Here is a 42724-nt window from a genome sequence, read left to right on the forward strand (position 1 = left end):
TGTTTTCTGGGTTAGGGCGGAAGTTGTCAGACATAGTAAAAAAAACGTTTTAAGGCTTATAACCATAATCATAACTATTATTATTTTTTTTGTCAAGGGATTTTAGGATTTTTTTCGAGAGGGGTAATTGGAAGAAAATGTACGGATTAAGGAATGCGATCGCTTTTAGCGTAAGCTTTGCTTCATCGCGTTTTTGTAACCTATATTTCAGATCATCACGTTGTTTTATATTGCATAAATGCGGGATATTATTAAGAGTTTATGGAATGGTTATTTTCTATAGAATGGGTATCTTTTGGTGGCATAGGTATCTTGTGTGGAATGGGCATCTTACCCGTTCCTGGCGGTGCGCACCAAAGCGCGAATTTAATTATTAATGGCTCAAGGGCACCTTATTGTTACTGTAATTCTTATTTATGCAAACAGCCGTAAATTAACTTAACTTAATTTTTCTTAAATAAAACTGTCAAGCCTAAGTTAAATTAGATATTATATAAATATGTTGGTAATCTATCAAACACGGTGTGCCACACCGGAAGTAGGATTAGATATCTAAACACTGGCGGAGATTTGACCTCTACTGTGGTTGGTGTAAACCTGTCATAGCAAGTCGAATCCGTGAGCCAAGAATCCCCCTTGAGAGCGGGGAGTATCAAAGTACGATTGCAGTACTGGATTTAACGTGTCAATCATATGACAGGAGTGCGACTTCAATGTTTTCTCTAGGTTCAACAACTAAAGTCGGGGACTTTCGAGTCGATACTGATTACTTAGTTACCGATGTAAATGGCGATGGTCAGTCTGATCTAGTCGAGCTTTGGAATGATACAGATAGTTTCTTTGCTGCTACTTGGATTAGTAATGGTCAGGGTGGATTTACGCTCGGCGGTAATACCAGAGTCGGGGACTTTCGAGTCGATACTAATTACTTAGTCACCGATGTAAATGGCGATGGTGACTCTGATCTAGTCGAGCTTTGGAATGATACAGATAGTTTCTTTGCGGCGACTTGGATTAGTGATGGTAACGGTGAATTTGACTTAGGGGGTAATACCAGAGTAGGGGACTTTCGAGTCGATACTAATTACTTAGTCACCGATGTAAATGGCGATGGTGAGTCTGATCTAGTCGAGCTTTGGAATGATACAGATAGTTTCTTTGCTGCGACTTGGATTAGTGATGGTCAGGGTGAATTTGATTTCGGCGGTAATACCAGAGTAGGGGACTTTCGAGTCGATACTGATTACTTAGTCACCGATGTAAATGGTGATGCTCAGTCTGATCTAGTCGAACTTTGGAATAATACAGATAATTTCTTTGCTGCGACTTGGATTAGTGATGGTCTGGGTGGATTTAGCCTCGGCAGTAATACACAAGTAGGGGACTTTCGAGTCGATACTGATTACTTAGTTACCGATGTAAATGGTGATGCTCAGTCTGATCTAGTTGAACTTTGGAATAATACAGATAACTTCTTTGCTACTACTTGGTTAAGCATTGCTTAAACATTAACGTAGTAAGCTAAGGTAGGGTGGGCAGTGGTTGAGACAAATCAGATCACCAAGCCAATCAAATTACTAGACACTGCCCACCAAGGATTAATCCCAATAGAACAAATCTAGGATTAGCAAACAACCTTTACTATAAGCATTCAGCTAATGCGCTACGCGCACGCTACGCGAACAGCATTCAGCTATCAGCTCATTAACGGGAGGTAGTCAAAAAGCTGCGGGATGCTGCTAAGGCTTCTTGATAATTCCTGCTCGTTTTACTAATCCGACCCCCTGGAGTTCTCTCGCCTGATAGCTGATAGCTGATAGCTTACATATAACTAATACTTAAAAAACAAACGATAAAACTAAATACGACTCCCGACTCCCGACTCCCGACTCCCGACTCCCGACTCCCTACTCCCTACCCTGATGCTATAATACTAAAAAGCCAAAGGAGTAAAAGAGGCGAAACCGATGACTCAATTAGAAATTGGTCAGGAAAACGTACCGCCGGATGAAGAAGAAGCTACTCGTGAAATTGCTCAAATCAGTGAACGACTTATTGACAAACATCCTCCTGTAAAACGGGGAGAACATCCCAAAGCTCATGGTTGTGTTAGAGGAGAATTTATCATTGACCCTAACCTCCCTAACGATGATAAGATTAGAGTTGGTATTTTTAAAGAACCAGGTAAGCGTTTCCCCGCTTGTATTCGCTTCTCAAATTTCAGTGAGCAGAAGGATACCAAAGGTGATGCCCATGGTATGGCGGTTAAACTGATGGGTGTACCAGGAGACAAAGTCTTGGAGGATGAAAAATATGAAGAAACCCAAGATTTTTTGCTAATAGACCACCCGCTTTTCGTAGTTCGCAATGCCAAAGACTACATTGAGTTTTTTGCAGAAATTGAACGTTCTGGAAGCCGGAATCCCATAAAGTTTTTCATAACTGGACTTAATCCATTTAAATGGCGCTGGCGTGAGATCCAGATCGGACTACGGATTCGGTTGTCTAAGATTCGCAGTCCATTAGAATCTCAATATTGGAGTACAACTCCATACAAATATGGGTCAGGAGCGATTAAATTCTCCCTGAAGCCTTCTCCTGATAATATCTCAACTAGTTCTAAGTCGATTCCTAAAACAGAAAACTATCTTCGCGACGCAATCCGAGAACATCTCAACAATAAAGAAGCTTGCTTTGATTTCTTAATTCAGTTTCAGACCGATGCTGATAAGATGCCAATTGAAGACCCCACCATCGATTGGAAATCACCCTATCAAAAAGTAGCTACTCTCAAGATTCCTGCTCAGACCTTTGAATCCCCTGAGCAAATAAAATTTTGTGAGAATTTGTCCTATACACCATGGCATTCTCTACCAGAGCATAGACCTTTAGGGGGAATTAACCGTCCTCGCAAACAGGTTTACGAGTTAATTTCTCGGCTACGAAACCGACTGAATAATGTCCCCCATAAAGAACCGACAACAGAAGAATTTTTCTCGATTTTTCCCCTAGACGTCTTGCCGAAGTAGGGAGTAGGGAGTCGGGAGTCGGGAGTCGGGAGTCGGGAGTCGGGANCTACTCCCTACTCCCTACTCCCTACTCCCTACTCCCTACTCCCTACTCCCTACTCCCTACTCCCTACTCCCTACTCCCTACTCCCTACTCCCTACTCCCTACTCCCTACTCCCTACTCCCTACTCCCTACTCCCTACTCCCTACTCCCTACTCCCTACTCCCTACTCCCTACTCCCTACTCCCTACTCCCTACTCCCTACTCCCTACTCCCTACTCCCTACTCCCTACTCCCTACTCCCTACTCCCTACTCCCTACTCCCTACTCCCTACTCCCTACTCCCTATTCCCTCGATCTGGGTGACCAAACCATGTCCATTGGCGATCGCTAGGCATATTGTCTTCTATTGTTTGTACAACGTCTCCCATGGTTGCGTCTTGGGCAACCCAACCGCCATCGATATCTGGGAAATCGAGCCGACAGTTCTCGCACTTTTTGTCATTGTAAAAGCGGATCGGACACCAGAAAGATTCGACATTCCTCAACATTTCAGCACCAAGGGAATACACCCCAGTCATCCAGTCACAGTAAAGGCACCAAATTAGATCATGACCAACTAAGCCTTCAAACTTCTGGCGACTGACATTGACCCATTCACTGTGCTTGTAACTTGGGAAGCCGAGTAACCAGATTAGGAATGGATACAAGGCTATTTCAGCAAGGCGAATCAAAAAAAACACTGGCACACTGACAGCTGTCACCCATAATGCCAAGTGGTTTCGCCACCAGCCAAACCGCTGATTGAGGTAGCTAACAATTCTCGGTCCTTTTACTGCCTCAGAATGGACTAATTCATGAGCAACAATCCACAACTGTAGCGCTAATATTTGACCCACTAGGGCAGCCAAAACCCCCACCCAGCCTAAAAGTAGTCCACTGATCACCCAAGGAATCCACACTATCACTGATAAGATCACGTCCAGCCCAGGGGCTTGGATAAAGGATTCCGAGATAGTCTTGCCTAGCTTACCGAGCTGAGGCATTACGGTTAACACGGAGATCAACCCAATTTCCAGGGAAAAAACTGCTGCAAAGGTTAGAGCAAATGGAATCATAATAGTTTAGATGCACTATTTAGATGCACTATAGTAGTTTTGAACAGGTCTGGCATTGGACAATTTAACCACAATTAACCATAAATTGCATGGCGGTGATACTTGGCATAAAAAAGTATCCACCCCCCTTGACGGTTACAAATCGAGGTAGGTTATTAATTCGTTTACGAATCAGTGAACGCTGAATGGTCATATGACCAGAACCGTCATTATCTCCGATGATCGGGTCTTTGTTATCATATAAACTGTTAAATCGAGGATTGTTACACCAAGTTTCCTGAAGAAACTCAAATTGACGCCTAATATTAGCATTAATACTGAAGAAATGCAGTCCCCGGGGCTTGCCATCATCCTCGATATCCACAGGCAACTCACCGTTTTCGATATGATCGATGGGGAATAGAGGTTCTCCGTAAATAGCCCCCCGTCGAATAATCCGATGCCGATTGGATAGTTTAAAGGAATCCTCTGGGGTCGCATCTAGAAAGGAATCTCTGGGGTTGCTACGACGGATGTGAGCACCGATGGGGCAACGATAACCCTCCTTATCTTCTGGTAAGTACTTGAACTGATTCTTGTCCTGAATCTCTGGGTTATCCTGGTCTGGGGCAAGCACTAGGGGGGTACCACTGGGCCAACGTCCTACTAACTTAGCGGCAAGCAAGCTCATGGTTGGAGCATGGGGACAACCCTCGCCATCATGTCCTTGTTGGGCAATATATTGCCAAAAGCCAGCTACATCCTGGGCTAGCTTCCGGTATACCAAGTAAGTTCCATGACGTCCGAAATCTTTGAACTCTGACAGCTCTGTACCTGGAAAACTGGGCAAGATGTTATCACTATCCTGGTCTACTGGCACAGATGGGGTAGCAGGCAAGAAATCGTATTGATTTGGATAGCCCAGGATAAACTCTCCAGTCTTAACCACATCTTGATTAGGGTTTTGGTTGTTTCGAGTCCCCTCAATGATCGGCTGGGAAATACTGTCGTTAAAACCGAAATGCTCCTTATTACTAGGAGCTCTAAACCCAGGCTCTTCTGCCACAACCACTAGACTATCGTCTTGATCTTGAAGCAATTGGTTGCGCTGCTGGGCGAGGCTTTCGGGGTCTAATCCATAAAGGATCAACAGCATATGAATCTCTTCATTATTTGCTCCACCGACATCCCATTGATCTGGAGCGCTTTCTGCCGTATCTCCTAATATACGAGAACGTTTTGAAGTAGCTATCCCTTCGATTAATTCCCTGGAAAATGTTTCGAGAGTGTGCTGTGGTAGGTTAAGAGCTTGCAATCCTTTGTGGGTAAAGGCAATATTCAAGGTATATTCAGGTTTTTCCGTGGTTCCATCTGGTCGTTTTGGCCACAATTTAGCTGTGGTGATTTCCGGGAGAATAGTCTTTAACCATGCCTGAGCTTGTTTAGGGTTCTTGATTTGAACAAATAAATATAAGGCATAGCGTAGATGCCCATAACCACTCAATATCATTCCCTGAATATCTTCCCGTGCTTCTGGCGTTAATTCTGACATGGTCACTTCCCTCGTTTCTGGGTTTAGAGTTACAGAGTTATCTCTGAGTTATCGCTGCATCCAGCTGACGATTAATTATTCTATTCAGTAGCTCTTTCAACAAACTGTTATAAACAAACCGTTAGAGCAGTTTTAACCATTCCTCAATCGCAGCTCGATTAAAATTTGTCCCGATCATTTTGCTAATTTGTTGGTCTCTCAAACTAGTTTGGACAGTTTGCTCAGGATAGGCACTGTAGTAGAATAGGGATGGGGTTTGGTAATCTCGGAAATATTGTTTGAACGCCCCAATATCCTGAGCGCCTCCCTCTGGATAAGTCATTGTATTGTTCCAAATGGAGTTTAATCCGTCGCTGGCTCGATCAACAAAATCATTCAGATAATTATCCCAGGAGCCATCATAATTACTTAAAAATAGTAAACGTTTCCCTTCATCAATAATCAGCCAACGGGCAAAATGAATTGTAGTGATATTAACTAGGGATGCTGGTGGAAATAGATATTGTCCAGCCCAATTAACTAGAAACAATACTATCTTCAGACGCTTCATTCGCTCAGGCTTAATGTCTACAAGGTGATTCATTGAGTTCTGAACAAAACGATCTTCTGCGTTGGCCAGAAGCTGACTTTGAGCGAGATCAGCTTTCACACTAGTATATTGTCCAATTTCACTTGTATTTTCCGGTTTGCCCAGTATGCTAGCCAGAAAATTTATTATAACCAACAGGATTTGGCGAATTAAGTTCAATATCCCTTGACCCAGAGCTACCAATCCTCTCAATAGTTTTAATCCATTCAATCCCACAACTTCCCACCAGGTATTAGTTTGAGAAACCTGGGCAACTTTATCTAAAAATGGCTTGACTCCTGAACAATCTAGGTAATTATCTACATCCTTCAGATTTAATAAATTTTCAATATGTTTCCGAATTGCGATGTAGTTCTTGAGGCTTTCGACTGTTTCATTACGAAAGGCGATGTAGAAAGCTTCGGGCTGATAGGAGTGTTGGTTAATAAACTCAGAGAATTGTGCCTTGCCGGTATAGCCTTGGCATTTTTCCCATAGGCTATCCATTCCTGGTGATATCTGAATTAGTTCATTTAGGTAGCTATCTAAGTCACCATCATAATTACTGGAAAAGAGCAAGCGCGGTCCATTATCAGGATCATTGAGGATGGCAAAACGCGCCAAGTGGGTTTGACGGCTCTCAGGAAAGCGAACATAGGGATTATTTGCTGGATCCGAGTCAATTGCTTCGAGAAGTGATTTTATATTTGCCTCTTCTCCAGGCTTGATCTTGACAATAACAGTCAGGGGGTTTGGGGACATTTTGCCCTCCATTTCAAGGATTATTAATTAATAATGGGTTTTGGGCGAAACTAAGTTTATGGTTTAGCTTACGGTTTAGCGATCGCGTTTAACCCTATCTACCTTTAGACTATAGAGCCTTGACGAATTGGTATGACTGGAACCATGGTAAACGCATCTAATTTTCTGAGTCCTATATAATATAGTGTTTTATTAATTAAATAAACACTATATGTGAAAAATGCCTTGTCAATCAGCACAATAAGGCAGGGTTTATTGAGAAGTATCCCGGGTTTATTGACAAGATGCGTTTACCCTGTGACTGGAACTTGATGACAATCATCATTAACTATACCCTACCTATTTAGTTTATCAAAATTAGTTTTAACTGTCAAAATATAAACATTGTTTACATTATTGTTTACATTACTGTCCTCTGGTCGCTGTCCTCTCCTTGCGAGGGCTCCATTTTATACATATTTCTTAATATTTTTAGCTAATTATTTCTGCTATAGTGTGTAAAGTTAGGTGAAAATGTCATCCTTTCAAAGAGCTGCTACGGGATGCTCTAAAGAGACGCTATGCGATCGCATGTTTCACTATCAAACCAGTGAATCGACTGGGGTGGTATCGCTAGGGTAACCTCTTCTGTTTCCCAAGTTAAATTATTAGGTAATAACGCCCGGATGCTGAGAGAGTCTGACCCTTTAACCCTAACACTAATTAAATTATGCATGCCTAGATTTTCCACGAGGTAGATTCTACCCTCAATCCTATATTTATCCTCAGGTTGAGCTAGGGCGACATCTTCTGGACGGATACCTAGGACAATCTGTGGCGGAACTTGAGGCAAATTTGGCAAAGAAATTTTGACCTCACCCAAGAGGGCATAATTCCCCTGACAGTCAAGTGTCAGTAAGTTCATTTGGGGAGAACCCACAAAACTAGCTACAAACTGATTTGCTGGCTGGTTGTAAATGCCCTGGGGTGTATCTAGCTGTTGCAGCTTACCCTCAGATAACACAGCAATCTTAGTTGAGAGGGTCATTGCTTCGGTTTGGTCATGAGTCACATAAACCACTGGTGCCTTTTGAGCAACAAATAGCTGCTTCAAATCCGCCCTAACTTGCTCTCGCAGCAAAGCATCCAAGTTACTCAGAGGTTCGTCCAACAAAAATACAGCCGGTTGGCGCACCAATGCCCTGCCCAGAGCCACCCGCTGGCGCTGACCACCAGATAGCTGACTAGGCTTGCGCTCCATCAAATTTTCCAATCCCAGTTTATTCGCTACCTCCTGCACCAGGCTCCGAATTTGCTCAGAAGGAACCTTATGGAGTTTCAGACTAGCTGCCATATTGTCATATACGGTCATATGAGGATAGAGAGCATAGCTTTGAAAAACCATAGCAATATTGCGATCGCCTGGTCTGACATCAGTAACATCCCGTCCATTGATAACTACTTTGCCATGGGTGGGTTGCTCTAACCCAGCAATTAGTCGCAGCATCGTAGATTTACCACATCCCGATGGCCCAAGTAGGGTAAGAAATTCTCCTTCATCCATCTCTAAGCTAATGTCTTTAACTGGGATGACATTACCCTTGTTAGTCTTGTAGATTTTATTAATATTATGTAGCTCTAGTTTAGCCATACTATCTGGAGGTTTGGAGGTTGAAGGTTGGGAGGTTGAAGGTTGAAGGTTGGGAGGTTGAAGCTTAGCTGGTTGAAGGTTGAAGGTTAGCTGGTTGAAGGTTGGGAGGTTGAAGGTTTAAGGTTATTTGGTTGAAGGTTAGCTGGTTGAAGGTTAGCTGGTTGAAGGTTAGCTGGTTGAAGGTTGAAGGTTGTTTGGTTGAACGCGATCGCGTGGCCAAAGGCCAAGGTTGGGAGGTTGGGAGGTTGGGAGGTTGGGAGGTTGGGAGGTTGGGAGGTTGAAGGTTGGGAGGTTGAAGGTTAGCTGGTTGAAGGTTAGCTGGTTGATGGTTTTGGAGGTGTGTGGGGAAAAGCGCGATCGCATTACTTCCCCAATAGGGCATTGCCTCCCCAAGACCGCGCTAGATGGCTTTTGCAATTAGGCAAAATTCGCGGGAAAATTCTACTGTCTTTCCATCTACCATCAATGTTTACAATTCAGATGCAAATAGAAACGATCTCAGGGGAGTCAAGTTTCAAAATTGTCAATCAATACGATAATCTCCTTCATCCTCGCGGAGTCGGTTTTGATCAGGGTAGGTTTTTAGATATGCCATGAAGCCTGTAATTTGTCGGCTGCACTTCTGGCATAGATCAAATAGTTGTGTAAACTGAGATTGATGAATGTAACCAGCATCAAGAGCAACATAGGCTTGAGAACGTAGTTCACCCGCAGAGCCTCTAGCTCGACCTAAGAACTCAATAAAAAGACGTTGTGTCCGACTCTCAAAACCCTCAGCAATATTTGACATAATCGAAACCGCTGCACGACGCATCTGGTTACACAAACCAAAATCACGGGAAAACTCTCCCTCCTTTGACAGTGCGTAAACCAACCTTGTTAACTCCCGTGCTGTCTGCCATCCCTCAATTTCTTCAAATCGTTTTATCGAATAAGGGAGTTTGAGGGAAAAAGAATACCCCACTCCTCTTAGGATGGGGATGAATTTTTCCCTCAAGCAATACCTATGGCAATAAGCCAGTTTTCCCCAAGGCTTCCAAATACTCCGATAGAGTCAAGCCAGCCTTACTTGCCATGTTTTTCAAGCCATTCCAAGCCGCTTCCGTAGTCCTAACAGTGCGTGCTTTTTTAGCCTCTCCATGTATTGGAGGTCGTCCAGTTTTTTTGGTCATGCTATTGACATCAGTATTTCTAAAAGCTATAATCAATATAGCACGGATAAAAAGGTCGAATCATGCAGCTTGGATACACCAACAAACTCAAACCTAGCCGACAACAAGAAGCCACGATGTCTAACTGGCTAGATATGTTGCGCTCACAGTACAACTACCTACTTAGAGACAGAATCGATTCTTATGATCAAGCGAAAGCCCCTAGACTGGGTAACTACTGCGATCTAAAAAGTAAGGGAGAGGTGTGTCCATTAACTTGTTCTGTTAGTAAGTCGCATTCAATTGGCTATCCCTGGAAAAACCACAAAAATAATCCTAGAAGAAACGCTTATGAAGCTCAAAGTTCGAATCTTCCCATACTAAAGAAAGAGAGACCTTGGTACAAAGCTATCAATTCAACTGTCTTGCAACAGACATTGAGACAACTAGATGTAGCTTTCTCTAAGTTTTTCAAAGGAGAAACGGGATATCCTAAGCCTAAAAGAAGATCTAGATTCAGAAGCTTCAAATATTCTCCTGGGCAGGTCAAGTTAGATGGCGACCGGATTTACTTGCCTGGTATTGGCTGGATGGGTTTTCATAATTCCCGTCCTATCCCCGAAGGGTTTGTTTTAAAATCTGTCACTGTCCGACGCAAGGCTCGTGGATGGTTCGTGAGTCTCCAAATTGAAGATAAAACGGTACCAACTCCACCAGTAAAGACTAAAGAGGAAATTTCCCCTGATCGAGTCAAAGGGTGTGACTTAGGTATAAAGAAGCTTGTTAGCATTTCTGATGGTGAGATAGTATCAAACCAGGCTCAAGGGTTGCCATTTAAGCGTAGAGAAAGGCGTCTAAAAATAAGGCAAAGATCTGCTAGTAAGAAAAAGAAAGGTTCTAAAAACAGAAGAAAAGCCTACTCTAGAGTTGCATCTCTTTACGATCGTATAACCGATAAACGAAATGCCTATCACTGGGAAACAGCAAAAAAGATAGTAAATGAAGCTGATGCTCTTGTCTTTGAAGACTTAAATGTCAAAGGGATGAAGGCTCGCTGCAAGCCTAAACCCAATAACAATGGTGAATATGACCGCAACGGTCAATCAGCCAAAAAAGGACTGAATCGTGCAATATCTAATGCCGCTTGGGGTGAACTGGTTAAAAAAATCGAAGTTGTGGCTGCAAAGTCAGGCATTCCAGTTGTAAAAATAAATCCCAAGCACACATCTCAGAGGTGCCCAAAATGTCACCACACGAGTAAAGAAAACAGAAAAAAAGAAAAGTTTGTATGCACCAATTGTGGTCACTACGACGACGCAGATATCAATGGTGCAGTAAACATAAAAATTCGGGGTCTTGAAAAACTGGGGATTAACCCTATCCAGCTACCTCCGGTGCGGGGGAAAGTTACGCCCATGGAGAGAACAGCCACTTAGTTGGTTGTGCCTGGGAATCCCCATCCTCTTAGGTTGGGGAGGTTCAAAGTTCCCATACTCTTTCAAACTGAAAAGATTCAATCTTAAAAAATTCAATCTTAAAACCTTCCCTACAAAGAACGCCAAGGCCGAACAACCTCCAACCCTCCAAACCTTGGCCTTTGGCCACGCGATCGCGTTCAACCTCCAACCTTCAACCAAACAACCTCCAACCAAACAACCTCCAACCAAACAACCCTCCAACCAAACAACCTCCAACCAAACAACCAAACAACCCTCCAACCAAACAACCTCCAACCTCCAACCTCCAACCTTCAACCTCCAACCTTCAACCTTCAACCTTCAACCTTCAACCTCCAACCTTCAACCTCCAACCCTCCAAACCTTCAACCTCCAACCCTCCAAACCTTCAACCTCCAAAGAGTTAACCCTTAACTGCTCCCGATGTTAAACCTTGGACAATTTTACCTTGGAAAAACATTACTAATACCACTAGGGGAAATGTTCCTATAACTGTCATAGCCGCAATCGCACCGTAGGGAATCTCTTTCCCCAGAGAACCACTTAACTGAGCGGCAGCAACGGGAAGGGTTTTCATGGATTCTTGGCTAATAAAAGTGAGGGATAAAATAAATTCATTCCAAGCAAAAATAAAGGTAAGTATTCCTGTGGTTACTAAAGCTGGAACGGTTAGGGGTAACAAAATTTGGATTAGCATTTGCCAGGTGCTATAGCCATCAACTTTAGCAGCATCTTCTAGCTCTCGCGGTAGCTGTTGAAAAAAACTTCGCATCACTAATAGGGTGAGAGGAAGGTTGATAGCTGTATAGGAAACAATCAGGCTTATATAATTATTTCCTAGTTTAAGAATCTGGATAATTTCCAGGAGTCCTAGGAATATCAAAATAAAGGGAAATAAGGTAATAATTATAATTCCAGCAAGGATAATTTTTTCTCCCCTTAGGGTTAACCGTGCTAAGGCGTAAGCAGCGGGAGTTCCTATCCCTAAACACAATAGTGTGGAAGCGATGGATACAAAGGCGCTATTGAAAATATAGTGGACTAGGGGACGGCTGGTAAATAAGTTTATATAGTGGTCAAGGGTATACCGTGTGGGAAAATAAATATTAGGAAGGGAAGAAATATCTTGATTGACTTTGATGGAAGTTAGGAATTGCCAGAGCAGTGGTGCTAGGCAGAAAATTACCAATAAGATGATTCCTAGGGGCAGGATAATTAGTTTGATAATGTTAATTTGTTTTGTTTTTGGTTGAGGAGATGAAGAGTTAGGCAGAATAGTCATTAGTTCCGTGAGCCTAGCGCTATAATTGCTACCGTGGTTACCAGTATCAAAAAGGTTACTACCACCAGGGCAGCACCATAACCAAAGTCTAGATAATCCATGACAGTGGTATAGATGTAGAGAGATACAACTTCTGTAGCTCCTCCCGGACCACCTCCAGTCATCACTTTGATCAGGTCGAAGACTCCGAATGCTTGGGCAAAGCGGAACAGTAGGGAAATTAGGATTTGGGGCGTCAATAGCGGTAGAGTAATTTCCTTGAAACTTTGCCAGGGTGTAGCACCATCTAGGGCATAGGCTTCGTATAGGTCTTGGGGAATAGACTGCAAGCCAGCTAGGAGCAAAATGCTGATGAAGGGTGTAGTTTTCCAAACGTCTGCGGCAATCACTGCCATCATCGCTGTTGTCGGGTATCCTAGCCAGTTGATTCCGTCTTGAATAATACCTAGACGTAGTAAGATATCATTCCAAACCCCAAACTGGTCATTAAACATCCAAGCCCAGACTAGACCGATCAAAGCAGTTGGCAAGGCCCAAGGCAGGATGGCGATGGTGCGCACAATACCCCTGCCTTTAAAGGTTTGATTTAAAATTAATGCGATCGCAATTCCTAACACCAGTTCCAGAGCAACAGATACTGAGGTAAAAATCACAGTATTCCAGAGACTGTGCCAGAAGCGACCATCCCCCATCATTCGCCCATAATTATTCAGACCAGAAAAGACCGGTTGTAGCTGTGTCCCTAGGTTCTTAGTGAACAAACTTAACCAGAACGAACGCAAAATAGGATAGCCATAGACTAGCAGGAGTAGTAGCAACGCTGGTGTTACCAACAACCACCCTGTCCTTTGCTCCTGTGCTGCTATCGGATCAGTTTTCATTCTACCGACAACAGCCTACGGGTTTCATCAGCTGCTGCTTTCATCATTTTTTCAGCACTGAGTTTGGGATTAGTTAGCAAAGCGTTGAGGTACCGTTGTAAAATATCCGATACCTGAGAATATTGGGCAACTGGTGGACGCAAGACAGCGCCCTCTAACACCTCTAGCATTTTTGGATAGTGGGGATATTTCGCAACAATCTCTGGGTCTGCAAACAGCTTCCGTCGGGTTGGCAGATAGCCAGTTTCCAGAGTATACCGACGCTGGGCTTTCTCACTGCTGAAATACTCAATAGCTCTCCAGGCTTCCTCAGGATGTTTGGAAGATTTAGCAATTCCCAAACCCCAACCTCCTAAGCAAGCACCAGCTTTGCCACCAGGATCATGAACCATAGGGCTAATGCCAATCTTGCCTTTAACCTTTGAACCCTCTTGATTTGCTAATGACCAAACATAGGGCCAATTCCTCAGAAATACAGCATCCCCATTTTGAAACAACAGTCGTGTTTCTTCTTCCTGATAGGTAGTGACACCAGGGGGTGAAATCCCTTGTTTAATGGTGCTGCGCAGAAACTCTACAGCTTTAATCGCTTCCGGTTGATCCAAACCGACCTCCAAGGTTTCTGGATCAACCCAGAAACCACCAAACCCTGCAAGTATCTCCACAAACATGGCTGACAACCCTTCATATTGACGACCTTGCCAAAGATAGCCCCATTTTGGATCATGGTTTTCCTGCAATTGTTGGGAAATGGTGACCAACTGCTCAAAGGTTTTTGGGGCTTGGAATCTAGCTTGCTCTAGCAAATCCTGACGATAGTAGAGCATACCACCATCGGAACGGAATGGTATCCGGTATAGTTTGCCCTGGTAGCGTCCTGAATCAACTGCTTTATCCAGAAATTCCTTTAAATAGTCCTTACTAACCCGGTCCGATAAATCTAGTAACCACCCTGCAGCGGCAAACTTAGGAGTCCAAATCACGTCCATGTTAATCAGGTCATAGGGTGAGTCTCCTAAAATGAAAGCAGAGGTATAGAGGTCTTCTGTTAAGTCAGAGTTTAATGGTCCTTCGATCAGTTCGATTTGAATATCTGGATTCTCTAGCTCAAAATTCTTAACCAGTAGTTCCTGCCAATCAAAAAACTCCCCCGCTCCCATCAATAGCGTGAGTTTAACAGGGTGCTGGGTCAGTGCTGGTAGTGCCCAAAACTGGGACAGGAGCACACTGGCAACCAGCATTCCCAAAAGAATCACGATTACGACAGGTCTAAGCAGTTTACTGGTAAGCATTCAGCGGTCAGCTAATGCGCTACGCGCACGCTACTTGAGGTGCTATCAGCTATTAGCATTAAGCTAAGGTGCTTTTGAAGAGGCGTTGCAGCACCGCCAAAGGGGGATTACCCCCATGAGCAACTGCATCAAGAAAACAGGTAACCATGTGTTAAATCTGAGTTACATCTGCTGACGGCTGTTCGCGTAGGGTGAGCTTTTAGCTCACGGCTGACCGCTGATAGCTGAATGCTTACGTTTAGTGAAACCTTAATCAGCGCGTCGCAGCATTCATCAGTTTACCATCAACTATCCGATTTTGTAGGAGATTCATACAGATCGGCTTTGCTCCGATCAAAACTATGGGCAAGCTCAGAAGAGCAAAGATAATTGTTGATAACACGATTGGTGTCAGAAAAGATTTATCTAATCTAGATTGGTTCATGATTAAATGCTTACCTTAAACAAGTTCTAGTACTGGTCGTGAACTCAATGGCTAGGTAACGTACAGGCTAGATAGCAGGTATTTTCGCGCTTTTTTGCTCTGTACACAAATAATCTACCGATCTCACCAAGAGCAGTCGATAACTAAAAGTTAAGGGAAGTTATGGAGTTGCCCTAGGATTCGACTTAAATCAAACATGAGGTATACCCAATCGCTAACATAACGCAGATGCGATCGCAAACCCCTGAGGTTCAAACTAGGACAAAACGCTGGCAATAAGGCTACCGTTCAAAACCAACGAAAAGCTGACATGATCAGCGTTTTTAAGTTGGCATTTTTAATTTGGCTATCAGCTATCAGTTATCAGTTAATGCGCTACGCGCACGCTACGCGAACAGCTTTTGAATAAGCGATGCAGAGGTGCGACCCGTGGCGAATTTAATTCGCCTACGGAAAACGCACCATTACAGTCATGCCGGGGTTTCCCCCACTCGCGCTTTGCATCAAGACAAGAGGTAAGCATTGGTTTAATCTGTGTTATCTCAGCTTATGGGATTTTACCCAGACTTTCAATTCTAATTAATCTCGAACTCTTAAATTCTCTCCTTAGAGGTTTATTGGAAGCTGACTGCTGACTGCTGACTGCTGACTGCTGACTGCTGACGGTACTAGTCATTGAGTTTTAAGTAGCTATCCTAAGGGAGTAATTGTGAACGGGTCTACAATCCAAAAATTAATCTTGGCACCAGTCTTCATTTCCACTACACTCTTTTGTGTCTTCACCTTACCTGTAGCCATATTTGGTGAAGAGTCCCTCACCATCCGCATCCAAGATGAACTCTTTTTCCATGGTAAGGTCAAGGATGCGGCAGCTCCTTACTTGGGACTAGCGATGTTAATCAGTTTGGGAGTAGGTGTATCTAATGCTACTTTAGCTGGGTGGCACGACTCTTCCCGGAAGTCAGCTACCATTGAGTCTGAGTTAGACACTATTGAGCAAGCTCTTCAGGAAAAGGAAAAGTTAATTCAACAACTACAAGTTTCAACATCCGAGCTGAACACAGAGAAGCAAGAGAAGCTAGAGAATGTGGTCGCTTATGAAGAAGTAAAATTTGCTGAGGCTGCCAGTTTACCGATGGCAAAGAAGGTTTCTGGGACTGTGGTGATGGAGAAACCGATAACAGTTATGGAACCGTTAGTAATTACCGAGGAACCAGTGCTTGAAAACCTAGGGATGTCATGGCAGCAGAGTAAGGTAAAAGCTGGAATCTATCAGTTTGCCTCTGCTCAAACTTTTTTAGGCTACACCAAGGGATGCAGTCGGCTACAGGGGGGAACCCCCATTCGCGATCGCATCCAGAATACGTCTTCTGCTTCTGAACAATCCACAAGCATCAGAAATCCTCAAGTTTTGGCGAAAGACATTGTGCTAGTTGAAGCACTCCAAAGTCAAATCTACAACCTATCGGCTCAGCTAGAATCTCTCCAAACATCTCTAAAAGCAGCACCCCAAGTATCTGACCAAGCTCAAGTTGCAGCTTAGATAATAAGTAAGCTATCAACTAATGCGCTATGCGCACGCTACGCGAACAGCTTATGTGCTATGCCCACGCTACACGAAAAGCTATCCGCAGCACTTTATAGGCGGTCTTTACTCTAAAAAGACCGCCTATGACTATAACAAGCATGTTATGTTAATTACAGTTAATCACTTTTCAAGTCAGTTATTTTATGACAGTTAATTGTTAATTAGTAATTGGCAATTTTATTTTTATAAATGATATAGCTTTGATCATACTGTTGATCATGCTTATGAGGTAAATTCAATTTTCTTCCCCCTACTCCCTACTCCCTACTCCCTGCTCCCTGCTCCCTAAAACCCAGCATTTTGTACCTCACCCCATTGATAATTACTATATTAAACTTTGCTCAGAGGCATTTTCCCATCCTTACGCTCAAGCAGATGTGACCTAGAGGATTCCACTAGCTCAATTGCCAGACCTTCCCGCGCCATAACCGTATTAGAAAACTCCTTAACAGCCTGTTCTCCGATATGGTCCAAAAAATCATCATTATGCAGGGGATCATGATGGAAAATGACTAATTTTTTGGCATTAGCAGCTCGAGCAACTTTGATAGCTTCCTGCCAGGTAGAATGTCCCCAACCCATTTTGCTCGATATCTCAGAGTAGTATTCTTCATCGGTGTAGGCAGCATCGTAAATCATCACGTCCGCATTATGGGCTAGCTGCAGGACATTTTTATCGAAACCCTCTTCGAGATGTTCTGTGTCAGTGATGTAGGCAGCTGAATAGCCTCGCCAGTTAACTCGATAGCCAACGGCTTCACCTGGATGGTTCAAGGGTGCATTTTCTATCGTAATCTCACCAATCTTGACTGTTTCTCCAATCTCAAGGTCATGGAACTCCTTTTTTGATTGCATAATTTGCAAGGGAACCGGAAAATTTGGGTGGGTCATCTGATCAGTTAGACGATTCTCGATGGTGGCACCGTTAGGAGCACGGGTGCCATAAATATGAAAACAATTCCTTTTAATAAAGGCAGGGGTAAAGAAAGGGAAACCCTGAATATGGTCCCAATGGGAGTGGGTAAAAAATAGATGAGCTTCTACTGGCATCTCCTTGAGTAGGGACTGTCCCAAAACTCGCAACCCTGTACCACCATCAAAAATTAGACGCTCACTACCAACTCGCATCTCTATACAAGGTGTGTTGCCTCCATACCGAACTGTTTCTGGTCCTGGACAGGCAATACTACCTCTGACGCCCCAAAAACGAATAGTGAATAAGTTGTGGGTATTAGACATAATTTTTCCTTGCAGGCTTTTGCAGTTAGTTCATCAGTGAGGGTTTTCTGACGAAGAGGGTGTCAGTGTATGGTAATCCAGGAAGGGACAAAGGTAAAGCTAGAATAGTCAAGTACCCTTAGCCGAAGTCCTATTTCCCCTTACCTTTTCTAGCTAGAATTCAAGCACTTTGCACAGCACACCTTAGCACAAGAGTCACACTAAAAATCACCAACGATCTCACCTGGATTGTTACTGGTTAGAGGTGATTAGCTGACTGAATTCCTCTGTTGTTCTAGGGTGTGTCGATTATACAAAGTAGCTCAAGTTTACCAGTATAGTTCCTAAATCTGAAACTGTACTGGCTGATACCAAGTACTTCTTATTCCTATGATTCCCAAAAGCTTAGCAATATTCACCTGAATGTCTTGTAAGTTACACCACCAAATCATGTGATTTTGGTCACATCCTTGGCAGTGGTACCAGAGGAACACTACCCCTGACATAGATTCCCCCTCAAAGGTATGATCAACAGAAACCAGAGTAATGACCAATGACCAATCAAAAGATAGTTGTCAAAGTCGGCACATCTAGTTTAACCCAACCAGCAACAGGTCAGCTGGCCCTATCCACTATTGCTGCCCTAGTGGAAACACTGACTCGGCTGCGTTCTGAAGGTCATCAAGTGGTACTGGTTACCTCTGGCGCTGTGGGGATTGGCTGTGGGCGACTGGGGTTAACATCACGACCGAATACACTCGCTCTCAAACAAGCGATCGCAGCGGTTGGTCAAGGACGGCTGATGCGGATATATGATGACTTATTTAGTAACCTCAACCAACCTATTGCTCAGATTCTCCTCAGCCGCCGAGATTTTGTACAGCGTAGTTGCTATGTTAATGCCTATGCTACCTTTCGGGAACTACTTCAGCTGGGGGTGATCCCAGTGGTGAATGAAAATGATACTGTAGCTGTAGATGAACTTAAATTTGGTGATAACGATACCCTTAGCGCCCTAGTAGCTAGTTTGATTGAATCCGATTGGTTGTTTTTACTAACTGATGTGGATAGACTTTACTCAGCAGACCCCCGTAAGGTACCCGATGCTGAACCAATTATTTCAATCAACAGCATTGAGGAATTAGCTGAACTAGAGGTACAAGCTGATGACTCAGGCTCTGGTTGGGGTACTGGTGGGATGGTAACCAAAGTTGCTGCTGCCCGAATTGCTACCAATGCTGGGGTCAGAACTGTAATCACTGAAGGACGACGTCCAGATAACATTGAAAGAATTTTACAGGGAGAATCCCTGGGCACCCAGTTTGCCCCCCAAGCTCAAACCAATAAAGCCCGCAAGCACTGGATTGCTTACAGTTTAGTGCCAGTAGGGAAACTTTATATTGATAATGGAGCGCTAAAGGCAATTTCTGATCGCGGCAAATCTCTATTAGCAGCTGGTATTACTCGCATAGAAGGGGATTTTCGCTCATCAGATGCCGTAGAGCTATGTGATAGCAATGGTACAGAAATTGCTAGGGGACTGGTGAACTACAACAGTAATGAATTACATAAGATTCGAGGACGTAAATCCGAACAAATCCTGACTATTTTGGGTTACAAGGGGGCAGAAACTGTGGTTCATCGGGATAATTTGGTACTGATGAATTAGGGAGTAGGCAGTAGGGAGTAGGGAATCGGGAATCGGGAGTCGGGAGTCGGGAATCGGGAATCGGGAATCGGGAATCGGGAATCGGGAATCGGGAATCGGGAAAAAATACTCTGTACCTGATTAGGTTAGAAACCGCTATACTGTATGTCTCTCAAGATTGTGCTCAATCAATAAAATCATGGTTTCGTAAGCATATGCGCTACGCGCACGCTGCTTGAGGTGCCGTTGGCCGTTGGCCACGCTACTAGATCGGTGCTTAAAATCAACCTTCCTTAGCCTGCGCAAACGGGAGAATTTAATAGTTCGAGATTAATGAAAATTGGAAGTCTGAGGAAAATCCCATCAGCAGACTTATAGCAGTCGAAGTAAAGGTTAAGACATATTTCTCTTCCCTATTCCCAGATCCGCTGTTCCCTGTTCCCTAAAAACCTCACTCAATTGAAAACCGCTATATACCCTTTGAGGATAGTTTTAAGTCGTGGCTGCCTCTTTGGCTGACTCTACCCAACTATCAAACAGTTCCTGGTTTGTCTTTACCCATTCTTCGGCATGGCGGCGAATATCTTTTGGAGTATTTTCACCATCTTGTACCAGTTTTTGTTCAGCATTCACATCCTCAATCGGAACCGTCATCAACTCAAACAGGCGTTTGGCAGCTGGATTGGCTGCTAAAAATTTCTTGTTGGCTATCACGCGAACTTGATCGACACCAACACCTAAATTTTTTCCGTCAACAGTAGTATCTTTTTCTGTTATATTTTCCTGTTCTTTAGGTAGAGAAAGAAAAGGAACCTCTAATCTAATGGTATCTTCTCCTGGCTTTAATACTGTCACTGACCAGTGGGGAATATAGCTATAAAATAAAATCGGTTGTCCTTGTTTATAGCGACCCAATGTGGCGGCCAAGAGAACATCATAGTTGCCTTGGTCATGTTCAATGGTATCGCGCAACTTGTAAGCATCGAGCTGATGTTCAATTACCAACTCACACCCCCAACCTGGATTACAACCAGTTAAGTTGGCTTTGCCATCCCCATCAGAGTCAAACAGTTTGGCAATCTTGGGGTCTTTTAGTTGTTCCAAATTAGTGATTTTGTATTGTTCAGCAGTTTTTTTATCAATCTGATAGCTTTGCAAAGCATCAGAAATAATTACTCCCACCTTTTCTAATTTTTGGTCACCACCGTTTTCTAAAAAAAATTTTTTGTGTATATTTTGCCAATGAACACTGTAGAAATCTACGTCGCCATTCCTTACAGAAATGTGTGCCAATGGAATACTAAGTTGTTTTATTTCAGCTGGTTTATAACCAACCTTTTCCAAACCAATATTGATGATTTCGGAAACAAATAAGGCATAGGTGGAAACGGAGGATGCAGAACTGACCTTGACTCCTTTACCTGCTGTGGATTGACTGCCATTTGGGGTCTGTGCTTCACAGGCGATTAAACTGAGGCATAAAGCTGCTGCTAAGATAGTACAAATAAATTTATTAATTTTCCTGATGGTCATTTCTTGGATTCTATTTGATCAAGTGCTATCGGGATGTTACAGCTAGATTTTGCCTGAAATTCTCGTAAGGTGCAATCCCGACTACTGACCATAGGGTGGAATGGGCATGTTGGTGGAATGGGCAAAATGCCTGTTTCATTTTCGGGCGGGCAGGATGCCCACTCTACTGCTATTGATTCGCGCAGCGGGCAGGATGCCCACTCTACGGCGTTGCTGAATTAAGGAATGAATGCGCGATCATCTGGTTTTATTAAAGCCCAGAATTGGGGGGCTAGGGGGGCGAAACCATACCCATAATCAGCAACGCCACTGTGGTCAGTCCGCACGAACCGGTCATCACAATGCCAAAACGACCCATCCCTAAAACCACTGCTTGAGGTTTGCTCAGATGGGGCATTTTTTTAGCTGTCCGGCAAAAGAAGCCCCACAGCTAATGCGTAGCATAGGTGTGGGATGAATTTTGCACAGGGTATTATAAAATTGCTATAATATATGTACTGAGAAACAAAGCCGAAAATGCTGGTTTGTCAGTCACCTACGTTCCTAAAAAATAGAAATTATTGTATTGTTCCGGCGCGGAGGGGCATCCCGTGTCGTTAATAAAGCTTGCCGAGTATCCGAACCGTTGGGTGGAGTTGGCAAGAAGCCTACACGCTCACTCGTTCGCGAAGCGGCTCTGTAAGAGCAGAGTCAGTGTAGGAGTATGTCACTCACTGTCCAAGAGCCATTTTTGGTACTCTTGATTCTTCTTCATGGCTGTGTTCTCCTAGTGGCGATATATACACGTGGGAATCCCTCAATCGCTTCTGAGCAATTTTACGCTCCGTCTCATTGTCAGTTATTGGGAAATGCGCTAAGGCTACTTCATCTACTTTTCCTTCGTGAGTCAAAGGTAAACTTGATACAGGAAAATAAGCTCCTGGCATCATGTATGGAGGTAACTGTTGTTGAATTTGGGACTGTAATTGTTTGGGGTTCCAGGCTCCTGCCACCACAACATAAGCTACTAGGAATGTTTGATTAGCTAATACATAAGCTTGTTCTACTCCAGGAGCTGATAATAGGGCGGTTTCTATGTCCGCTAGTTCTATTCGCTTCCCTTGGAACCATGTATACCTTTGTTTTACACCGACTATTTCTAGATAACCTTGGTTGTGATAACGACCTATATCCCCTGTTTGGAATAGTTTACCTAATTGGGGATGCTCAATAAATTTCTGTGATATCTGTTGCTGTTGATGCAGATAACCTCTGGCTAAACTGGAACCTCCAATATAAATTTCTCCTGGTACTCCGGTGGGAACAGGGTCTTGGTGTTGGTCTAATACATAAACTGATAACCGACCAGGGTTGCCTACAGGTACATTTTCTCTGGGAGGTTCTTCTAGCCATTGCCAGTGGGTAACTTCTCCTCCTGCTTCTGGGAGACTGTAGAAGTTGTGTAATGAAACTGGGTAACTTTGTAGAAATTTATTGGCTATTTCTGTTGATAGGGTTTCTCCACTGCAAAGAAGCGATCGCCAACTGTTCAAAAAAGGTGCCTTGTTAGTTGTATTTAACCAGGTGGTTAGTTCTGACGGATACAGGTGAACTATAGTTACTTTGTGCTGGCCGATTAATTTCTGTAATTCTGTAGGCTCGTCATTTGCAGCTATAACGATACTACCACCACTGATTAGAGGTAAACCTATTTCTAGAAGAGCTACATCTTGAGTCAGAGATGTTTTATGCAGTAGAATATCTTGATTAGTTATTTTCAGCGTTTCTTGTAGCCATTGTAAACGTTGAGCTACAGCCTGATGTTCTACTGGCGAGCAGGATGCTCGCGCTGGGGTTTGATTGAGGATATAGGCAAGATTGGTAGCTGTTGTTGCTGTATTTGGGTTTTCTGTATTCTGTGTAGCTATTGATTCCCACTCAGTATCTAGACACAGAATTTGAGCATTGGAGTCAGGAATTTCTGATTTGAGGTCGTTTAGAGTTAAAATTACTGAAATTGACTGCAAATCCTGTGATTTGTCGGTTGGATCTATTGCTACATAAGCTCCTCCTGCCTTGAGTATTGCTAATAAACCGACGATTCTTTCTAGAGTAGGGTCAATATATATGCCTACTGGTGTTTCTGTGCTTATGCCTAAACCTAATAGATGGTGGGCAAGTTGGTTAGCTTTGTAGTTGAGTTGGGCGTAGGTTAATTGTTGCTCCTCAAATATTAAAGCTACTGCATTTGGGTTCTTTTCAACAACATTCTCAAATAATTGATGGATACATTTGTCTGTTGGATAATCTATTTTGCTGTTATTCCATTCCTGCAGAATTTTCTGTTTTTCTGCGGTTGTTATTAGGGGGAGTTTTGAGATTTTTTCTTGGGGGTTGGCTACTATTGCTTCTAGTAAAGTTAGGAAATGTTCCATCAACCTAGCAATGGTTGCTCCGTCAAATATGTCTGTGTTGTAACAAACATAAGCTTCGTGTTCTGGTCCTGATTGTGCTTTCCAGAGATATATTTCTAAATCCATTCTACTAGCAATGTCTGGATAATCTGCAACCCTAGGAGTCACTCTTAATCCTGGTAAATCCCAAGAGTCCAGTGATTTGATATTTAGAAAGTCAAAGTACACTCGCATTAGACGGTTTTCCTTAACTTCCGTACCTGGAATAAGTTCCTCTAATAGCTGTGGAAATTGTAAATCCTGATGTTTATAGGCATCTTCAGTTGTTTGTTTGACTTGAGTTAACAATTCGGTAAAGCTAGAGTCATCTGAGAACTGAGAACGAATTGGAAGGATGCTTGCAAACATACCAATTAATGGTTCGATTTCGACTCGGTTGCGGTTAGCAGTTATTGCACCTACTATTAAGTCAGACTCTCCACTATAACGATACAATAAGACAAAAGTTGCACTCAGCATAGTCGTAAATAATGTTGTACCTAACTCTTGACCCAGTTGCTCAAGTTTCTGTATTAAGTTCTGATTGAGTTCCAATTTTTCGAATCTTCCCTCGCGACTTTGCACTTCTGGAGGTCGGCGGTCTGTTAGTAGGGGTAATATTGAGGAAGTTCCTGCTAGTTTGTGTCTCCAGTAGCTTAGATGTTCTTCTAATACCTCTGCTGTTTGTTGTCGTTGCCAGTGGGAGTAGTCGGCATATTGAATGGGTAGTTCTGGTAATGGGGATGGGTTTCCTTGACTGTAGGCTTCATACAATTTATATAGTTCTGAGATTAGTATGTTTATAGACCAACCGTCATATATTATGTGGTCTATGACCAATATTACTACATGAGTTTCTGGGCTAAGTCGTACGAGGGTGACAGACAGCGGGGGGCTTGCTAGGTCAAAGTATTTTCGGGCTTCAGTTCTGACTAGCTGTTCAAGTTTGGTTATCTGTTCTGCTGATGATGGTAATTCTACTACTGACAGATTAATTTTGGCGACGGTCGAAATTACTTGTATAAGTTTTCCATCTATGGAGGGAAAAGTGGTTCGTAGGCTTTCATGTCGTCGGATGATTTCGTTGAAGCTTTGCTCTAAGGTTGCTAGATTGAGAAGACCATCTACGGTAAAACTATACATACCGTTCAACGGACGCCAGCCCAAAATAAATTCTTGAGGGTAAGAAAGGGGAATTTCCTGTTCCCTAGAAACCCTTGGAATAACTTGACTTTCCTTTGGTTCCAACTCTTGTTCAACTAAAACTTCTGCTAGTTGAGCGATAGTAGGATTTTGAAATAGCTTACTTATAGAGAACTCTACTGGCAATCTTTGTTGCACCCGAGACACAACCTGAGTGGCATTCATAGAATGGCCACCTAAATCAAAGAAGTTATCGTGTATACCTATCTGTTCTATACCCAACACTTCTCTCCAAATCTCTGCTAATGCCTTCTGTGTCTCCGTCTCAGGAGCTACATACTCCGTTGACACACTACTGAGATTATCCGGTACAGGTAATGCCTTCCGGTCTACTTTTCCACTTGGAGTCAGAGGCAGTTGCGACAACACTACAAAACCGCTCGGTATCATATACTCCGGAAACTGCTCTTTCAGATACTGTTTCAATTTCTTGATTTGTTCTGCCTCTGATATCTCTTGGTTTGAGCTAGCTAGAGTTTGGGTTTCTAACACTATATACGCCACTAAACGTTTATTACCTAGGTTGTCTTCGGTGGCTAATACTACTGTTTCTTTAACTATAGTATGTTGAGTTAGGGTCGCTTCTATTTCTCCCGTTTCTACCCGGTATCCTCGGATTTTTACTTGGTTGTCTATCCGCCCTAAAAACTCTATGTTGCCATCAGCTAGATAACGACATAAGTCTCCTGTTCTATATAATTTTGTGACTTTTGAGTTATCAAAAGGATGAGGGATGAATTTCTCAGTTGTTAATTCTAGGCGGTTCAGATAACCATTTGCCAGACCGACTCCACCAATGTAAAGTTCTCCTGGAACCCCTACTGGCAATGGTTGTTGCTCACCACTGAGAACATAAAGTTGAGTATTGGCAATCGGACGACCTATCGGGGGGAGTTTCGGCCAGTTATCCGCATCTCCTTCTAATGTGTAAGCAGAAACTACATGGCTTTCTGATGGTCCATATTGGTTTTGCAGTCTACATTCAGGCAGTCGCTTCATCATCTCCATCAGGTCTGCTGTCACTTGCAATTGTTCCCCTGCTGTTATCACCTCACGCAATGGTGGCAGATTTTGGCATTGAGATGCCACTAAGGCCAACTGTTGTAAAGCTACAAAGGGTAAAAATAGTCGCTCTACCTGATTGTGAGTTAAGAATTCCATCAATCCTAACGGATCACGCCTCAGTTCTGAAGACACTAATACCAGAATCCCTCCTGAACAACAAGTGGAGAATATTTCTTGGAAGGATACGTCAAAGCTAATAGGAGCAAATTGCAGAGTTTTTGCTCCTTGACCAACTATTGTTTCCTGCTGTTGCCAAAGGATTAGATTCACTAGAGAACCTTGGCTCATAGCCACTCCTTTTGGCTTACCTGTAGACCCAGAGGTATAAATAACATAGCCCAAGTTCGATGGTTTGACTTCACTACTTAAATTGCCTTGAGAACAGTCTGACCATAGGTTGTCGTTACTATCTAAACACACTATCTGAGCTTCATGTTCTGATAATAACGTTACTAATGATTGCTGAGTTAGCAATATGGATACTTGGGAATCAGAAATCATATAAGCCAAACGTTCTGATGGATAATTGGGGTCTAGTGGCACATAAGCTCCTCCAGCTTTGAGTATGGCTAATATACCTACTACCATTTCTACTGAACGCTCTACACATATACCCACTAGGGTATCTGGAACTACTCCCAACTTTTGCAAGTAATGTGCTAGTTGATTAGCTTTGCTATTTAATTCCGAATAGGTCAGCTTTTGTTGTTCAAATACTACTGCTGCTGCATCTGGGGTTTTCTCTACCTGCTCTTCAAATAATTGACGGATACACTTGTTATTTGGGTAATCTGTTTTCGTATTGTTCCATTCCACCAGTATTTGGTCTCGCTCTGCCTCTTTCATTAATGGCAGCTTGCTCACAGGTTGCTCGGTCGTCTCTACTGCTGCTGATAGTAAGTTTTCATAATGTGACACCATGCGACTAATTGTTTCGGCTGAGAACAAGTCTCGGTTATAGGCACAGAATCCTTTGATTTCCTCTCCTACTGGCCACAGATGTAACTCTAAGTCAAACCTCACTGTCATCTCAGCTCCTCCCCCTTCATACCAACCTACTTCCAAGTTGGGTAAGCTAAAGGATGGTTTTAATACTTCCTCCTGCTGAACGGCAAACATTACCTGAAACAAGGGGCTTTGCGATAAAGAACGTTCCGGTTGCAACTCTTCTACCAATTTCTCAAAGGGTATGTCTTGATTACCATAAGCTTCTAGAGCTGTTTGTTTAACTCGATTTAATACCTCTGTGAAACTAGGGTCTCCTCCTAGGTCTGTGTACATGACTAGGGAGTTGACAAAGAAACCGATCAACCCCTCTATTTCTCTGCGGTTGCGGTTAGCTATAGGTGAACCTACTGCTATACTTTCTTGACCACTGTAACGAGACATTAAGACTTTGAAGGCTGCTAACAGGGTCATAAATAGGGTAGTTCCCTGCTTTTGACTCAGTTGTTTAACTTTTGAGGTCAGCTCTGCTGGTATGTTTATGGGTATACCTGCTCCATTAAAAGTTTGAACTGGAGGTCGGGGATGGTCTGTGGGTAGTTGTATTTGAGGTAAGTCTTGGAGCTTTTGCCTCCAGTAACTTAGTTGACTTTCTAGGGTTTCACCTTGTAAATAGTTCCTTTGCCACACTGCAAAGTCCGCATATTGTATGGGCAACTCTGGTATTGGGGATGGTTGGTCTTGCACTATGGCAGTGTAAATAACTGAAAGTTCCTTGGGTAATACTGTAAGTGACCAGCCATCGCTTGCTATGTGATGTAATATGATTTGCAGTATGTGTTCTGCTTTTCCTAGTTTAAACAACTGAGCCCGTATGGGGGGGTCTACTTCTAGATTGAATGAAAGTTCATTTTCTTGTTGGAGTAGTTGTTGCAGTTTGGTGGTTTGCTCAGATGGTGTTAACTCACTTAGGTCTTGTATAGGTAGTTCTAATTCAAAGGGGGATTGAATTATTTGTAGTGGTGTGTCGTTGATTTCACTGAAAGTTGTTCTCAGAGTTTCATGGCGAGCAATGATTTGGTTGAGACTTTTTTCTAGGGCTACATAGTCGAGTTTTCCTACTAGCTCTAGGGTTAATGGCATATTGTAGGCATTCCTACTCAAAGCCATTTTTTCAATAAACCATAGCCTTTGTTGCGCAAAGGATAATGGCGGAGGATTGCCATTTCGCTCAATAGGATTAATTAAGTCTTCCTTGAATTCTCTCTTTAAATTAGCTTGTTGCAAAAAAGTAATAATTTCCTGCTTACGATCGCTTAATTTAGTTCGTAGCTCTGATGTCAAAACTCCTTCTGGAGCATTACAGCGCAAGCGTTGACCTTCAAGCCATAATTTTATATCTTGATTAGCCAGATCGTCTAAAAATTTTTCTAATGTTTTCATAGCTCTATTTCCTCCCGTTTTTCTGGATTATTAGAGGTTGTTTGTAGTCGTTGTGCTAGAGATACGTTAATATTACTAGTATTTTCAAGGTAAGTACTTAATTGTTCTATAGTTGAATATTCAAATATACTTGTTATAGGTAACTCAATATTAAAAGTATCCCGAACTCTAGACACAACCTGAGTTGCCATCAAAGAATGACCACCTAAATCAAAGAAGTTATCATGTATTCCCACCTTTTCTATTCCCAACACTTCTTGCCAAATCTCTGCTAAGTTCTTCTGTATCTCCGTCTCTGGAGCTACATACTCCGTTAACACACTACTGGCCACATCTGGTACAGGCAAAGCCTTACGGTCTACTTTACCGTTAGGAGTCAGAGGCAGTTGCGACAACACCATTAACCCTGATGGCACCATATACTCTGGCAACCTCGACTCCAGATACTCTCTCACCTGCGGTATCAATTCCTTTCTCAACTGGGAACTCAACGGATTATTCCCATAATTATTCCATTTACCTCCTATCACCGATTTTTGAGTCAGGGGTGTTAACACGATTCCCTCTTTTGCTAACTCACTCCGCACAAATACCGCATCCATCAATTCCGGACTTCCTTGAGCTGACCAACACAACTCTAAGCTATACCCCAAAGATGCACTTAGTTCATATAACCTCTCTGGATCGATACCCTTGTTTTCGTTTGACTCTAACTTCTGCCTCAACTGCTGCACATTCTGTTTTGACTCTGGCTGTGATAGCAACTCTACCAACTCTACATCATTAGCTACTCTGGTATTTACTAAACCACTAAAGTAAATTGATTCTGGCTCTTGCTCTCGCAGATAAGTTTCTATCTCTTGAACACTCAAATCCGCTCCACTTTCTACCGTTGGTGTTATTACTGTTCCTGGTTGAGCCTCTATATGCAACAGTACGCTATACCTATATTTACTCAGTTCATTGTGTTCTCTGCCCCTCTGCAAACGTATTTGTACATGACTTATTTCTGGATGTTTTTCCTTGAGAGCTACAAACAACTCTGGTGACACTAACAACTCGGTCTCCTGCTCCATTTTTCTGTCTATTTTGGCCTTGAGTTGTTCTAGGGATAGTGATGGAGTTCCTTGATACAGTTGCACCGAACTATGAAATGCTTTCATTAATGGAAAACTGCGGATATCCCCTAGGAAGATCGTTCCTCCTGGTTTGACTACCCTGATACTATTTTCTATTACTGACAACAAATACTCTACACTGGGGAAATACTGGACTATTGAACTCAGAAGCACTACATCGAAACTGTTAGGAGCCACATCAGCCATGTCTTCAGCTCGCTTCTGTGCTAAGGATACATGACTATATTTGTCTGGTTGCTCTTCTATTTGTTTTTTAATGTATTCTAATGATAACTTGGATATATCTGTGCCATAATATTTTTCTGTCTGCGGTGCGATTTGAAATAGCAGCATTCCTGTTCCACAACCTATTTCCCACACACTCTCTGGCTTCTTGGCTAATACTTGAGTTACTATATCCCCAGCCCAGACGCGCATTTGCTCTACTGGTATCGGCTGGTTATCGTAGTTGCTTATCCATCCTCTGGTGTTGAATAGGGGGTCACTTACTTCACTTAGTTGGTCATATATTTGTTGGTTAAATATATCTTGCCAACTATCTACTTTGGTTTCTGAAAGTTCGGGGTTGGAACTGGTTGTGCTTTCGGTTTCTGGTACTATGTATGCTACTAAACGTTTATCTCCTGGGTTATCTTCTCTTGCTAATACTACCGTTTCTTTAACTTGAGGGTATGAATTGAGAACTGCTTCTATTTCTCCTGTTTCAATGCGATATCCCCTGATTTTTACTTGGTGGTCTATTCTACCCAAGAACTCGATGTGGCCATCCTCTAAGTACCGAGCCAAATCCCCTGTCTTATATAATTTTGACTTTTGACTTTTAACTTTTGAGTTATCAAAAGGGTTGGGAATAAATTTCTCGGCTGTCAGTTCCGGGCGGTTGTAGTAACCTGTTGCTAAACCATCTCCTCCTATATGTAGTTCTCCTACTACTCCTATGGGTACTGGTTGTAAATTTTGGTCAAGGATGTATATCTGGGTGTTAGATATTGGCTTACCTATGGGCAGATTTGTTGCTCCTTCTGCTACTTCACTCACCTTGTACCATGAAGAAAATGTTGTGTTTTCTGTCGGTCCATACACATGAAGCAATCTTTCTGGTGCCCCTTTTTCAACTACCTGTTTCACTGATTTGGGGTCTACTGCCTCTCCTCCAAATAACAAATGTTTCAAGGTACTGAATGCTTCTGGTGCTGAGTAGGTCAACTGATTAAATAAAGCTGTTGTCAAAAACAGTGTCGTAATTTTTTCTTGTTTGATATAGTTGACAAACTCTTGAGGTGAAAGGAGTAGAGATTTGGTAATTACTACTACCACGCCTCCGTGTAATAAAGCTCCCCAAATTTCAAATGTGGCTGCATCAAAAGAGGTGTTGGAAACTTGAGCTACTCGGTCTGTTGCTTCCAGTTGCACATAGTTGGTGTTGCTAACAAGCCTAACTACTCCTTGATGAGGAATAGTAACTCCCTTTGGTTTACCCGTCGAACCTGAAGTATAGATAACATAAGCTAACTGATTAGCTGTTATCTGATTTTCGGGTATTTCCTGACTCTGTTGATTAATAATTTCGGAATCTGTATCCAAACAGATCTCAGATGCTTTTGTCTCCGATAGATGATGTTGCCATTTTTCTTGAGTCAAAATCATGGATAGTTGTGCATCTTCTACCATGTAATGGAGACGCGAAGTGGGATAATTAGGGTCTAATGGCACATAAGCTCCTCCGGCTTTGAGTATGGCTAATAAACCTACTACCATCTCCACTGAGCGCTCTACACATATTCCCACTAGCATTTCTGGTTTGACTCCCAAGGTTTGCAAGTGGTGGGCTAGTTGATTAGCTTTGCTATTTAATTGGCAATAGGTCAGCTTTTGCTCTTCAAATACTACTGCTACTGCATCTGGGTTTTTCTCTACCTGCTCCTCAAATAACTGATGGATACATTTATCTTTGGGATAATCTGTTTTGGTATTGTTCCACTCCACCAGTATTTGGTCTAGCTCTGACTCTGTCATTAATGGCAACTGGCTCACAGGTCGTTCTGGAGTCTCTACTGCTGCTGATAGTAAGTTTTCATAATGTGACATCATGCGACTAATTGTTTCGGCTGAGAACAAGTCTCGGTTATAGGCACAAAATCCTTTGATTTCCTCTCCTACTGGCCACAGATGTAACTCTAAGTCAAACCTCACTGTCATCTCAACTCCTCCCCCTTCATACCAACCTACTTCCAAGTTGGGTAAGCTAAAGGATGGTTTTAATGCTTCCTCCTGCTGAACGGCAAACATCACCTGAAATAAGGGGTTTTGCGATAGTGCCCGTTCTGGTTGCAACTCTTCTACCAATTTCTCAAAGGGTATGTCTTGATGACCATAAGCTTCTAGAGCTGTTTGTTTAACTCGGTTTAATACTTCTGTGAAACTAGGGTTCCCTCCCAGCTCTGTGTACATGACTAGGGAGTTGACAAAGAAACCTATTAACCCTTCTATTTCTCGGCGGTTGCGGTTGGCTATGGGTGAACCTACTGCTATACTTTCTTGACCACTGTAACGAGACAGTAATACCTTAAATACTGCTAACAGGGTCATAAATAGGGTGGTTCCCTGCTTTTGGCTCAGTTGTTTAACTTTTGATGTTACTGCTGCTGGTATGTTTATCGGTATCCCCCCTCCGTTAAAAGTTTGAACTGCTGGTCGGGGATGGTCTGTGGGTAGTTGTAGTTGAGGTAGGTCTTGCAGCTTTTCCTTCCAGTAGTTGAGTTGACTTTCAAGGGTTTCACCTTGTAAGTAGTTCTTTTGCCACACTGCAAAGTCGGCATATTGTATGGGTAGTGAGGGTAATGGAGATGGTTTCTCTTCCAGTGTGGCAGTATAAATAGCCGAGAGTTCTTTGGGTAATACTGTCAGTGACCAGCCATCGCTTGCTATGTGATGTAATGTGATTTGCAGTATGTGTTCTGTTGTTCCTAGTTGAAACAACTGAGCCCGTATGGGGAGGTCTACTTCTAGATTAAATGTTTGTTCATTTTCTTTTTGGAGTAGTTGTTGCAGTTTGCTGGTTTGCTCAGATGCTGTTAACTCACTTAGGTCAATTCTGGGTACTTTTAGTTCAAAGGGGGGTTGAATTATTTGTACTGGTGTACCGTTAATTTCACTGAAGGTGGTTCTCAGAGCTTCATGACGAGCAATGATTTCGTTGAAACTTTTTTGTAGGGCTACATAGTCCAATTTTCCTACTAGACGTAGGATTAATGGCATATTGTAGGCATTGCTACTCAAGCCCATTGTTTCTATAAACCATAGCCTTTGTTGTGCAAAGGACAATGGGATGACTTGCTCCCTAGAAACTGATTGAATGGAACTAGCTACAGATTTCTGAGTTATTTGTACTTCTCGAATAAACTCTAAAATTTCTGTCTTGCGCTCCACTAGATTCTGTTTTAGCTCTGCTGTCATTGCTCCCTTGGGAGCATAACATTCGAGTTGCTCTTGCTCTATCCAAAGTTTAACACCCAGATTTTGCAGGTAAGAAATAAAATCAACTGTTTTCATAACACAAACCTCTCATATTCTTCTGTTTCTGAAATTAACGTAGTCTTATCTTGGGGTAGCTGACGCACCACTTCAATATTTTTAGCTATGCCAGCAATAGTTGGTGACTCAAATAAACCCTGTAAAGTCAGTTCATTGCCAAAACCCTGTCTTACCCGAGACACAACCTGAGTTGCCCTCAAAGAATGACCACCCAAATCAAAGAAGTTATCGTGTATACCTATCTGTTCTATACCCAACACTTCGGCCCAAATCTCTGCTAATATCTTCTGTGTTTCTGTCTGAGGAGCCACATACTCCGTTAACACACTACTAGCCATATCCGGCACAGGCAAAGCCTTACGGTCTACCTTACCGTTAGGAGTCAGAGGCAGTTGCGACAACACCATCAACCCTGATGGCACCATATACTCTGGCAACCTCGACTCCAGATACTCTCTTAGCTGCGGTATCAGTTCCTTTCTCAACTGGGAAATCAACGGATTATTCCCATAATTATTCCAGTTACCTCCTACCACCGATTTTTGAGTCAGGGGTGTTAACACTATTCCCTCTGCTGCTAACTCACTGCGTACAAATACCGCATCCATCAATTCCGGACTTCCCTGAGCTGACCAACACAATTCTAAGCTATACCCTAGAGATGCACTTAGTTCATATAACCTCTCTGGTTCAATGCTCTTGCTTTCCTTTGACTTGAAAAACTGCCTCAACTGCTGCACATTCTGTTTTGATTCTGGCTGTGATAGCAACTCTACCAACTCTACATCATTAGCCACTCTGCTATTTACTAAACCACTAAAGCAAACTGATTCTGGCTCTTGCTCTCGCAGATAAGTTTCTATCTCTTGAACACCCAGAGCTGCTCCACTTTCTACCGTCGGTGTTATTACTTTTCCTGGTTTCGCTTCTATATGCAACAGTACGTTATACCTATATTTATTCAGTTCATTGTTTTCTTTTCCCCTCTGTAAACGTATTTGTACATGACTTATTTCTGGAGATTTTTCTTTGAGACATACAAACAACTCTGGTGACACTAACAACTCGGTCTCCTGCTCCATTTTTCTGTCTATCTTTGACTTGAGTTGTTGTCCTGACAGTGATGGGGTTGCTTGATACAGTTGTACCGAACTATGAAATGCTTTCATTAAGTAGAAATTGCGGATATCCCCTAGGAAAATCATTCCTCCTGGTTTTACTACCCTGATACTTTCTTCTATTACTTGCAATAGATATTCCATACTCGGGAAATACTGCACGATAGAACTTAGTAGCACGACATCGAAAGTGTTAGGAGCCACATCAGCCATGTCTTCGGCTCGTTTCTGTGCTAAGGATACATGACTATATTTGTCTGGTTCGGGTTCTATTTGTTTTTTGATGTATTCTAATGAGACGTTAGAAATATCTGTGCCATAATAGTTTTGTGTCTGGGGTGCAATTTGAAACAGCAGCATTCCTGTGCCACAACCTATTTCCCACACACTCTTTGGTTTAGCCGCTAATACTTGAGTTACTACATCTCCTGCCCAGAGCCGCATTTGCTTTTCTGGTATGGGTTGGTTGTCGTAACTGCTGCGCCAACCTGAGATGTTGAATAAGGGGTCAGTAATTTCTCTGTCCTCATTCTCTATTTGTTCATTGAATACTTCTTGCCAATTACTGAGTTGATCATTTGAGAGTTCTTGGTTCAAATTAGTCGCAGTTTCAGTTTCAGCTACTAGGTATCCTACTAAACGTTTATCTCCTGGCTGATCCTCTCTGGCAATTACAACAGCTTGTTGGACTTTGGGATGTTCATTTAAAATCCCTTGAATTTCTCCGGTTTCTATGCGGTAGCCTCGGATTTTTACTTGATGGTCTATTCTACCGATAAATTCTATGTTGCCATCAGATAAATAACGTACCAAGTCTCCAGTTTTATATAATTTTTTCTCCTGCCAAAAGATGAATTTTTCAGCGGTTAATTCTGCTTGTTTTAAGTAACTTCGTGCTAGTCCTTCTCCTGCTATGTGTAGCTCTCCTGCTACTCCTATGGGTACAGGTTGTTGATGAGCGTTAAAAATATATACCTGGGTGTTCGCTATTGGCCTACCTATGGTTGGTGACTTGGTTCCTCCTTTTTCCATTAAGCCATATGTTGAGTAGGTTGTGTCTTCACTAGGACCATAAAGGTTGTATACTGCTTTAATTGTTTGTTGCTCATACAGTTGTTGAACCAGTTGATTATCTAGGGGCTCTCCTGCCAGATTCACTGTTGTTACTCCAGTGGGGATACTTTGGTTTCTGACTAATTCTCTGGCTGCTGATGGTACTGTGTTGATTAGGCTTACTTCTCCTGCTGCTGGTAATTCGGGTAGATGTAAAGCATTTTCAGCTAATATGACTTTTCCTCCCCAACTTAAGGGGACAAACAACTCAAATACTGATAGATCAAAGCAGATAGAAGTGGAAGCTAATACTCCTGATAATTCCTCTTGGGTATACACTTCTCGTGCCCAATACAATAGGGACACTGGACTGCGGTGTTCAATTGCTACTCCTTTAGGTCGGCCTGTAGAACCAGAGGTATACAATACATAAGCTAGGTTCTGGGGATTAACATTACTGACTACATTAGCTTGTATTTCTACCGTATTAGCTTGGTTTATATCTATTATAGGTGTTTGAGTTTCTGGTAAGTGAAACTGGGAGTTGGAGTCACTTAATACCAGGTGTAACTCCCCATCTTCTAATATCTGAGCTAGACGTGAAGTTGGATAATTAGGGTCTAATGGCACATAAGCTCCTCCGGCTTTGAGTATGGCTAATAACCCTACTACCATCTCCACTGAGCGCTCTACACATATTCCCACTAGCATTTCTGGTTTGACTCCCAAGCTTTGCAAGTGGTGGGCTAATTGATTGGCTTTAGTATTTAATTGGGAGTAAGTTAAGCTTTGCTCTTCAAATACTACTGCTACTTCATCTGGGTTTTTCTCTACCTGCTCCTCAAATAACTGATGGATACATTTATCTTTGGGATAATCTGTTTTGGTATTGTTCCACTCCACCAGTATTTGGTCTAGCTCTGACTCTGTCATTAATGGCAACTGGCTCACAGGTCGTTCTGGAGTCTCTACTGCTGCTGATAGTAAGTTTTCATAATGTGACATCATGCGGCTAATTGTTTCGGCTGAGAACAAGTCTCGGTTATAGGCACAGAATCCTTTGATTTCCTCTCCTACTGGCAACAGATGCAACTCAATGTCAAACCTTACTGTCATCTCAGCTCCTCCCCCTTCATACCAACCTACCTCCAAGTTAGGTAAGCTAAAGGATGGTTTTAAGATTTCCTCCTGCTGCACAGCCAACATTACCTGAAACAAGGGGTTTTGCGATAGTACCCGCTCTGGCTGCAACTCTTCTACCAATTTCTCAAAAGGTATGTCTTGGTTTCCATAAGCTTCTAGGGCTGTTTGTTTAACCCTGTTTAATACCTCTATGAAGCTTGGTTCCCCTCCTAGGTCTGTGTACATGACTAGGGAGTTGACAAAGAAACCTATCAACCCTTCTATTTCACTCCGGTTGCGGTTGGCGATAGGTGAACCTACTGCTATACTTTCTTGACCACTGTAACGAAATAGCAATATCTTGAAGGCTGCCAACAGGGTCATAAATAGGGTTGTCCCCTGCTTTTGGCTCAGTTGTTTAACTTTTGATGTTAGTGCTGCTGGTATGTTTATGGGTATACCTGCTCCATTAAAGGTTTGAACTGGGGGCCGGGGATTATCTGTAGGTAGTTGTAGTTGGGGTAGGTCTTGCAGCTTTTGCTTCCAGTAACTTAGTTGCTTTTCGAGAGTTTCACCTTGTAAGTAGTTCCTTTGCCACACTGCAAAGTCCGCATATTGTATGGGTAGTGAGGATAATGGGGATGGTTTGTCTTCCAGTGTGGCAGTGTAAATAGCTGATAGTTCTTTGGTTAATACTGTCAGTGACCACCCATCGCTTGCTATGTGATGTAATGTAATTTGCAGTATGTGTTCTGTTGTTCCTAGTTGATACAACTGAACCCTTATGGGGAGGTCTACTTCCAGATTAAATGAAAGTTCATTTTCTTCTTGCAGTAGTTGTTGTAGTTTGGTGGTTTGCTCAGATGCTGTTAACCCACTTAGGTCAATTATTGGTAGTTCTAATTCAAAGGGGGATTTAATTCTTTGTACTGGTGTGCCGTTGATTTCACTGAAAGTGGTTCTCAGGGTTTCATGGCGAGCCATGATTTCGTTGAGACTGTTTTGTAGGGCTACATAGTCCAATTTACCTACTAGATTTAGGGTCAATGGCATATTGTAGGCGTTGCTACTCAAGGCCAGTTTTTCTAGAAACCATAGCCTTTGTTGTGCATATGATAACGGGGGAGGATTTTCATTTTCCTCCCTTGGTTGAATGGCTACGGTCTCTACTGACTGGCTTTGAGCTAAATATACCTCTATTTCCTGAGCCAGACTCACTAGCTGGGAATTCTCAAATAGCTTTGTGAGGGGGAACTCTATATTGAGGACTTGTCGCACCCGAGACACCACCTGAGTTGCCATCAAAGAATGACCACCCAAATCAAAGAAGTTATCATGTATTCCCACCTTTTCTATTCCCAACACTTCGGCCCAAATCTCTGCTAAGACCTTCTGTGCCTCAGTCTCTGGAGCTACATACTCCGTTAACACACTACTGGCCACATCTGGTACAGGCAAAGCCTTACGGTCTACTTTACCGTTAGGAGTCAGAGGCAGTTGCGACAACACCATTAACCCTGATGGCACCATATACTCTGGCAACCTCGACTCCAGATACTCTCTCAACTGTGGTATCAGTTCCTTGCTCTTGGTTTCCTTTATTTGTAAGTTAGAAGTGCTAACTGTTTCATTTTCTGCAAATAACCTTTGATAAAAAGGAGTTTGCTTAAACTGTTGTTTCCAGTGATAAGAAATGTGTTCAAAATCAATATCTTCTCCTTGTTGCCTGATAATACGTCCTTGGATAGCATAATCTGGATTCAGATTATTTTCACAAAGGTTTCGGCTACAAATAGCTTCAATCACATCTCCTTCACTCACATCAAGACCAGGCTCAAATACTGGAAAATAAACGGGTAACCAACAATGCTCATGTTCGAGAATATCTATACACTCACCCTCAATAGTATGCAAATTTAACCAGACCAGAAAACCATCTAATCTGCCGGATTTTTCTATCCTTAACTGAATTTGATGAGTCAACTCTGTATCTAAAGATTTATTAAAATCTAAATCCTCAAATATTTCTCGATTGGAAAGTAAATTGGCTTGAGGAAATCCTTTAATACAAACTCGTAAATCAAAAGGATACCCAACCTGTTCAAATATTTTCTGGGTATAATAACCAGAAACCTTTGTAAACCTGGGTTGATTAAGTAACGGTTCTGGAAGAGTTACTGCTGCAATCTTAGTTACACTTCTTTCGGGAATCATTGCACCATCTGGCTTCAAAAACCTTCTGGCATTATTAATAATTACTGCTGCTCCTTCAGAACCGCCTATTGCTCCCACAATTTCCGAAACACATACATCTGCTAACTCGGGTAGGTTAACTGTCGTCGCATCTCCATGTATGATTTCAATTTGTGCCGATAATCCCAACTTATCCACGCTAGCTTTAGCTAACTCACTGGTTTGTTGGTCTCTCTCAATAGCATAGATTTTCTTAGCTCCTGCTTGTGCACAAAATCTCGCCAAAATAGCATCCTTACCTGTACCAATTTCTACTACTACTCGATCTTTAACAAGTTGATTAATTGCCACTTGATAACTTTGGTTTCGACGATGGTCATTAGTCATCGCATAGTACAATAACTCATCATAAACATAGTATTCTGCTATTGATGGCCAAAGTTCTATGCTTTCCATCTCCTGGACATTTTGTTCAAACTCTAGTTCGGGAACTAAGTATGCTACCAACCGCTTGTTCCCTGGAGTATCTTCCCTGTCAATTACTACAGCTTGTTGGACTTGGGGATGCCTCGTGAGCATTGATTCAACTTCTCCAGGTTCAATTCGGAAACCTCGTATCTTCACCTGATTATCTATGCGGCCAAGAAACTCAATATTGCCATCCGGTAAGTAACGAGCTGAATCTCCTGTTTTGTAAAGCCTCTCCTCGGTTACATTCCTCAAAGGATGGGAAATAAATTTTTCCTGTGTTAATTGAGGTTGGTTAAGATAGCCACGACCTAAACCAACACCACCGATATAAATTTCACCAGGTACTCCGATGGGGACTGGTTGTAAATTTCTGTCTAGGATGTAGATTTGAGTATTGCCGATCGCCCTACCTATGGATGGCACAGAAGACTCTGGCGAGCATTCGGCCATGGTAGCACATACTGTTGATTCTGTTGGTCCGTAGGCGTTCACAAATTGTCGCCCCACAGACCAGTAGGATATTAGCTCTGGTGGGCAAGCTTCTCCTGCTACCACTATGGTCTTTAAATCAGGTAATTCCTCTTTTGGCATCACTGCCAGAGCTGAGGGGGGTATGGTGATATGGGTGATTTTGTTCGACTGCAACCACTGACTTAAACCAGTTCCAGGCATTAAAGTATCTCGACTGCCTATGTACAAACTGGCTCCTGAACCTAAAGCCATGACTATTTCCGAGATGGAGGCATCGAAACTTAATGATGCGAACTGAACCACTCTGCTGTTCGAGTTAACTTGAAACCCTTGCATTTGAACTGTAGCCAGATTACACAGTCCCTTGTGTTCTACCAATACTCCTTTCGGTTTACCTGTGGAACCTGATGTATAAATTACATAAGCTAAATTTTGGGGGCTGACTTCACTCTCTACTTTTTCTGGTGTTTCAGTTGCTATTTTTTCCCAATCTCTATCTAGAAAAACTACTTGGGCTTGATTTTGGGGGAGTTGAGCTAATAATTGTTCTTGAGTTAGTAACACTGACACTTGGGAGTCAGTGAACATATACTCTAGGCGTTCTTGGGGATAGTTCGGGTCTAATGGCACATAAGCTCCTCCGGCTTTGAGTATGGCTAATAAACCTACTACCATCTCCACTGAGCGCTCTACACATATTCCCACTAGCATTTCTGGTTTGACTCCCAAGGTTTGCAAGTGGTGGGCTAGTTGATTAGCTTTGCTATTTAATTGGGAGTAGCTCAGCAATTGTCCTTCAAATACTACTGCTACTGCATCTGGGCTTTTCTCTACCTGCTCCTCAAATAACTGATGGATACATTTATCTTTGGGATAATCTGTTTTGGTATTGTTCCACTCCACCAGTATTTGGTCTAGCTCTGGCTCTGTCATTAATGGTAGTACTGTTACTCTCTGCTGCGGATCGTTCACTATCCCTTCTAATAAGTTCTGGAAATGACCAACCATTCGAGCAATAGTTTGCTCGTAAAATAGGTCAGCATTGTATTTTAAGAACCCAACCAGAGATGAGTCGTCTTCATACATTTCCAGTAATAAATCATATTGACCTTCATATTGATCTAGTACAAATGCTTCTACTTCAAGTCCGGCCCATTTCATCAAGGTTTTTTCCCTGCTAAAAAACACCTTTGGTTGATCTTGAGATTCCAGGAATTTTTGCAGTAGAAAGCAAGCCTGAAAAAGAGGGGAACGACTGGAGTCACGTTCTACCTTTAACTTCTCTACCAATAAAGCAAAGGGATAATCTTGATGAGCTAACGCTTCCAGGACTGTTTGGCGGACTTGAGATAGAAAATCTCTAAAAGAGAGACTCCCTGACAAATCTGCCCTCATCACTACTGCGTCAACGAAGTAACCAACAATAGAGGCAAACTCCTCTTTAGTCCTACCACCATATGTAGGCGATCCTACCAAGATATCCTCTTGACCTGTGTAACGATACAGAAGCACTTCAAAAGCAGCCAACAGAGTCATATAAAGAGTTGCTCTCTCTGTTTTAGCTAGTTCCTTTAGTTGTTCAGTCAGCTTTTGAGATAACTTGAAGGAGTAGCTGCCACCATTATCAGTCTGTATAGGAGGTCGTGGTCTATCTGTGGGCAAATTCAATACAGGTAATTCTCCGCCCAATTTTTGTTGCCAATAGCTCCATAGTTGTTCTCCTTCTGGTCCTTCTACTAACTCCTGTCGCCAACTAACATAATCTTGATAAGAATACTGTAGTGGTGGTAGGGATACCTCAAGCCCATTTAGTTGAGATTCGTACAGTTGTGGCAGCTCTTGAGCAATTAAGTTGCATGACCAACCATCTAAAACAATGTGGTGTATTGTCAGTAACATAATATGGTTTGCTTCCGAGCAAGTGAACCACCTAACTCGCATCACTTGTTCTGTTTCTAGGTTAAAAGGATATCTGTGAGCTGCAACTACCTTTTTATTTAACTCCTCTTCACTCCAACTAGAAGCATCTATCTGTAAGAAGTCTAACTCTTGATGTTGATGTATTTGTTGGATTGGTTGTTCGCCCAAATTCGGGAATGTACTCCGTAGCAACGGATGCCTTTCCCTTAGAGCTTGAAAAACTTGTTGCCAAATAGTTATATCTACTTTGGAGTAGATCCTAATCGCAAATGACACATTATAATTATGGCTCTGGGGTGATAGCTGCCACAAAAACCAGAGACCTTTTTGACCATAAGACAGGGGATGAACTTGGCATAGATCTGGATTTTCCTTTAGTAACCGTAATATTTCTGATTTGTACTGCTTTAGTTGGGCAATAACATCAGTGGTCAGTACTTCTTGGGAACCTCCAGTTTTTAACTTTCCTCCATCAGTCCATAATTTTACCCCTTTGAGGGAAAGGTCTTGTAAGAATTCAATTAAGTTCATAGCTCTACCTCTATCCAGTTATTTTCTTTAATGTTATCTGTGCTATCGCTTTGATTCAGTTGTTGATTTAGTTGATTTGAGAGAGCAGCAATGGTGATTCCTTCCATAAATTTTGTCATTGGAACATCCACTTCTAGCTCATTTTTAATTTTATGTCTTAGCTCGATTGACATTAAAGAGTCCAATCCCATTTCAATTAAAGGTTTGTGTATATCGATTAGATTATTTTTCATAGCTAATAATCGAGCTGCTTTATTTTGAATATGAGAAATTAATATCTTTTCTCGTTCCATGAAGGAAACTGATTTTAATTGTTCTAAAAGGAGATTATCCTTTGTAGCTATTGAAGTAGTTATTTCCGACCAATCCGCCAAAAACGGCCACTGCACCACTCTCTCCTGCCATCCTGACCAATCAATAGGCACCACCCCTACTTCCACATCCGAACCACTCATCAATAGTTCCAAAGACTCCAATACCTGAGCCGGAGATATTACACCCATCCCCTGCTGAGTTGCCCTCACATCTGCACCCCTTTCAGCCGCCTCTCCCACTTGAGAAACTGCTCCCCAATGAATACTCAATCCCGTTAATCCCATAGTTCGACGATAATGAGCCAAACCATCAAGAAAAGCATTAGCTGCAGAATGATTTCCCTGACCAAGTGAACCCAACAGAGATGCTGCCGAAGAAAACAGCACAAAAAAGTCCAATGATTGATTGAGACTCAATTGATGCAAATGCCAAGCACCCTGCACTTTCGGTGCTATCACCCGTTCAAAACTAGACCAACTCTGGTTTTGCAGCACTCCATCTGATAACATCCCCGCCGAATGAATCACTCCTCCTAAGGGTCTGTTTGACTCCTCTATTCTCTGCCACACACCTCTCATCGATTCCCCATCAGATACATCGGCTTTTTCCACCACCACTTCTGCTCCTGCCATTTCTAACTCGGTTATTTTTTTCCTCGTAGCATCATCCGGTGAAC

The 42724-nt window shown here is 42.5% G+C and carries 23 protein-coding genes; 6 read left to right on the top strand and 17 right to left on the bottom strand.

The features are described 5' to 3' along the window. Positions 1–713: 713 nt before the first annotated feature. Positions 714–1505, top strand: a complete 792-nt coding sequence (locus BJP37_RS03350; protein ID WP_075896471.1) for a hypothetical protein — start codon at positions 714–716, stop codon at positions 1503–1505. A 462-nt stretch (positions 1506–1967) separates the two neighbouring features. After that, the gene (locus BJP37_RS03355; protein WP_075896473.1) at positions 1968–3029 is read left to right on the top strand and encodes a catalase family protein; all 1062 of its coding nucleotides are present in this window, start codon (positions 1968–1970) and stop codon (positions 3027–3029) included. A 319-nt stretch (positions 3030–3348) separates the two neighbouring features. On the opposite strand, the gene BJP37_RS03360 is transcribed toward BJP37_RS03355, so the two are convergent. The 7 genes from BJP37_RS03360 to BJP37_RS40690 form a co-directional block, all read right to left on the bottom strand. Continuing rightward, positions 3349–4128 (bottom strand): hypothetical protein, encoded by a 780-nt coding sequence (locus BJP37_RS03360; protein WP_075896475.1) that lies wholly within the window; start codon positions 4126–4128, stop codon positions 3349–3351. 64 nt (positions 4129–4192) lie between these two features. Next, positions 4193–5659: a Dyp-type peroxidase gene (locus tag BJP37_RS03365; RefSeq protein ID WP_081431048.1), complete on the bottom strand. Its 1467-nt coding sequence runs from the start codon at positions 5657–5659 to the stop codon at positions 4193–4195. Positions 5660–5780: 121 nt separating this feature from the next. Then, positions 5781–6989, bottom strand: a complete 1209-nt coding sequence (locus BJP37_RS03370; RefSeq protein WP_143727447.1) for a hypothetical protein — start codon at positions 6987–6989, stop codon at positions 5781–5783. A gap of 547 nt (positions 6990–7536) precedes the next feature. Next, positions 7537–8619 carry an ABC transporter ATP-binding protein gene (locus tag BJP37_RS03375; protein WP_075896479.1) on the bottom strand — a complete coding sequence of 361 codons (1083 nt, stop codon included), beginning with the start codon at positions 8617–8619 and terminating at the stop codon, positions 7537–7539. A gap of 64 nt (positions 8620–8683) precedes the next feature. Continuing rightward, the gene (locus BJP37_RS35515; protein ID WP_143727448.1) at positions 8684–9001 is read right to left on the bottom strand and encodes a hypothetical protein; all 318 of its coding nucleotides are present in this window, start codon (positions 8999–9001) and stop codon (positions 8684–8686) included. A gap of 141 nt (positions 9002–9142) precedes the next feature. Then, on the bottom strand, positions 9143–9583 hold the full coding sequence (locus tag BJP37_RS03380) for a four helix bundle protein (protein ID WP_075905714.1): 441 nt from the start codon (positions 9581–9583) through the stop codon (positions 9143–9145). Between the two features lie 40 nt (positions 9584–9623). Next, positions 9624–9791, bottom strand: a complete 168-nt coding sequence (locus tag BJP37_RS40690; RefSeq protein ID WP_168166515.1) for a hypothetical protein — start codon at positions 9789–9791, stop codon at positions 9624–9626. A gap of 62 nt (positions 9792–9853) precedes the next feature. On the opposite strand from BJP37_RS40690, the gene BJP37_RS03385 reads away from it, so the two are divergent. Together BJP37_RS03385 and BJP37_RS38340 are read left to right on the top strand one after the other, a co-directional pair. Then, on the top strand, positions 9854–11206 hold the full coding sequence (locus tag BJP37_RS03385) for an RNA-guided endonuclease InsQ/TnpB family protein (RefSeq protein ID WP_070393608.1): 1353 nt from the start codon (positions 9854–9856) through the stop codon (positions 11204–11206). Between the two features lie 154 nt (positions 11207–11360). Next, positions 11361–11657, top strand: coding sequence for a hypothetical protein (locus tag BJP37_RS38340; RefSeq protein WP_158069386.1), 297 nt, complete (start codon positions 11361–11363; stop codon positions 11655–11657). On the opposite strand, the gene BJP37_RS03395 is transcribed toward BJP37_RS38340, so the two are convergent. The 3 genes from BJP37_RS03395 to BJP37_RS03405 are packed head-to-tail and all read right to left on the bottom strand — an operon-like array spanning position 11631 to position 14682. Further along, the gene (locus BJP37_RS03395) at positions 11631–12509 is read right to left on the bottom strand and encodes a carbohydrate ABC transporter permease (RefSeq protein WP_075896483.1); all 879 of its coding nucleotides are present in this window, start codon (positions 12507–12509) and stop codon (positions 11631–11633) included. The two genes, BJP37_RS38340 and BJP37_RS03395, sit on opposite strands and share 27 nt — an antisense overlap. Continuing rightward, entirely contained in the window at positions 12509–13390 is an 882-nt protein-coding gene (locus tag BJP37_RS03400; protein ID WP_075896485.1) for a carbohydrate ABC transporter permease, read from the bottom strand. The genes BJP37_RS03395 and BJP37_RS03400 overlap by 1 nt, the downstream gene beginning before the upstream one ends. Next, entirely contained in the window at positions 13387–14682 is a 1296-nt protein-coding gene (locus BJP37_RS03405; protein ID WP_075896487.1) for an ABC transporter substrate-binding protein, read from the bottom strand. The genes BJP37_RS03400 and BJP37_RS03405 overlap by 4 nt, the downstream gene beginning before the upstream one ends. A 1163-nt stretch (positions 14683–15845) precedes the next feature. On the opposite strand from BJP37_RS03405, the gene BJP37_RS03410 reads away from it, so the two are divergent. After that, on the top strand, positions 15846–16649 hold the full coding sequence (locus BJP37_RS03410) for a hypothetical protein (protein WP_143727449.1): 804 nt from the start codon (positions 15846–15848) through the stop codon (positions 16647–16649). A 375-nt stretch (positions 16650–17024) separates the two neighbouring features. On the opposite strand, the gene BJP37_RS03415 is transcribed toward BJP37_RS03410, so the two are convergent. Both BJP37_RS03415 and BJP37_RS35525 read right to left on the bottom strand, forming a co-directional pair. Beyond that, on the bottom strand, positions 17025–17933 hold the full coding sequence (locus tag BJP37_RS03415) for an MBL fold metallo-hydrolase (RefSeq protein ID WP_075896491.1): 909 nt from the start codon (positions 17931–17933) through the stop codon (positions 17025–17027). 323 nt (positions 17934–18256) lie between these two features. After that, positions 18257–18466: a hypothetical protein gene (locus BJP37_RS35525; protein ID WP_143727450.1), complete on the bottom strand. Its 210-nt coding sequence runs from the start codon at positions 18464–18466 to the stop codon at positions 18257–18259. Between BJP37_RS35525 and proB the strand changes: the two genes are divergently transcribed. Continuing rightward, positions 18466–19581, top strand: a complete 1116-nt coding sequence (gene proB / locus BJP37_RS03420) for a glutamate 5-kinase (protein WP_075896493.1) — start codon at positions 18466–18468, stop codon at positions 19579–19581. The genes BJP37_RS35525 and proB overlap by 1 nt on opposite strands. Before the next feature lie 471 nt (positions 19582–20052). Here proB and proX read toward each other — a convergent pair whose 3' ends face one another. The 5 genes from proX to BJP37_RS03465 form a co-directional block, all read right to left on the bottom strand. After that, complete coding sequence (proX, locus tag BJP37_RS03425) at positions 20053–21093, bottom strand: glycine betaine/L-proline ABC transporter substrate-binding protein ProX (protein ID WP_075896495.1); 1041 nt, start codon at positions 21091–21093, stop codon at positions 20053–20055. A 710-nt stretch (positions 21094–21803) separates the two neighbouring features. Continuing rightward, entirely contained in the window at positions 21804–28181 is a 6378-nt protein-coding gene (locus tag BJP37_RS03430; protein WP_075896497.1) for a non-ribosomal peptide synthetase, read from the bottom strand. Next, a complete protein-coding gene (locus BJP37_RS03435; RefSeq protein WP_075896499.1) occupies positions 28178–32872 on the bottom strand; it encodes a non-ribosomal peptide synthetase in 4695 nt (1564 codons plus the stop codon). The genes BJP37_RS03430 and BJP37_RS03435 overlap by 4 nt, the downstream gene beginning before the upstream one ends. Beyond that, positions 32869–41733, bottom strand: coding sequence for a non-ribosomal peptide synthetase (locus BJP37_RS42120; RefSeq protein ID WP_081431049.1), 8865 nt, complete (start codon positions 41731–41733; stop codon positions 32869–32871). Before BJP37_RS42120 ends, BJP37_RS03435 begins: the two co-directional genes overlap by 4 nt. Beyond that, positions 41730–42724 (bottom strand): beta-ketoacyl reductase (locus tag BJP37_RS03465; RefSeq protein WP_158069388.1); only part of this gene is annotated, 995 nt, incomplete at its 5' end. The genes BJP37_RS03465 and BJP37_RS42120, both read right to left, overlap by 4 nt.

The organism is Moorena bouillonii PNG (assembly GCF_001942495.1).
Classification (GTDB): Bacteria; Cyanobacteriota; Cyanobacteriia; order Cyanobacteriales; family Coleofasciculaceae; genus Moorena; species Moorena bouillonii.

Excerpts from the sequence above, each read along its gene's own strand:
- BJP37_RS03350 (WP_075896471.1), top strand. The coding sequence starts at position 714 with ATGTTTTCTCTAGGTTCAACAACTAAAGTCGGGGACTTTCGAGTCGAT.
- BJP37_RS03355 (WP_075896473.1), top strand. The coding sequence starts at position 1,968 with ATGACTCAATTAGAAATTGGTCAGGAAAACGTACCGCCGGATGAAGAA.
- BJP37_RS03360 (WP_075896475.1), bottom strand. The coding sequence starts at position 4,128 with ATGATTCCATTTGCTCTAACCTTTGCAGCAGTTTTTTCCCTGGAAATT.
- BJP37_RS03365 (WP_081431048.1), bottom strand. The coding sequence starts at position 5,659 with ATGTCAGAATTAACGCCAGAAGCACGGGAAGATATTCAGGGAATGATA.
- BJP37_RS03370 (WP_143727447.1), bottom strand. The coding sequence starts at position 6,989 with ATGTCCCCAAACCCCCTGACTGTTATTGTCAAGATCAAGCCTGGAGAA.
- BJP37_RS03375 (WP_075896479.1), bottom strand. The coding sequence starts at position 8,619 with ATGGCTAAACTAGAGCTACATAATATTAATAAAATCTACAAGACTAAC.
- BJP37_RS35515 (WP_143727448.1), bottom strand. The coding sequence starts at position 9,001 with ATGCCCTATTGGGGAAGTAATGCGATCGCGCTTTTCCCCACACACCTC.
- BJP37_RS40690 (WP_168166515.1), bottom strand. The coding sequence starts at position 9,791 with ATGACCAAAAAAACTGGACGACCTCCAATACATGGAGAGGCTAAAAAA.
- BJP37_RS03385 (WP_070393608.1), top strand. The coding sequence starts at position 9,854 with ATGCAGCTTGGATACACCAACAAACTCAAACCTAGCCGACAACAAGAA.
- BJP37_RS03395 (WP_075896483.1), bottom strand. The coding sequence starts at position 12,509 with ATGACTATTCTGCCTAACTCTTCATCTCCTCAACCAAAAACAAAACAA.
- BJP37_RS03400 (WP_075896485.1), bottom strand. The coding sequence starts at position 13,390 with ATGAAAACTGATCCGATAGCAGCACAGGAGCAAAGGACAGGGTGGTTG.
- BJP37_RS03405 (WP_075896487.1), bottom strand. The coding sequence starts at position 14,682 with ATGCTTACCAGTAAACTGCTTAGACCTGTCGTAATCGTGATTCTTTTG.
- BJP37_RS03415 (WP_075896491.1), bottom strand. The coding sequence starts at position 17,933 with ATGTCTAATACCCACAACTTATTCACTATTCGTTTTTGGGGCGTCAGA.
- proB (WP_075896493.1), top strand. The coding sequence starts at position 18,466 with ATGACCAATCAAAAGATAGTTGTCAAAGTCGGCACATCTAGTTTAACC.
- proX (WP_075896495.1), bottom strand. The coding sequence starts at position 21,093 with ATGACCATCAGGAAAATTAATAAATTTATTTGTACTATCTTAGCAGCA.
- BJP37_RS03430 (WP_075896497.1), bottom strand. The coding sequence starts at position 28,181 with ATGAAAACATTAGAAAAATTTTTAGACGATCTGGCTAATCAAGATATA.
- BJP37_RS03435 (WP_075896499.1), bottom strand. The coding sequence starts at position 32,872 with ATGAAAACAGTTGATTTTATTTCTTACCTGCAAAATCTGGGTGTTAAA.
- BJP37_RS42120 (WP_081431049.1), bottom strand. The coding sequence starts at position 41,733 with ATGAACTTAATTGAATTCTTACAAGACCTTTCCCTCAAAGGGGTAAAA.